Origin of the sequence: Pseudoalteromonas sp. SR43-5 (genome assembly GCF_014163835.1) — a bacterium.
Lineage (GTDB): Bacteria > Pseudomonadota > Gammaproteobacteria > Enterobacterales > Alteromonadaceae > Pseudoalteromonas > Pseudoalteromonas distincta.
Genome location: NZ_JACJEA010000016.1, coordinates 1 through 57,671 on the forward strand (window position 1 = coordinate 1; position 57,671 = coordinate 57,671).

The 57,671-nt window shown below is 38.6% G+C and carries 52 protein-coding genes, 1 tRNA gene and 1 riboswitch (1 of these 54 running past the window's edge); of the genes, 12 read left to right on the forward strand and 41 right to left on the reverse strand.

Annotated elements, in window-relative coordinates; genetic code table 11:
* Nucleotides 1-12: 12 nt before the first annotated feature.
* The 3 genes from H5090_RS10875 to H5090_RS10885 form a co-directional block, all read right to left on the reverse strand.
* The gene (locus tag H5090_RS10875; protein WP_182695706.1) at nucleotides 13-1,839 is read right to left on the reverse strand and encodes a TonB-dependent receptor domain-containing protein; all 1,827 of its coding nucleotides are present in this window, start codon (nucleotides 1,837-1,839) and stop codon (nucleotides 13-15) included.
* Nucleotides 1,840-1,875: 36 nt separating this feature from the next.
* Nucleotides 1,876-2,060, reverse strand: a riboswitch (cobalamin riboswitch).
* 54 nt (nucleotides 2,061-2,114) lie between these two features.
* Nucleotides 2,115-2,909, reverse strand: a complete 795-nt coding sequence (locus H5090_RS10880; RefSeq protein ID WP_182695707.1) for an ABC transporter substrate-binding protein — start codon at nucleotides 2,907-2,909, stop codon at nucleotides 2,115-2,117.
* A gap of 187 nt (nucleotides 2,910-3,096) precedes the next feature.
* A complete protein-coding gene (locus H5090_RS10885; protein WP_002958753.1) occupies nucleotides 3,097-3,579 on the reverse strand; it encodes a YajQ family cyclic di-GMP-binding protein in 483 nt (160 codons plus the stop codon).
* A gap of 152 nt (nucleotides 3,580-3,731) precedes the next feature.
* On the opposite strand from H5090_RS10885, the gene H5090_RS10890 reads away from it, so the two are divergent.
* Nucleotides 3,732-4,085, forward strand: a complete 354-nt coding sequence (locus H5090_RS10890; RefSeq protein ID WP_002958754.1) for a VanZ family protein — start codon at nucleotides 3,732-3,734, stop codon at nucleotides 4,083-4,085.
* Nucleotides 4,078-4,980: a ketopantoate reductase family protein gene (locus H5090_RS10895; RefSeq protein WP_024595948.1), complete on the forward strand. Its 903-nt coding sequence runs from the start codon at nucleotides 4,078-4,080 to the stop codon at nucleotides 4,978-4,980. Before H5090_RS10890 ends, H5090_RS10895 begins: the two co-directional genes overlap by 8 nt.
* 25 nt (nucleotides 4,981-5,005) lie before the next feature.
* On the opposite strand, the gene thiI is transcribed toward H5090_RS10895, so the two are convergent.
* Together thiI and H5090_RS10905 are read right to left on the reverse strand one after the other, a co-directional pair.
* The gene (thiI, locus tag H5090_RS10900; protein ID WP_024595947.1) at nucleotides 5,006-6,463 is read right to left on the reverse strand and encodes a tRNA uracil 4-sulfurtransferase ThiI; all 1,458 of its coding nucleotides are present in this window, start codon (nucleotides 6,461-6,463) and stop codon (nucleotides 5,006-5,008) included.
* A 375-nt stretch (nucleotides 6,464-6,838) separates the two neighbouring features.
* Complete coding sequence (locus H5090_RS10905) at nucleotides 6,839-7,504, reverse strand: TetR/AcrR family transcriptional regulator (protein ID WP_165744837.1); 666 nt, start codon at nucleotides 7,502-7,504, stop codon at nucleotides 6,839-6,841.
* Between the two features lie 198 nt (nucleotides 7,505-7,702).
* Between H5090_RS10905 and coaD the strand changes: the two genes are divergently transcribed.
* On the forward strand, nucleotides 7,703-8,194 hold the full coding sequence (gene coaD, locus H5090_RS10910; protein ID WP_039484868.1) for a pantetheine-phosphate adenylyltransferase: 492 nt from the start codon (nucleotides 7,703-7,705) through the stop codon (nucleotides 8,192-8,194).
* 32 nt (nucleotides 8,195-8,226) lie between these two features.
* Here coaD and H5090_RS10915 read toward each other — a convergent pair whose 3' ends face one another.
* From H5090_RS10915 to argC, 10 genes are all read right to left on the reverse strand, one after another.
* Nucleotides 8,227-8,745, reverse strand: a complete 519-nt coding sequence (locus H5090_RS10915; protein WP_182695708.1) for a hypothetical protein — start codon at nucleotides 8,743-8,745, stop codon at nucleotides 8,227-8,229.
* A 1-nt stretch (nucleotide 8,746) separates the two neighbouring features.
* Nucleotides 8,747-9,274 carry a hypothetical protein gene (locus tag H5090_RS10920; RefSeq protein ID WP_182695709.1) on the reverse strand — a complete coding sequence of 176 codons (528 nt, stop codon included), beginning with the start codon at nucleotides 9,272-9,274 and terminating at the stop codon, nucleotides 8,747-8,749.
* Between the two features lie 503 nt (nucleotides 9,275-9,777).
* A complete protein-coding gene (locus tag H5090_RS10925; RefSeq protein WP_182695710.1) occupies nucleotides 9,778-10,302 on the reverse strand; it encodes a hypothetical protein in 525 nt (174 codons plus the stop codon).
* Nucleotides 10,303-10,307: 5 nt separating this feature from the next.
* Nucleotides 10,308-10,811: a hypothetical protein gene (locus H5090_RS10930; RefSeq protein WP_182695711.1), complete on the reverse strand. Its 504-nt coding sequence runs from the start codon at nucleotides 10,809-10,811 to the stop codon at nucleotides 10,308-10,310.
* A 1,054-nt stretch (nucleotides 10,812-11,865) separates the two neighbouring features.
* Entirely contained in the window at nucleotides 11,866-12,060 is a 195-nt protein-coding gene (locus H5090_RS10935; RefSeq protein ID WP_101164309.1) for a hypothetical protein, read from the reverse strand.
* A 258-nt stretch (nucleotides 12,061-12,318) separates the two neighbouring features.
* A complete protein-coding gene (gene argH / locus H5090_RS10940; protein WP_149602222.1) occupies nucleotides 12,319-14,184 on the reverse strand; it encodes an argininosuccinate lyase in 1,866 nt (621 codons plus the stop codon).
* Nucleotides 14,185-14,235: 51 nt separating this feature from the next.
* Nucleotides 14,236-15,438, reverse strand: a complete 1,203-nt coding sequence (locus H5090_RS10945; protein ID WP_007377844.1) for an argininosuccinate synthase — start codon at nucleotides 15,436-15,438, stop codon at nucleotides 14,236-14,238.
* A complete protein-coding gene (locus H5090_RS10950; protein WP_002958764.1) occupies nucleotides 15,435-16,367 on the reverse strand; it encodes an ornithine carbamoyltransferase in 933 nt (310 codons plus the stop codon). Before H5090_RS10950 ends, H5090_RS10945 begins: the two co-directional genes overlap by 4 nt.
* 7 nt (nucleotides 16,368-16,374) lie before the next feature.
* On the reverse strand, nucleotides 16,375-17,142 hold the full coding sequence (argB, locus tag H5090_RS10955) for an acetylglutamate kinase (RefSeq protein ID WP_002958765.1): 768 nt from the start codon (nucleotides 17,140-17,142) through the stop codon (nucleotides 16,375-16,377).
* The gene (gene argC / locus H5090_RS10960) at nucleotides 17,143-18,153 is read right to left on the reverse strand and encodes an N-acetyl-gamma-glutamyl-phosphate reductase (protein WP_182695712.1); all 1,011 of its coding nucleotides are present in this window, start codon (nucleotides 18,151-18,153) and stop codon (nucleotides 17,143-17,145) included.
* A 224-nt stretch (nucleotides 18,154-18,377) separates the two neighbouring features.
* On the opposite strand from argC, the gene argE reads away from it, so the two are divergent.
* Complete coding sequence (gene argE / locus H5090_RS10965; RefSeq protein WP_149602219.1) at nucleotides 18,378-19,526, forward strand: acetylornithine deacetylase; 1,149 nt, start codon at nucleotides 18,378-18,380, stop codon at nucleotides 19,524-19,526.
* 53 nt (nucleotides 19,527-19,579) lie between these two features.
* Here argE and H5090_RS10970 read toward each other — a convergent pair whose 3' ends face one another.
* The gene (locus H5090_RS10970; RefSeq protein WP_182695713.1) at nucleotides 19,580-20,512 is read right to left on the reverse strand and encodes a hypothetical protein; all 933 of its coding nucleotides are present in this window, start codon (nucleotides 20,510-20,512) and stop codon (nucleotides 19,580-19,582) included.
* 75 nt (nucleotides 20,513-20,587) lie between these two features.
* Complete coding sequence (radA, locus tag H5090_RS10975) at nucleotides 20,588-21,973, reverse strand: DNA repair protein RadA (RefSeq protein WP_002958769.1); 1,386 nt, start codon at nucleotides 21,971-21,973, stop codon at nucleotides 20,588-20,590.
* A 364-nt stretch (nucleotides 21,974-22,337) separates the two neighbouring features.
* Between radA and H5090_RS10980 the strand changes: the two genes are divergently transcribed.
* Nucleotides 22,338-24,815 carry a PilZ domain-containing protein gene (locus H5090_RS10980; RefSeq protein ID WP_024596075.1) on the forward strand — a complete coding sequence of 826 codons (2,478 nt, stop codon included), beginning with the start codon at nucleotides 22,338-22,340 and terminating at the stop codon, nucleotides 24,813-24,815.
* Nucleotides 24,816-24,835: 20 nt separating this feature from the next.
* Here the strand turns inward: H5090_RS10980 and serB are convergent, their stop codons facing one another.
* Nucleotides 24,836-25,864, reverse strand: coding sequence for a phosphoserine phosphatase SerB (serB, locus tag H5090_RS10985; protein WP_182695714.1), 1,029 nt, complete (start codon nucleotides 25,862-25,864; stop codon nucleotides 24,836-24,838).
* Nucleotides 25,865-26,016: 152 nt separating this feature from the next.
* Here serB and H5090_RS10990 point away from each other — a divergent pair, with 152 nt between their 5' ends.
* A complete protein-coding gene (locus H5090_RS10990) occupies nucleotides 26,017-26,637 on the forward strand; it encodes an AhpA/YtjB family protein (RefSeq protein ID WP_002958772.1) in 621 nt (206 codons plus the stop codon).
* On the opposite strand, the gene H5090_RS10995 is transcribed toward H5090_RS10990, so the two are convergent.
* The 5 genes from H5090_RS10995 to H5090_RS11015 form a co-directional block, all read right to left on the reverse strand.
* Nucleotides 26,604-27,371 carry a TatD family hydrolase gene (locus tag H5090_RS10995; protein WP_182695715.1) on the reverse strand — a complete coding sequence of 256 codons (768 nt, stop codon included), beginning with the start codon at nucleotides 27,369-27,371 and terminating at the stop codon, nucleotides 26,604-26,606. The genes H5090_RS10990 and H5090_RS10995 overlap by 34 nt on opposite strands.
* 21 nt (nucleotides 27,372-27,392) lie before the next feature.
* Nucleotides 27,393-28,031 (reverse strand): pyridoxamine 5'-phosphate oxidase, encoded by a 639-nt coding sequence (gene pdxH, locus H5090_RS11000; protein ID WP_002958774.1) that lies wholly within the window; start codon nucleotides 28,029-28,031, stop codon nucleotides 27,393-27,395.
* 469 nt (nucleotides 28,032-28,500) lie between these two features.
* Nucleotides 28,501-30,243, reverse strand: a complete 1,743-nt coding sequence (gene argS, locus H5090_RS11005) for an arginine--tRNA ligase (protein ID WP_182695716.1) — start codon at nucleotides 30,241-30,243, stop codon at nucleotides 28,501-28,503.
* A gap of 60 nt (nucleotides 30,244-30,303) precedes the next feature.
* Entirely contained in the window at nucleotides 30,304-31,893 is a 1,590-nt protein-coding gene (prfC, locus tag H5090_RS11010) for a peptide chain release factor 3 (protein ID WP_002958776.1), read from the reverse strand.
* Nucleotides 31,894-32,185: 292 nt separating this feature from the next.
* Nucleotides 32,186-32,389: a hypothetical protein gene (locus tag H5090_RS11015; protein ID WP_033020690.1), complete on the reverse strand. Its 204-nt coding sequence runs from the start codon at nucleotides 32,387-32,389 to the stop codon at nucleotides 32,186-32,188.
* Between the two features lie 245 nt (nucleotides 32,390-32,634).
* On the opposite strand from H5090_RS11015, the gene H5090_RS11020 reads away from it, so the two are divergent.
* Nucleotides 32,635-35,301 carry an ATP-binding protein gene (locus H5090_RS11020; protein WP_182695718.1) on the forward strand — a complete coding sequence of 889 codons (2,667 nt, stop codon included), beginning with the start codon at nucleotides 32,635-32,637 and terminating at the stop codon, nucleotides 35,299-35,301.
* 73 nt (nucleotides 35,302-35,374) lie between these two features.
* Here the strand turns inward: H5090_RS11020 and rimI are convergent, their stop codons facing one another.
* The 5 genes from rimI to guaB all read right to left on the reverse strand — a co-directional run bounded on the left by rimI (nucleotide 35,375) and on the right by guaB (nucleotide 39,580).
* Nucleotides 35,375-35,842 (reverse strand): ribosomal protein S18-alanine N-acetyltransferase, encoded by a 468-nt coding sequence (gene rimI, locus H5090_RS11025; RefSeq protein ID WP_182694287.1) that lies wholly within the window; start codon nucleotides 35,840-35,842, stop codon nucleotides 35,375-35,377.
* Nucleotides 35,829-36,134, reverse strand: a complete 306-nt coding sequence (locus H5090_RS11030; protein WP_138488634.1) for a hypothetical protein — start codon at nucleotides 36,132-36,134, stop codon at nucleotides 35,829-35,831. Before H5090_RS11030 ends, rimI begins: the two co-directional genes overlap by 14 nt.
* 64 nt (nucleotides 36,135-36,198) lie before the next feature.
* Nucleotides 36,199-36,275 (reverse strand) — tRNA-Trp (locus H5090_RS11035).
* A gap of 155 nt (nucleotides 36,276-36,430) precedes the next feature.
* Complete coding sequence (gene guaA / locus H5090_RS11040; RefSeq protein WP_002958782.1) at nucleotides 36,431-38,008, reverse strand: glutamine-hydrolyzing GMP synthase; 1,578 nt, start codon at nucleotides 38,006-38,008, stop codon at nucleotides 36,431-36,433.
* A 102-nt stretch (nucleotides 38,009-38,110) separates the two neighbouring features.
* Nucleotides 38,111-39,580 carry an IMP dehydrogenase gene (gene guaB, locus H5090_RS11045; protein WP_002958783.1) on the reverse strand — a complete coding sequence of 490 codons (1,470 nt, stop codon included), beginning with the start codon at nucleotides 39,578-39,580 and terminating at the stop codon, nucleotides 38,111-38,113.
* Between the two features lie 135 nt (nucleotides 39,581-39,715).
* On the opposite strand from guaB, the gene xseA reads away from it, so the two are divergent.
* Nucleotides 39,716-41,047, forward strand: coding sequence for an exodeoxyribonuclease VII large subunit (xseA, locus tag H5090_RS11050; protein WP_182695719.1), 1,332 nt, complete (start codon nucleotides 39,716-39,718; stop codon nucleotides 41,045-41,047).
* Here the strand turns inward: xseA and H5090_RS11055 are convergent.
* From H5090_RS11055 to H5090_RS11065, 3 genes are all read right to left on the reverse strand, one after another.
* The gene (locus H5090_RS11055; RefSeq protein WP_182695720.1) at nucleotides 41,044-41,724 is read right to left on the reverse strand and encodes a hypothetical protein; all 681 of its coding nucleotides are present in this window, start codon (nucleotides 41,722-41,724) and stop codon (nucleotides 41,044-41,046) included. The genes xseA and H5090_RS11055 overlap by 4 nt on opposite strands.
* 35 nt (nucleotides 41,725-41,759) lie before the next feature.
* On the reverse strand, nucleotides 41,760-42,578 hold the full coding sequence (cysE, locus tag H5090_RS11060; RefSeq protein ID WP_002958786.1) for a serine O-acetyltransferase: 819 nt from the start codon (nucleotides 42,576-42,578) through the stop codon (nucleotides 41,760-41,762).
* Between the two features lie 197 nt (nucleotides 42,579-42,775).
* Nucleotides 42,776-45,658 (reverse strand): pitrilysin family protein, encoded by a 2,883-nt coding sequence (locus H5090_RS11065; RefSeq protein WP_182695721.1) that lies wholly within the window; start codon nucleotides 45,656-45,658, stop codon nucleotides 42,776-42,778.
* A 250-nt stretch (nucleotides 45,659-45,908) separates the two neighbouring features.
* Between H5090_RS11065 and H5090_RS11070 the strand changes: the two genes are divergently transcribed.
* The gene (locus H5090_RS11070) at nucleotides 45,909-46,865 is read left to right on the forward strand and encodes a methylenetetrahydrofolate reductase (RefSeq protein WP_024597318.1); all 957 of its coding nucleotides are present in this window, start codon (nucleotides 45,909-45,911) and stop codon (nucleotides 46,863-46,865) included.
* 273 nt (nucleotides 46,866-47,138) lie between these two features.
* On the opposite strand, the gene H5090_RS20875 is transcribed toward H5090_RS11070, so the two are convergent.
* The 4 genes from H5090_RS20875 to H5090_RS11085 all read right to left on the reverse strand — a co-directional run bounded on the left by H5090_RS20875 (nucleotide 47,139) and on the right by H5090_RS11085 (nucleotide 50,304).
* Nucleotides 47,139-47,759, reverse strand: coding sequence for a GGDEF domain-containing protein (locus tag H5090_RS20875; protein WP_310736317.1), 621 nt, complete (start codon nucleotides 47,757-47,759; stop codon nucleotides 47,139-47,141).
* 33 nt (nucleotides 47,760-47,792) lie between these two features.
* Nucleotides 47,793-48,119: a hypothetical protein gene (locus H5090_RS20880; protein ID WP_259395090.1), complete on the reverse strand. Its 327-nt coding sequence runs from the start codon at nucleotides 48,117-48,119 to the stop codon at nucleotides 47,793-47,795.
* Nucleotides 48,120-48,178: 59 nt separating this feature from the next.
* On the reverse strand, nucleotides 48,179-49,426 hold the full coding sequence (locus tag H5090_RS11080; RefSeq protein WP_039484965.1) for a DEAD/DEAH box helicase: 1,248 nt from the start codon (nucleotides 49,424-49,426) through the stop codon (nucleotides 48,179-48,181).
* A gap of 176 nt (nucleotides 49,427-49,602) precedes the next feature.
* The gene (locus tag H5090_RS11085; RefSeq protein WP_182695742.1) at nucleotides 49,603-50,304 is read right to left on the reverse strand and encodes a DUF3581 domain-containing protein; all 702 of its coding nucleotides are present in this window, start codon (nucleotides 50,302-50,304) and stop codon (nucleotides 49,603-49,605) included.
* 201 nt (nucleotides 50,305-50,505) lie between these two features.
* Here H5090_RS11085 and H5090_RS11090 point away from each other — a divergent pair, with 201 nt between their 5' ends.
* Both H5090_RS11090 and H5090_RS11095 read left to right on the forward strand, forming a co-directional pair.
* Entirely contained in the window at nucleotides 50,506-51,285 is a 780-nt protein-coding gene (locus H5090_RS11090; protein ID WP_259395091.1) for a CPBP family intramembrane glutamic endopeptidase, read from the forward strand.
* 104 nt (nucleotides 51,286-51,389) lie between these two features.
* Nucleotides 51,390-51,782, forward strand: coding sequence for a hypothetical protein (locus tag H5090_RS11095; RefSeq protein ID WP_154903480.1), 393 nt, complete (start codon nucleotides 51,390-51,392; stop codon nucleotides 51,780-51,782).
* Between the two features lie 16 nt (nucleotides 51,783-51,798).
* Here H5090_RS11095 and H5090_RS11100 read toward each other — a convergent pair whose 3' ends face one another.
* The 5 genes from H5090_RS11100 to proB all read right to left on the reverse strand — a co-directional run bounded on the left by H5090_RS11100 (nucleotide 51,799) and on the right by proB (nucleotide 56,380).
* Nucleotides 51,799-52,098, reverse strand: coding sequence for a hypothetical protein (locus tag H5090_RS11100; protein WP_002958795.1), 300 nt, complete (start codon nucleotides 52,096-52,098; stop codon nucleotides 51,799-51,801).
* A gap of 162 nt (nucleotides 52,099-52,260) precedes the next feature.
* Nucleotides 52,261-53,745 carry a glutamate--tRNA ligase gene (gene gltX / locus H5090_RS11105; RefSeq protein WP_002961608.1) on the reverse strand — a complete coding sequence of 495 codons (1,485 nt, stop codon included), beginning with the start codon at nucleotides 53,743-53,745 and terminating at the stop codon, nucleotides 52,261-52,263.
* Between the two features lie 39 nt (nucleotides 53,746-53,784).
* Nucleotides 53,785-54,144 carry a glutaredoxin domain-containing protein gene (locus H5090_RS11110; RefSeq protein WP_002961611.1) on the reverse strand — a complete coding sequence of 120 codons (360 nt, stop codon included), beginning with the start codon at nucleotides 54,142-54,144 and terminating at the stop codon, nucleotides 53,785-53,787.
* 56 nt (nucleotides 54,145-54,200) lie between these two features.
* Entirely contained in the window at nucleotides 54,201-55,175 is a 975-nt protein-coding gene (locus tag H5090_RS11115; RefSeq protein WP_182695723.1) for a GGDEF domain-containing protein, read from the reverse strand.
* A 101-nt stretch (nucleotides 55,176-55,276) separates the two neighbouring features.
* Nucleotides 55,277-56,380, reverse strand: coding sequence for a glutamate 5-kinase (gene proB / locus H5090_RS11120; RefSeq protein ID WP_182695724.1), 1,104 nt, complete (start codon nucleotides 56,378-56,380; stop codon nucleotides 55,277-55,279).
* Between the two features lie 119 nt (nucleotides 56,381-56,499).
* On the opposite strand from proB, the gene H5090_RS11125 reads away from it, so the two are divergent.
* Entirely contained in the window at nucleotides 56,500-57,459 is a 960-nt protein-coding gene (locus H5090_RS11125; RefSeq protein WP_024597327.1) for a DMT family transporter, read from the forward strand.
* On the opposite strand, the gene H5090_RS11130 is transcribed toward H5090_RS11125, so the two are convergent.
* Nucleotides 57,354-57,671 carry the 3' portion of a class GN sortase gene (locus H5090_RS11130; RefSeq protein WP_182695725.1) on the reverse strand. 288 nt of this gene lie beyond the right edge of the window, so the window shows 318 of its 606 coding nt (coding positions 289-606); the start codon falls outside the window, past its right edge — the gene reads right to left on this strand; the stop codon is at nucleotides 57,354-57,356. The two genes, H5090_RS11125 and H5090_RS11130, sit on opposite strands and share 106 nt — an antisense overlap.

Consider the following 57,671-nt stretch of genomic DNA (forward strand, 5'->3'; position numbering starts at 1 on the left):
TAATAAATACCGTTAAAACCGGTAGCTTGCGCCTGCAAAAAAGCGACGCTCTGGCGTGTTGTAGTAATACACTTCACCCGTTGTAAAATCAGTGTTTGAATCAACAGCGTTATACTCTTTATCAAATAAGTTTTCTACACGAAGTGAAACTTCAATATGTTCATTTACTTGATAATTACCCGCTAGGTTCCAGAGTGTATAAGAGCCTAAGCGCGTCACAGCACCTTGTCGGTCGCTACGGTATTGCATGTCTAAGCTTGCATCAAAAGCACCAAACTGTTTTGCAAGTTCCCAGTTAAAAGTACGTTTAGCAACATTACGCAACTCTGCGCCCGTTTCTTCGTCTTCAGCGCTTAAGTAAGCAAAGTTAAGGTTGCTATCAAAACCAAAAAACTGCTGAGATAAGCTAAATTCAACCCCTTCGTAACGTGCTTCATCGATATTAGCCAATGCAAAGTTTGCATCGTAATCAATCTTATCTTCTATATCGTTTCTAAATATTGCAATATCAACTTGCGCGATATCAAAATCTACACTCAAACCTAACTCACGGTTTACTGATTTTTCAGGTTGTAAATCAGGGTTACCATAAAGTGGATAATATAAATCGTTAAATGTAGGAGCTTTAAAGCCAGTACTTTGGCTTATACGAAATGTTGCATCTTCAGATAAATGATAACCTGCAGCGGCTGTATACGTTGTTTCGTCGCCAAATTGCTCATCATCATCTTGGCGAACAGTTAAATTAGCCAGTACTTTATCTGCATCATAGTAAGCACCTACAAACACAGCAAGTACATCGCGGCTGTCTTCAACAAATGGTTGCGAACTATGCGACACATCATCGTTGTACCAATTAATACCACCACTAATGTTAAGTTCATTAGATAACAGGTACTGGCCGTTATAATCAATTTGTGTGCGTTTAGTTATAAAGGTACTTGTTGTTGGCCCAACTGAAAAATCGACATATGTATTGTCTGAATCATCTGTTGAAAGCGCTAAATCAATACTATGCGTTTGGTTAGTGTAGTTTTTGCTCCAACCTGCAGAAAGTTGATAGTTTTTAAAGTCATCTCGTTCAATCGTACTATCTGCTGGGCTAAAGCTACTGTCGTAATCTGCATAACCTTCACTGTATTGGCCTAATAACTTAAAGTCGCCGTAATGTGCATCGGTGTAGTTTACTTTAAACCCAAGGTTTTTATTTTCATAGCCATCTTCATCAGGTGCTACGCCTTGCAGTACATCAAAGTTATCTGTTTTTTCAAAGCCTGCGTTAAATGCTGTTGTTATATCATCTGATTTTACAGAGCCTGCAACTTGATAATTTTGATAAGAGTCAGAACCAAATGTAGCGCTTAGGGATAAGTTATCTGACTCACGCGTAATAATATTAATAACACCAGCGAGTGCATCAGAGCCATAAACAGCCGCGCGAGAGCCTTTAATAATTTCTATGCGTTCAATACTATTTAAAGGGACATTATTTAGTGCTTTTTGACCAAGTGTTGCTGAGCCTGTACGTACACCGTCAATTAAAATCAACGTATCGCCAGAGCCTGTACCACGAAGTGACACACCTGTATTTTGACCAAAACCACCGTTTGGATTAACCTGAAAACCCACTCGCGTGCTTAAAAGTGTAGGTAAATCGCGTACGTTACTAGCTTCTATTTCAGCACGTTCAATAACATTTACACTCGCTAAAACGTCGTTAATTGATTGCTCAAACTTATTAGCTGTAACGGTTATTTTTTCAATTGATTGCTCTGCACCAGACACAGAAAATGAAAGCGCAGCAGAAATTGCAACGCCTAGAGTTGTTTTGTTTAACATGAGGTCCCCTACCTTTGCCCACCGCAAAGATTTAAGTAAGTAAGATTGCATCAAGGCCGGTCTCCGGACTCAGTAAGCACATAAAAACATGCAATACTCTACCGTTGCGGGGGCAGTGTTGGGCTTGTAGTCATCATGAAAACGCACCAACTTCCCGATTATCCTGCTAAAAAAATCATTACATGAAGTGGCTAGCAAGCACCTTGAAAATATGCCGTCATTGTGAGCATTTTGTTTACAAATGTCAATGGACGTCTATATAGCTAAAAGCCATTTCAGTTTAGTGCTGTATTATTATAGCTTGAAGGAATACCGTACTTATCAAGTAGCTTCTGAAGTTGCATTTGTGTAGTAGGTAAATTTAATATTTCATCCATTTTGCTACTAGATATTTTATTTGATTGTGAGTTAATCAAAAAATGTGTTTCATACACTGCATCTGGTACGTCACTCTTAAATAGTAAATCCATATTTAAGATATTCTGCTTTTTAAAATACTGATAAGCAATACTGTTTAAAACCCCGACTTCAGCGCGCCTTAATAGCAGCATTTTAACTACATTGAATTCATCGATTGTAAGGCTTACCTGGTGCTCTTCTCTCAAGTATTCGGCATTTGTATTAAATCCTGCAAATTGATACGAGTACCCTAAAACCCCAACTTTGGTTAATTTGTCCAGATTGTCAAAATAAGTTTGTTCTGATGCATTCTCTTTGAGTGTATAAAGCTCGTTTTTGGTGATGGTATAAAATTCAGTTTTTTCAATGTTTTTCTGCGTTGTTTTTGGTAGCCATTGCATTGCCATTAAAAATAAAACGTCGAAGTTATTTTTTTCAACAGACAAAGTAAGCCTTTTTACAGGTAAAGAAATAAGTATAAAGTTAAATTCCTCCTGTGCGTCGTTTAAAATATTAATAAACTCAGGAGCAAAGCCCTGCTTTTTTTGCGCGTTAATAATAATCGGAAAGTAGCCATCTTCGACCAATACATCAATATCAACTGGCTTTGATAAGCTTGGCTTGGTAAATATAAGCAAAACAAATAACAGAAATAATTGATGGGGTCTCATTTTAATACCTTCTAGAGTGAAATTTTTATTATATTCAATTAAATATAATAGCTTAAATATCAAAAGGTGGATTAATACATGCAGAACTACGAGAGGATAAGGTGGGAAAGTTGTAAAAATTAAGTAGCTTTAATCTGTCTGCAAATATAGACAAATTAAAGCATTTTTATTAAAAACAGTTTATAAATTAGTCGCGAAAGTTTTTAAACTGAAAAGGCTGACCTAAATCGGCACTGCGTACTACCTGCATTGCCTCTTGAAGATCGTCACGCTTTTTACCTGTCACACGCACTTCTTCGCCTTGAATAGCGGCTTGTACTTTAACTTTTGAATCTTTAATGGCTTTAACCACTTTTTTGGCCATGTCTTTTTCGATACCTTGCTTTAACCCAACGTTACGAAATACATTTTTTCCTGCACGGCTAATATCTTGAAGTTCTAAACTAGCTACATCCATACCGCGCTTTGAAATTTTTCCCGCTAAAATATCAAACAACTGCATAACTTGAGAGTCAGCTTCTGCTTTAAGCTTAATTGTTTTATCGTTTAGCTCAATAGATGCATCAACGCCTCTAAAATCAAAGCGAGTCTCTAGTTCACGGTTTGCGTTATCAACCGCATTTTTAGCTTCGTTCATTTCTACTTCAGATACAATATCAAATGAAGGCATTAGTATACTCCTAACTATTTAATCTTAATTTTATGTGGCAATTATAACGCTAAAATTATAAATCTTTACATTTTTCTGCATCTTGTTCAGGTGCGATACTAAATTAGTTTGATATACTTGCGCCTCTTTTTTAAGCGATTTTAGGATTTGTCGTGACAAGGCGTGTTTATCAAGCAGTTTTTTTAATCAGCATAGTGGCTTTCACCTTTTTATTTGCTAAAGAAATAAAAGGTGGCGTTGTAAATTTATTCCCTCATGTTGATAAAGTCGCCCATTTTGGGATTTTTTTTATATTAGCCATAATAATGGATAAGGCTTTTAAGCTTCCTTTATATGCTCAAATACTCTTATTAGCAGGCTATGGCGCCTCGATAGAAATAATGCAAGACGCACTTCCTTATAGGCAAGCATCACTTGGTGATTTTTTTGCTGATTTTGCAGGTGCTGCAAGCTACTTTTTACTTAGAGTAATTTTTACACCTCGAAAAAAGAACCCACATGGCTAATATTTTAATCGTTGGCGATGGCGCTATTGGCTTATTGCTGAGCCACTTTTTGAGCGCATCGCATAATGTCAGTGTTTTAACTCGTAAAAACCCAACAAACACCCGCTTTTACAGCAGAGCTAAGGGTGCATCAAAAAAAATTAACGCAAAATTTATTTCATTAAATCAGTTAGATAAAGCAACTGAATTTGATGTAATTTTATTTACCGTTAAAGCTTTTCAAGTGCTTGATGCGTTTTCTCAAATAAAGCCATTTTTACCGACACATTGCTCTGTTGTACTTTCGCATAATGGAATGGGCAACGTTGATGAGATAAATAACCAGCTAAACACCCATCAAGCACTCTACTTTTTAACGACAAGCATAGCGGGCTTTAAATCAAACCAATATATTGTGCAACACACAGGTGAAGGACAAAGCGTTATTGGTGGCTGTAATGAGCTTGCACTTCAAAATAGCGCGCCAATAGCTGATATTTTTAAAGTAATACCCAACCTAAAGTTTACTAATAACATTCAGCAGCTTCGTTTTGAAAAGCTACTCGTCAATATTGCCATTAATCCATTAAGCGCTTTAAGTAATGTAAAAAATGGCGAATTACGTGCACCTAAGTACAATACAATAATTTTTAATGCACTCACTGAAGCATGCAATATTGCAAAGGCTCAAGGGCTTAATATCCCATTAATTAAAGCTCTCAATACCGCTTATAAAATAATGGAGTTAACCGCAAATAATTACTCATCAATGCAGCAAGATATAGCTCACAATAGAGAAACTGAAATATCAGCTATATGTGGCTATATTAGCCAACAAGGTAAACTTTACAGTATTCCAACGCCTTACAACGATGAGTTGTTAGTCAAAATTCAGGCAAAAAAAAGCGTGGTATAAACCACGCTTATATAAGCTTTTAACTTTACGGGCGATAAACTTTTACAGTTTCGAAGCCCTGTTCGTGCAGCATAAGTGCCTGTAGTTGGCTCATTACGCCTCTGTCACAATATAAATAGTAGTCAGTGTCTTTTGGTAAATCACCAAACTTAGTAGCTAAACGGAAGAACGGCAAATGCACCACTTCAACACCATCGATTACAAGCGGTGCAGCTTCTTCTTCTTCTGGTGAGCGAATATCAATTACTACAGAGCCTGCAGGTAAATCAGCAACCGACTCAGCCTCTTTTAGCTCTTGCTTTGCTTCTACGTCAATATCGCGTACATCCATTATGCGCGCGTTATTTACTACGGTATCTAGCACATCAAAATCGAACTTTTCTTCTTCGGCTTCTATTACTTCAATTTTGGCTTTAACTGTCGGTTTTTTAGAAATAACACCACAATATTCAGGCATCGTTTCAGCCATTTCAGCTGTACCAATTTGGCGAGCAAGATTAATAATTTCTTGTTTATCATTTTGAATTAGCGGGCGTAAAATAAGCGTTTCAGTAACGCGGTCAATCACGCTTAAGTTCGCTAATGTTTGACTAGATACTTGGCCAATACTTTCACCAGTGACAAGCGCCTGAATGTTTAACTTTTCAGCCACTACACTTCCTGCTCGCATCATCATACGTTTAAGTACAACACCCATTTGGCTGTTTTCAACGTTTTCTAGAATTTCAGCAACAACAGGTTCAAAATCAACTGTTATAAATTTAACTTTATGTGTTGAGCTGTATTTTTTCCATAAAAAATAGCTCGCTTGCTTAACACCAATCTCGTGCGCTGCGCCACCTAGATTAAAGAATAAAAAGTGCGTACGTGCGCCTTTACGAATCATTTGGTAACTTGCTACGCCAGAGTCAAAACCACCCGACATAAGCGAAAGCACGTCTTCTTGCGTTGGTAGTGGAAAGCCCGCCATACCAAAATGCGTTTGCGAAACAATATAAGCTTTATCGTCTTTTACTTCTAAGCGTATTGTTACTTCTGGACGGCTAAGTTTAACGCTTGCGCCTTCAATATGTTGATTTAGCCCACCACCAACATAACGCTCTAAATCAGTCGAGGTAAAGTCGTGTTGGCCTATACGCTTAGCACGCACACAAAAGGTTTTACCCACAATTGTATGACCCACTAACGCTATTGTTTTTTGATAGATATCATCGAGAGTTTCAAATTGCGTCTCAGTTACTTCAATAAACTGAACGATACCAGGTATGCGTTTAAGGCTGTCGATAAAATCAAGGCGAACTTGTGCATCTTCAAGCTTTGTAACAACTGAAATATTATCCCAGTTATTTCTTACTTGTACTTTTTCGTCAAGACGTCGCAATACAATCTTAATGTTATTTTCTAACACTTTAGTAAAGCGTTTACGGACCGAACGGCTTTTGATGGCTATTTCAGGATGTAGTTTGACGATAAATTTAAGCATAGTTCACTCTTAGACTGCGGGAATTCGCGCTCCCAGGCATTTGGCGCGCGATTATAGCAAAAAATTCAGCGTCTAGGAAACAACCAATAATTATCGACTAAGCAACCGCGAGGGCCTGTTTATCTTTCGAGGTTGAATTTGCAGCAGTGTGTTTGGTATTTTAGCAAGGCAGAGCCTATGTAGCGTGATTATTCCCTATAAATAGGCGATAACGTAGCATAAATGCTAAACATACGCTGCTCGAAGGATTCTGCCTTAGGGCAATTAACTCTTTGTTGCCTATATAGATTTAGTCAGTAAGGTAACGCAGGAGCAGTTACCCTACTGGCTTACAAATCTCGCATCGCGATTTAATCGCTCCTAGATTGAAAAATTTTAATCTTGAAGGGTCACAGCCCCTAAGGCTTGTTGTGCTAACTCGGTGTATTTTTCGCGTAGCAGGTTCATTTTATCGATACTTTTATCGGTACTGTACGCTCTAAATAATGTTAGTACTTTTAAAATACCGTGATATATATCTTGCTCAGCAAGGGTACCGCTTGGCCTACGAGCCTTAATATAAGGCGTCCAAAAGCTAACAGTTAACTTTAGTGTATGGGCTAAATCAATGACATCTTGCTCATCAATAGCAATCATTTCACTATCGCGAAGACCTAGAATAATTTTACGAACTTGCTCTAATAACTCTAACTGAAAATCAATGTAAGCTTGTTTTAGCTCAGTGTCTCTGGCGAGTATATCGCCAAGATTGTCGTAAAAAAAATGGTAACGCCACATCAATTCAAATAACGAATCTAAATAAGCCGTTAAATGATTAAATGCATCATCATCTTTATTAATAGGTTTAAAGTGAGTATTTAAATGATCGCGATACAGCGCAAAAATATGACGGATAATGTCTTCTTTATTTTTAAAATGATAATAAAGATTACCCGGGCTCATCCCTAAGTTTGATGCAATATGATTTGTCGTTATTGCACGCTCACCATTTTCGTTAAACAACAAAATACTGGTGTGTATTATTTTATCCTTGGTATTCATATGCTAATACTCAAATTATCTATAGGCTACATTACACTCAAAAGAGGTAAACAGTATAAACAAATATGAATCATTAAAACACTCAAACCTTGGACTGACCTGTTCAAAGAAAGTAAGTGTTTATATGCTTTATTAGCTAGGCTGCTTTGTGGCATAAACACTGTTAAACTAGCGCTAAAATCATAAATAGTGAACATTATGAAAGTTATTGCAATTTACCCTGGCACCTTTGATCCACTAACCAATGGTCATACAGATCTTATTCAACGTGCAGCTAAAATGTTTGATACCGTATTAGTTGCGGTTGCGAACAACCCAAGTAAGAAACCCTGTTTTAACCTTGAAGAACGTGTTGAACTTGCAAACTCTATTTTAAGTCACTTAGATAATGTTAAGGTCATTGGTTTTTCTGGCTTATTGGCTGACCTTGCGCGCGATCACAATGCTAATGTGCTTATTCGTGGTATTAGGGCTGTATCTGATTTTGACTATGAATTTCAATTAGCTAACATGAACCGCCGCCTGAATCCTGATTTAGAAAGTGTATTTTTAACACCCGCAGAGCGAAATTCATTTATTTCATCAACGCTTGTTAAAGAAGTAGCACGTCACAATGGTGATGTAAGCGAGTTTGTAGACCCTGTAATTGTCAAAGCGCTAAAAACTAAATTGGGCTGTGGTGCCCAATAACACTTCCCGAATTAGCGCATAACTTGTATGCGCTAATTTGGCTTTTGTATAGATGATGATTTTAATTTTTTAATTAACCAAACAAGTTTTAGCAAATCTTTATTGATAATTAGTATTAGCGCCATAGTGATATCAATAATAGGCATAAGTAAACCATACAGCATCCACAGCCACCAAAAGTCCCGATTGCCATAAAGAGTATTATCAATATACATGCTCATAAACAGTGAGGCATTGATACCAAGCCCTACAATAAGATAATAAAATCCGTACGGTATTTTGCGTCCTAAAAAAATACGCCACATAAAAATAACTGCAATTGTTAGTACATCAAATATAAACATCTTTAAATGCGGAGCTGCAGTAGTTATGTCCATAAATAAACTAAGTATGTACGAAGCCATCATAATAAAGCTAAGGTGAACTCGGCTTTTATCTTGCTTATTAATGGCAATTGATAGAGTGAACAAAAAAGAAAAAACAAACAGCCATGTAATAAGTATTCCAAAATATTCATTAACTGAATTTAATTGCCAAAATAGATCCTCCATTCTATTCAACCTTTTGATGAGTGCTTTTTCTACGATTAAGTAAATACCGTTTTAATGCAACCAAACCTAAAAAATCTTTATTAATTAGGAGAACTAAAAGCATCGTTAAATCAAAAATTATTTGCCCTATTGCATATAAGGCCCAAAACCACCAGTAGTCTAAATTTCCTAAAACAATACTGTCGTAGTGCATTCCAAAAAAAACAAATGCGTTAAAGCTAAGTCCGACTAAAAGATAATAAAAGGCTACGGGGAGATTTTTACTAAAGTATATCCGCCATATAATCAGAAAAAATATAGTTACGATATCAAATATAAAAAGGGTCAAATGGGGTGTCTTGCTCAAGGGATCCATAAAAATACTAGAGGTGTAAGATACCATCATAATGAATGCAAGCTGTGTGCAGCTTTTGTCAGACTTGTTAATGCTTGCAGACAAATTATATAAAAAAGCGAGTACAAAAGACCATGTAGTAAAAATGGTTATATAGTCGTATAAACCAGCCAGCTGCCATAAAAAATCAAGCATTGCGTGACCTTTTAAATTTTTCAGTTAAAAATTTAGTAAGCTTAACTAGACCTAAAAAATCTTTGTTAAAGATAAGCGCTAATGGCATTATCAAATCTGTAAAGTACATACCAAATACATAAACGTTCCAAAACCACCAATAATATAGAGTACCTAAAATCTCTATATCGTAATGCATAGCTAAAAATAAAGATGCGTTAATACTCAAACCAAAAACAAGATAATAAAATGCGTTAGGAATTGGGCCACAACTGCAGTACCGAAACGTAAAAATAATAATTAGAGTTACAATATCGAAGTAAAAATAGTTTAAGTGAGACACTATAACCATATCGAACAGTGTACTTAAGGTATACGAAATCATCATAATACCAGAAAGGTACATTGTATTTTTATAGGGACTGTTTATGCTTGCTGACAAATTATAAAGAAATGCAATTACAAAGAACCATGTAATAAATATACCTACATAATCTCTAATCGCTACCAGATCCCACAGTATGTCAGCCATCATGCCCCTTTATGAATTTATTATTTCGCAACCACCCTTTTAGTTTATACAAACCTAAAATATCCTTATTGATGATTAATACCAATGCCATTGTAAAGTCGACAAAATACATTCCAAAAATATAAACTGTCCAAAACCACCAATAGTAAAGAGTACCTGCAATTTCAATATCGTAATGCATACCTAAAAATAAACATGCATTAATAAAAAGCCCTACAATTAAATAGTCAAAAGCAATTGGTACTAATTTTTTATATATAAATCGCCAAAGTATCAGGGCGCTAATAGTAGCAAGATCATAATAGAAGTAATTTAGGTGAGGATTTTCAATCAGTGGATCCATAAAAAGACTAGATATATATGAAACCATCATTATAAATGAAAGATGCGCTCTACTTTTATCATTTTTATTAATACTCGCTGATAGGTTATATAAAAATGCGATTAGGAAGAACCATGTAAATAGTATTGCTACGTTATATCCTAAATCTACCAGACCCCAAAGTATATCAGCCACTACTTCTATTCCTTTTTCATAATACTATTGTGGAACCATATTTTAATTGCAGCTAAAGCTAAAAAATCTTTGTTTATAAAAAATATAGCTACCATTATGAAATCAGCAGCGTTAACCCCTATTACGTAAGCATTCCAAAGCCACCAGTAGCTTGTATTATTTGATATATAGATGTCGTAATGCATGAGAAAATGCAGAGTTGAGTTTATAGCTAAACCAGTAATAATATATAAATAGGTAATACCACCATGCCAGAGCCACCTAAGGAAAATAATAACTAGGAGAGTTAAAGTATCGGAAAACAAAAAATCGAGATAAGTTACCGTATTAAGATTTGTAAATATACTAAATGAATATGAAATACTCATAACTAAAGACAAATAAACTCTTTCTTTATTAGACTTATTAATCGAATGAGCAAGGGAGTATAAAAATGCCATAAGGAATCCCCATTGTACAAATGCACCTATGTACAATGACACTGTTGGACTTACCAAAAGTTCACCCATTATTTTACGACTTTTTCAAGTTTAATTTGAAGGCTTTTAAATGTAGCATCTGTATAATGTTCCTATTGAGTACTAATGAAAGCATCATTAGAGTATCTATAGAGTTAACACCTATCGAATAAAAACTCCAATACCACCAAGGCTCAATATTATACAAGACATATAGATCATAGTGCAGTATTAAGGTAAGTACTGCATTTATCGTTAACGAAATTATTATGAAGTGAAAAGCTGCAGAACGTTGGAGCACTTTGAAGTACTGTAAAGTTAACAAAGCTAAAATTGTAATAAAATCGTAGAGCGCCCAATTTAAATATAAACTTTCTAATAAGTTTATGTAACCACTGGAAATATATGAGCAGAGCATAAGCGCTGATAAATAAACCGAGGATTTATTTTCTTTATTTATACTGGAAGCTAAACAGTATAAGAAAGCCATTAAAAATCCCCATTGAGAGAAAGCTTCTACATAATCCATCAGGGCTTCAGTAACGTACATTTAAGTTAGGTTACTTTATGGGTATCGTTTGACTTGAAGTAGTTGATAGTTTTATTTTTTAATTTATGAAGACCGAGAAAGTCTCTATCAACAATAAGTGCAACAATCATTATTACGTCTATAATATTAACTGAAACTGCGTAAATGTCCCATAATAACCACCGTTCTTTGTTTTGATGTACATATAAATCAAAATACATCAAAAGAAAAAAAGTTAAATTTATCGATAGTCCTACGGTCAAGTATATGAATGAAACGGAGGTTTTTTTCTTACAGGCTAGGCTCACAGAAAGAATTAGAATAGTTAGGACATCATATATTGCCCAATCCAAATATACTGTAGTTTTTATCGACAGCCATGTAAAGAAGTAATCTGATAGTGTATAAGAAACCATCATTACAAACGAACTGAACAATAGGTTTGTATCTCTTTTTACATTTAGGGAGTAAACAAAGACATTGAAAAAAAATGCCATTAAAAACCCCCACATTGTAAATGCAGAAAGGGAAAAAAAGCCAAAAAACTCAGTTAAAAACATTTATAACCTTAATTAATCACTTAGGTTTTATAGGTATCATACCACCACCGCGCTGTAATTCTGCACCAGCTGCAGCAATAGCCTCTTGAGAAAAGCTCACTGTATCAGATTGCAGGGTTTTAGGGCTAGCAGTTTGTTCCATTGCAGGCTTTAATTGTTGTGTTTTGTTGTATGCTTGCATTTGTAATTGGCTATTAGCTGAAACTTGCATGTGATTGATCCTTGTAAAAGTTTTAATTATATTTGGTGCAACTTTTAACCACATTATTATGTAGATAAATGCATTACCTGTTTTAAGCAGTGATAGCTATTTTGCTATCTACCTAATAATTAGCAATCAATGTGCCAACTTTTTTTGACGCATTAAAATTCACTCAAAAATATAATCAAACCAAACAGCTCCGACCAGTTTGCTGCAAATATAAAAAAACGCACAGGGATAACCGTACGTTTTTTGTATCCAGGGAGTTTAAGCTACGTATTTACACGGGATCTCCGCACGTGTACTTAGCTTCAAAATATATTCCATTGCTACTTCGTCACAATTTTCTTTACGAAGGCAAAGTTCACAATCTTTCATTACTTTTTCAGGCAAAGAGTCTTTGCTACAAAAAGTAAAACGTTGTTGTTCAAAGAAATCGGGGACACGGGTCAATACAATAACTCGGTTAAGTGCCAATTTTTTGGCTTTAGCAAGTAGGTGCTCTACAAGCTGTCTACCCTGCCCCGTCACTTTACTTTTTGGGTCTATACCCAATGAGCGTATTTCAGCAAGGCCGGTATCGTAAATGTATAACGATGCACAACCTGACACTTTTCCATTTATTTCAGTAACGGCAAACTCGTTAATGGAGTGCACCATATCGCTTTTTGCACGAGGCAGGTTTTCGCCTACCGTTGCCCAGTGCTGTATAAGTGTGGCAATTGCCTCTACATCATCTAAATTTGCATCACGTACCGTTATTTGCTGTTTTTTTTTGGCTTCTTTAACAGCATTAGTTACTTGCTCAATAGACGTCCCACCAAGCGCTTGACGCGCTTTTATACACGCATCAATTTCAAGTACTGGGTAAACATCGTCTTCAAATACAGTGTTTACTGATTTGTACTGTTCAAGTGATAGCTCCTCAAGCGTTTTACCTTCGCTAATCGCAAGCTGTACAAGTACACCCACAATGTGATGCCCTTCTCTAAATGGCACACCTTTAGCAACTAAGTAATCAGCAAGTTCAGTGGCATTAGCGTGGCCGCCTTTTGCCGCTGCTAACGTTTTATCACCATTTACTTTTACGCCTTTAATACACGCTTGCGCCATATGAATACATGCAAGCCATGTTGGCATAGCGTCAAACAGGCCTTCTTTGTCTTCTTGCATATCTTTATTGTATGCAAGTGGCAACGCTTTTAATGTCATCATCATAGCGCTAAATGCACCAAATACACGTCCGGTTTTACCGCGAATAAGCTCGAGTGCATCAGGATTTTTTTTCTGAGGCATGAGCGATGAGCCTGACGTGACGTTATCAGCAAGCTCTATAAATCCGGCTTCACCCGAATTATAAAAAATCAGATCTTCAGACATACGAGATAAGTGAATCATCGAAATAGACGCACAACTTAAAAGATCTAACACGAAGTCACGATCAGATACGCCATCAAGGCTATTTTTTGTAGCCGCTGTAAAACCTAATCCGTGGGCTAATGCTTGGCGATCAATCGGATAAGCTGTACCTGCTAATGCACCACTGCCTAATGGGCAAAAATTCATGCGCGCTTTAGCATCTTGCAGGCGGCTTTCATCGCGCTCTAGCATTTCTACATACGCCATACACCAGTGGCTAAACAATACTGGTTGTGCGCGCTGTAAATGCGTGTAACCTGGCAATATTGTGCCAAGCTCTCGCTCTGCAAGCGCTACAAATTCGCCTTTTAGCTGTGCAATGGCATCTAGTAAATGATCGGCTGTATCACGGCACCATAGTCTAAAATCGGTGGCAACTTGGTCATTACGGCTTCGGCCTGTATGTAATTTTTTAGCTAAATCACCTACTTTTTCAATTAGAGCAGCTTCAACATGTGAATGAATGTCTTCTGCACCTGAAGTAGCAACTGATTGTGGATCAGCTTTAACTTCTTCAAGTAGCTCATTTAATGCAGCAACTAATTTTGTATGCTCATCACTTGAAAGTACATTTACCTGTTCAAGTGCACCAGCCCATGCCACAGAGCCAATAATATCTTGCTCTGCTAACTGGTAGTCAAAGGGAAGAGAGTCGTTAAATTGCTTAAACGCCTCATCTGGACCCGTAGAAAAACGTCCGCCCCATAATGCCATGAAATCTCTCCAAACCCTGTAATGCCCCTTTTATAAGGGGCTATAAATAATTTACTTTTTAGCCAATGCTGAAATTCTGCTTGAAAGCGAGAATAAACGAATAAAGCCTTCAGCGTGTGACTGGTCATACACATCATCTTCGCCAAATGTAGCAAATGCTTCGCTGTATAAGCTATTTGGTGATTGCTTTTGAACCGCAGTTACTTGACCTTTATATAGCTTAAGTACCACTTCACCTGTTGCCACTTTAGAAAGTGCTTCTGCACCAGCTAAAATAGAATCTTTAAGTGGTGTAAACCAACGTCCGTCGTATACTAAATGTGAAAATTCACCACCTAGTACTTCTTTCCATTTACGGCTTGCTTTATCAAGCACTAGCTCGTCAATGGCTTGAAGCGCAGCCATAATTACTGTGCCACCTGGTGTTTCATAACAACCGCGTGACTTCATACCTACTAAACGGTTTTCTACAATATCAACACGTCCAACGCCATGAGGCGATGCAATATCGTTTAATTTAACTAAACAGTCATATGGTTTAAGTTCTTCGCCATTTACAGCAACCACTTCGCCTTCAACAACTTTTAAAGTTACTAGTTCTGATTTATCTGGTGCTTGCTCTGGAGAGTTAGTCCAAGTCCATACTTGCTCAGTTGGTTGGCACCATGGATCTTCAAGCTCACCACCTTCGTGCGAAATATGCCAAGCGTTAGCATCACGGCTATAAATTTTTGTAGCAGATGCTGAACACGGAATGTCACGCTCTGCTAAGTAATCAAGTAATGATTCACGACTCGATAAGTCCCACTCACGCCATGGCGCAATTACTTTTAAATCTGGAGCAAGGGCTGCAAAACATGATTCAAAACGAACTTGGTCATTACCTTTACCAGTACAACCATGAGAAAGTGCATCAGCACCTACTTTACGTGCAATTTCAACTTGTGCTTTAGCAATAATAGGACGCGCCATAGACGTACCTAGTAAATAAGTACCTTCGTAAATCGAGCCCGTTTTAAGTGTTGGATAAATGTAATCACTTACCATTTCATCTTTTAAATCAACTACGTAACATTCTGAAGCACCTGAAGCGATTGCTTTAGCTTCTACGCCTTCAAGTTCTTCTGCGCCTTGACCTACATCCGCTACAAACGCAACAACTTCACAACCGTAGTTTTCTTTTAACCATGGCACGATAGCCGATGTATCAAGACCACCTGAATAGGCTAAAACGACTTTTTTAATTGAACTCATAGGTGTTCCTTAACAAAATTTGGATTTAGTAATGTAACTAGCAAAGCATTTTGCGCGTGCATGCGATTCTCTGCTTGTTGAATAATTTTCGATGCTGGACCATCCATTACCTCAGAGGTAATTTCAAATTCACGGTGTGCCGGTTGGCAATGTAATACCGTAGTTGCACCGGTTTGATCTAGCAATGCCTGATTTAATTGATAAGGCATATATTTTTCTTTAACTTGCTCAAGCGGTGTTGTATCACCCATTGATACCCATGTATCTGCATATACAACGTTTGCACCAACAGCCGCTTCAACACGGTCACTTACCATCACTGATGCGCCATTCATTGCCGCTATTTGCTCTGCCTTTTTAAGGATTTGCGAATCAGGCGAGCTGCCTTTTGGCGTTACAGCAACAAAATCAGTGCCAAGCGTTGCCGCTAAAAGCATTAATGAATGAGTTACATTGTTGCCCTCACCTAAGTAAGCCACTTTAAGCTCGCTCACATCGCCGTGAACTTCTTGAAGCGTTAAAAAATCAGCAAGCGCTTGGCATGGGTGGTATAAATCACACAAACTATTTACTACCGGTACTGATGCGTATTCACCTAATGTAGTTAATGTGCTGTGCTGATTTACGCGCGCAACAATACCATCGGCCCAAGTAGAAATATTAAGTGCGAAATCTTTAATTGATTCACGTGCACCCATAGCGCCATTTTGCTGATCTAAATAAACTGCATGGCCACCAAGGCGGTTAATACCTATATCAAACGATAAGCGAGTACGTAAACTTTGTTTTTCAAACAATGTTACGATTGATTTTCCCGCTAATACATTGCTGTATTTTTCTGGTTTTGCTTTTATATCTTGCGCTAACTTTAATAAATTAAGTGCGCCTTCTTGGTCTAACTCTAAACCCGTTAAAAAATTCTCAAACATAATAAACCTATGGTGTAATCTTAGTTCCGACATGCTCGCCTTGTAGCAGAGCAGTTAAATTTTCTGGCTTTTGCCAGCTGGAAATATACACACCGCGTCGTAAATGTTGGGCAGCGTGAAGGCTGGTCTTAACTTTGACCTCCATCCCGCCCACAATTACTCCATTTGTAATTAAAGTATCAATGTGTTTTGTGTCAAGTTGATGTAACGGCTGTTTATTTTCATCAAGCACTGCTTCAACATCCGTCATAAAAATAAGCTCGGCATTTAAGTTACTAGCAATAGCCGCTGCTGCTTCATCTGCATTTACATTGTACCAAAGCCCTTGCTCATCAAAGCCTATAGAGCTAACAATGGGTAGGCGACCGATTTTAAGTAAATCATTAACAATAGAATCGTCGTTGCTTTTACATTTACCCACTAAGCAAAGCGCTTTTAGCTTTTGAGTGGCAGTAACACCTGCCTCAAAAAGACTTAAGCCGACAGGCTTGTGCCCAGCACTAATAGCTTGAGTCATTAATTGTTTATTAGCGCAACCTGCAAGCGCACCCACTATATAAGGCATTTGCTCTGCTGGGCTAATACGTAATCCTTGGTGTTTAGCACTGGCAAAACCCGCTTGTTTTAACCATGTATCAACTAAAGCGCCACCGCCATGTACAATGACAAATTCATCATTTGTTTGCTCATTTAATACATCAAACAACGCTTTTGCTGCATTTTCTGTATTAAGTACTGCACCACCTAGCTTAATTACCCACGTTTTTTTACTCATTTAAAACGCTCCTCTTAAACCAGTGGTATGATCTAAATTCATAGAAATATTAATACACTGCAAAGCTTGTCCAGCAGCGCCTTTTAATAAGTTATCAATAGCAGACATCACAATTAACTGCGTTCCTTGTTGCTGCCAGCCAATATCAACAAATGGCTGCTTAGCTACACCTTTAATTGAAGGTACTTTATCGCCTAATAAACGAATTAATGGCTCGCTCGAAAGTACTTGATAAGCCGATGCAACGTTTTCCTTGGTAACGCCTGGCTTAAGCTGTACATAAATAGTTTCTAAAATACCGCGCGGAAAATTACCTAGATGCGGTGTAAACAACACTTTGTGGCCAAGGTGTTGTTCAATTTCAGGGCCGTGGCGATGGTTAAACAAACCATAAGGTGCAAGCGACACTTCACAAAAATGCGTTCCTACACTGGCTTTACGCCCTGCGCCTGTAACGCCCGAAACCGCATTAATAATAATACTTTCGCTGCTCAATAAGCCTGCTTGCTTAAGCGGTTTTAGCGCATTAAGCGCTGCTGTTGGGTAACAGCCTGCAACAGCAATTAGCTTTGCATTAGCGATAGCATCATGGTTCCACTCAGCTAGACCGTAAGCCGCTTCATTTAAAAGCTCTGGATGTTGATGCTCAAAACCATAGTAAGTAACGTAGTCGTCATTGCTTGCTAAACGGTAGCCACCAGATAAATCAAATACCTTTTTACCCATAGCTAAAAATTGCGGCGCTAGATCAACACTTACTTTGTGATCGGTACATAAGCATACGTAATCAGCATCACTTTGAATGTCATCAAAAGCTGATACGCTAAGAGGAAGTAAAGGGCAGTCTAGTAAGCCAAGGTGCTCTGGGTATAAATCACTTAGCAATTTATTTTTATCTAAGCTACCCTCAGATACATAACAGCCTGTTAAAGTTAAGTTTGGATGCTTAGCAACTAAACTTGCTAACTCTGCGCCGCTGTATCCGCTTGCGCCAATAATCACTACATTCATTTGTTACTCGTTATCTTAAAATTAATTACTACTTATCTATAATGTTCGCTTAAACTAGCTTAGACGCTAATTAAGTCTTTTTTATTAATGAATTTTGATTATCGTCGCATTATTTTCATGGCGTTACTTTTAATATATTTATGCTTAAAAAGTGAATTGATATTCATCATAAATACTTTTATATTGTTATGCAATTAAATTGAATAATAATTTTGGATTTTTTTATGCCTTTGCCTTCGTTTATTTCCATGTACCAACAATTGATTGCAGCCCCTTCTATTAGTGCTATTGAAGACAACCTGTGTATGAGCAATAAAAACGTAATTGAACTCCTAGCCAGTTGGTGCGAAACAATCGGTTTTACGTGTGAAATTATAGAATTAGAAGGAGGTAAAGGGCGCTATAATTTATTAGCAAAACGCGGAGAAGGTGATGGCGGATTAATGCTAGCTGGTCATACCGACACAGTGCCTTTTGATGACAGTCGTTGGAATCATAATCCATTTAAACTTACCGAACTCGATAACAAATTGTATGGGCTAGGAAGTATTGATATGAAAGGCTTTTTTGCTTTTGTATTACAAGCGATTAGTGAACTTGATGAAAAGCAGCAAACTCAGCCTATTTTAATCCTTGCCACCGCCGACGAAGAAACAACGATGGCTGGTGCACAACAAATATGTAAGCACCCGAATTTAAAACCTGCGCGTTGTATAATAGGCGAACCTACTGATATGACGCCAGTATTTATGCACAAAGGCCATATGAGTACAGCAATAAGAGTGGTTGGTCGCTCTGGGCATAGCTCCGATCCCGAACGTGGTCTTAACGCCATTGAAGTAATGCATAAAGTGATTACAAAATTGATGATCTTAAAAGAACAATTAAAGCATAAGTATTCAATAAACCACTTCGAAATCCCTTATCCAACATTAAACTTAGGTAATATTCATGGCGGCGATAACGCGAATAGAATTTGTGGTTGCTGTGAAATGCATATAGATATGCGCCCATTACCAGGTTTAAGTGTACAAGAACTACAAGCATTAGTACTCGATGCAACGAAAGAGATAAATCAGCAATACCCAAATGCGGTGAGCGTTATTGATTTACATGAACCAATACCGGCATTTAGTGGGAGCACCGACAGTGCTTTAGTAAAAATGGCTGAAAAAATAGCGGGGCAAAAAGCGGTCGCAGTAAATTACTGCACTGAAGCGCCGTTTATCCAGCAACTCGGTTGTGAAACGATTGTAATGGGCCCAGGCTCAATTAACCAAGCACACCAGCCTGATGAATTTTTAGCGATGGAAAAAATAAAACCATCACAACAAATAATCACTGATCTTATAAAAGCAAATTGCTTTAGCTAATAAGATTACAATAAAGGCGCCAATTGGCGCCTTTATTAATACAGAACTAAGGCCTAATCACCTTTAACTTCTAAGTTAATAAACTTAACTAGCTCTTCAGGTTGCCCTACTAGCATCATAACTTGTTGGTTAATTTCCATCATAGTTTTACCTTCAGGTAGCTTTGCAGACACACTGAATGAATTTAAACCTTTCGCAAAGCTAGTTAAAGCCTCTGCAATATCTTCAGTTACAGGATCTTGTTGTAACTGTTGCTCTAGCGTCATTTCCATTTGCTCAAGCGTCATACCTTGCTTTTCAAGCTCGCTTGAGAGTAAATCTTTTAATTTACCCTGGTTATTTAAGGCAAAGCTAACATTACGCGGCTCTAATTTACTCATTGCTTGCATAACAAGTGTTTGCTGCTGTAATTCTTGCTCATACGTCAGCGGTTGATCACCCGCTTCTTGCTGCGCCTTGCTAATAGCCAATGAAGCATCCATTAACGCTTTTGAATTAGCTAAACCCATATCCATATTAAAACTAACAATGTCTTTTGCATCAAGCTTAACTACTACATCACTATTGCCAGACTCTTCATCGTAATCAAGTGATGAATGTAAGTCGTAACTTGCCGACGCTAACATTTCGTTTGTATCAGCTGGTAATTTTGATACGAAGCTTTTATCAAACTGAAAGCTTTTTACATCAAATGATGTATGTGGTGATATTTTATCCGGCTCGTAGCCAGTTATTTCAATGCTTTGAATATTAGCAACATTGTCACCTTCAGGGCTTATTACTTCCATGTTTGTTATTTCTACACTCTTTGAAATAACACTTGCCGATAAACCAGCGTATTTAAATGTAGCGCCAGTTTGCTCGCTTACTAAAGCAAGTTGCTTATCTACTTCTGCACGCACTTCTTGAGTTGCTACGTAGTTTGCGTAACTAACACCACCCACGCCTGCGGCCACAAGAGCTGCAACTATAACTAATTTTTTCATGTCATTTCCTTATTTAATTCTTTCTATAAAGTGTCTCAACTTAAGAGTAACACTGAAGAACATCACCGATAAGTGTTAATTAATCAAACTAAGTAACTCATGTACGGTTTTTACAGGGGTAATTTTAGCGCCTAGCCCTTCCATCGATTTATGGTAATTGCGAAATGGAATATATATTTCTGTAAAACCATGTTGTGCAGCCTCTTTAACACGCGGTACACCACTGTCTATTGGGCGTACATCGCCGTTTAAGCTAAGTTCTCCCATAATACACGTGGTACGAGGTACAACAAATTCGTTTAAACTGCTAAGTAACGCGGTTACTAATGCTAAATCGATGCAGGTTTCTGTCTCATCAATTCTTAAACCACCCACAATATTAAAAAACGTATCGTGAAATATTTTAGTTTTAGTATGCTTACGTAATATACCGGTCAGCATTTTTATACGATTCATATTTAAACCAACACAAACACGCTGCGGAAATTCAGCTTCTGTTTCGGTAGTTAAACATTGAATCTCAAGCAATAAATTACGATTCCCTTTACGAATACAGGTAATAGTAGAGCCAGGTGAGTCGGTGGTTGAACCCGATAAAAATATTTCACTTGGATTATCAACGCTTAACATTCCACGTTCACACATTTTAAAAATGCCAACAGTATCAATATCACCAAAGCGGTTTTTATTTGCCCTAAGGGTTCGTATTTGCCCATCGTTGGTATCTATGTGTAAAAGCGCATCAACAATATGTACAAGTGTTTGAGGGCCTGCTATTTCGTTATTTTTATTTACGTGAGCAATAATGAACATGGTTACATCATTTTGCTTACAGTACTGAGTTAATGCTTGGGCGGCGCTTTTTACCTGCGAAGGCGAACCTGGGCTACCATTTGCCGTATCGGTTACAACAGCTTGAATAGAGTCAATAACAGCAAACTTAATTTTATTTTTCTCGAGCTCTTCGATGATGGTTTCAACGCTCGTTTCTGAAAGTAAATAAAGCTCGTCCGGGTTATAGTTTAACTTTAAACGATTTACCCTGTTTTTAAACTGCGATAAAGATTCTTCTGCCGTACAGTAAAGTGACGGCATCCGCTGTGACATTCTCGCCACTAAGTCAGATAGCAAAGTTGTCTTACCCGCCCCCGGATCGCCCGAAATTATATTAACAGAGCCAGTAGTCACCCCGCCGCTTAGTACGCGATCAAGCTCGCCGATTTCAGTTAGCTGCTTTTCAGCCTCTGATGTAGCAATATCATTGATTTTTTTAGAGCCACCACCAACACCACCAGCATAACCACCAACGTTTGCTCGTATTGATGCTTTTTTACTGTGCCCTGCTGAAGGCTTAAATTCCGCTAATGTGTTCCACGCACCGCAGCGACATTGACCCTGCCAACGTTGATAGTTCATGCCACATTCGGTACAAACAAATTCTACTTTTGCCGCTTTAGCCATTGATAACTTTACCTACTATTCTTTAATTAAAAAAAATTCTTACTATTAAGCGCTTATTTTGCCATTTCAGGCATTTACTTAGCAACAAACTCTTGCCTGCTTAAAAATCTAGCGTCACAATCAATAAATACACATGGTGTTTCTTTTTAGCTATAATTTAGGGCATACTTTTTGCTTTGTAATAGTTTAAAGTAACTTGCCAATAAAATGGCAAATAACACATACATAACAAGAGCTAAACAGTAGTAACTCAAATAATTGTACCTATATTAATAACATAGCGCGATTTAACGTTTATTGAACTTCTAATAAATGGACTTAACAGTATACCTACTTTTTCAATTAGACGGTGATGGTTTTATAAATGGCTGATGACATAATGCTCAAACACGAAGACCTCGTGAATGAGTTAAAAACATATTTAGGCAACGCTAAATTTGATCTGATTTTCAAATCAAAAACCGCAGGGTTAACTAAACCTGAGCAATTTTTAATGAAAATGGAAATGTCGCGTTTATCTCAGCCAGTGGCACGTTTTGTTGATCTTCGTGGATTAGTGACAGGCCAAGTAAAACCATATGAGCATAACGGCAAGCAACACTTTATGGATGACACAGCCATTGAAGTGTTTGAAAAAGCGCTTAAACAACATGGTGAATACACCTTAGCTGTTTACGAAGCCGTAATGAATACAGAAAATAACCACCGCGTATTACAAAAACAAGCAGCCGAAAAATCAGAGTTACAAGAGTTAGAAAATAACTTAAACACTGAAGTAATTAAGTTTGCCTCTTACGAGAGCCGCCGTGAAGAACGGATGAATTACTCAATAAAAGTAACGATTGATTACAAAGATAAAAAGAACATTGCTGCTAGCACCTCAGATATATCTTTAAGCGGTTGTAAAGTTAAGCTTGCAACGCGCTACTCTATAAAAAAAGGCGAACTCATCGCAATGCGCTTAGTAGGCCTTGAGCAAGACTTTGAACTTGGCCTAAAAAACGGTATTCAATACGAAGTTGTTGCAGTAGAAAATATCTCTCGTGAATTTAATCACATCCGCTTAAAGCGCACTTATATAGAAAACAACGATGCCTTTAATGACTTTTTAGAAAGTTTTATTCATGGTAATAAGCGTCGTTATAAAGTAAATCTAGATAATACGCTCGATGCTGTAGTATCAAAGGGGTATGAGCAGTACTACATTCCTCGCGTAACGTCTTTATATGTGTTTTTAAGTAAAAAAGATGAGCAATATTACCCAAGCCTTAGCCTTACCACTGAAAATAATATTTTTATTCAGCGCTACTTTACCGATGAAAGAAAAATACCGTGTTTGTACAATATACTTAATCATCAGCGTATTACACAATTACTAACTCAAATTACCGCAGTAAAAGAAGATTACCTCTATACATTTACACATATATCATCAGGTAAAATTTATTACTACTCAGCGACGCGTACAGAGTTAAATAACAACCCTAAATTACGTGATCTATTTTTAGGTTTTGGTAGCCAAAAAGAGAGCTGGCAGTGCTTTAAAATACAAGTAATGCCAAGTCATCCAGATGATTCTTTTATACCGCTTTCACTACCTAATAGTGCCGGTGAAAATATAGAAAAATTAAATAAGCCGCCTTCACCTCGTGTAAAAGGCCTTATAAAAGATGTTAAGTATATTGTTGTACTTACAAATATTGGCAATAAAGCTGAACAAGCAAATTATAAACAACTTACTTTTGATAAAGCATTAGTAAATCAGCTCAAGCACTTTGGCCACGCAAAACACAAAACACCACCCTACTTAGATATTGTGCCACTTGAATACGTAAATTTACGCTCGCATAAGCGCTACCTTTATAAAACACCAGTTAGTGTCACTATTAATGATGAGGTATTTAACGGCTATACACGTGACTTTTCGGTAATGGGTTTGCAGTTAGAGTGCGAACAACCTGCCACATTTAAAAAAGGCGATATAGTACTTTTAGCATTCCCTGAACTTCAAAAAATAACTAAAAAGCATAAGCTTAGTGAACTAAAGTACGAAGTAATGGCCATCAGTAAGTCATTTACTACTATTAACCTAAAAGCAAATCGTATTGCTGATTTACCCCATGCTGGCGTGACCTTTTTCACTCAGCTAATAGAAGGTAATAAAGACAAACTTAAAGTATCTGAAGAAGCACCTAAAGTAGAAGGCTTATCTACCGCACTTAGAAATATGGTTACAAAAAGCGTTTGCCAATTTCCGCTATATTTACACAAAGAAGCTGCACACTTTAAAACCGGCGCAATTGGATATGGGTTATACGCCAGCCCTATGCACGTGATTTTGCAAAACTTTGGTTTATTAAGTAACAAAACTGACTTTTCGAGCATTCTGACCGAAGAGCAAATTATTAATGTAATAACACCAAATATTAAAGATCGCAGCCGCCAAGATGCACCGCTTGCTTTTACACTTGCTATTAACTTCGATCCTCGAAAAGGCAGTATTGAAGAGGCTATTGTTAGCCAATGCGCTTTAGGTGAAGACTACTCAAGCTTTTATAAACAAATTAGTAAAGGTATTACATCGCAACTTATATTCGTAATGCGTTTGTATATATCGCGCACAGGTCGCCCCGATACTGATTATCTTTCTAATGAGCTAAAATACGTAAGTCAGTACGCAATGCACAAAGCTAAAGATTTAGAAGAAGCCTTATGGGCCGTAGCTGGTGTAGGTGATGTAGTAGATATAACTGAAGAAGCGCTAAGCCATTTAGAACTAAAAAAAGAGCAAGTAGCACAAATGAGCCGCCGTAAGCTAATTTGGTTAAACCGCTTACGTTAAGCGGTTTAACTTAATTTATTTTAAAGTGTTGGTTGTTTTTCTAACGGAATAGCCAACATATACAACAATTGCAATAATGACCCATCACAAATAGCCGCCTGTGCTTGCTCAACCACTTTAGGCTTACCATGGACGGCCACACCTAGGCCAGCTTTTGCCATCATGACTAGATCATTTGCGCCATCTCCAATAGCTACAGTTTGTGCTTTTTTAAGCCCTAGCTTTTGCTGAAGCACCTCTAAAACGACCGCTTTTTGCTGTGCATCGACAATCGTACCCAGTACTTTACCTGTTAGCTTGTCGTCTTTAAATTCGAGCTCATTAGCGTGCACTTCATCTAAATTAATCAGCTCTTGTACACGCTCTGCAAAAGGCACAAAACCACCTGAGGCAATCGCCAAATACCACTTATGTTGCTTTAAAATTTGGCACAGTATTTTAATACCAGGCATCAATGGTAATGTACTTTTCAGCTCTTCAATTAAGCTTTTTTCAATACCTTCAAGCTTAGCTACACGCTGATGTAAACTCTCACTAAAATCAAGTTTACCCGCCATTGCAAGTGCAGTTACAGAGGCAACTTCATCGTATACGTTCGCAAGGCGTGCTATTTCGTCTATGCACTCAATAGTTATTGCAGTTGAGTCCATATCCATAACCAATAAACCTGGCTCATATAAATTAGGCGGCGTATCAACTTGCACTAATTGACAATCAAGCGTGTTTGAAAATTCTTGTAGTACTAACGGGTTTATAGTTTTATCTGCATTTTGCGCGTAAAAACACAGTGCTGGTGCAAGCCCTAAATCAGGTTGGTATTGGCATATAGCGGTGACTTTTTGGTTATGTGTCGCTAAAAAGTCAACAATACTGGCAATGTGTTTTTCTTCAAAATCACCTGCAAATGCGATGCTAAATAACCCTAATGCTTTGTTTGGAATATAATCGAGAGGTGTAGATACACCACCACTATAGCTAAACCATTTATTTAGAGTTAAGTGTTGTAATGGTTGCTCAGCAGCTTGCTGTGCCATGTTGATTTGCGACATGGGATCTCCGTGTTTATTTTTATTTTCCTGATAGTTGGCATCTCAAAACTGCTATTCTCAACACTAAATTCGCCATCAGGTGGGGTTTAAGGTTATAGTTAGTGTAGTTGTAACATCAAATCAAAATGCTGTCAGTAGCATAAACGGTGACTATGAAAAATAACCATATTAAAAACCCTATAAGCGCATCCCAAAGAAAGCGACTCGTTCGCTTAATTCTTGCGGCTGGCTGTTTTGTATTACTAAGCTGGGTGGGTGTTAATAGTAGTTTTCAGAGCCACCAGTTACTTTACGATAGCGCCGACAGCACCGCCAAAAGCCTCACTCAGTTTATGGCTTTAAATGTTAAAACACCTTTAATCGAAAAAAATAAACCCCAGCTCAATGCAATTTGTAACGATATAAGTAAAGATGAGTTCGTGCTTTCGGCCACTATTTACGATCAACAGGGTATTTTATTAGCCAGTAGCGACAATTGGCAGTCGCATCATGTTTATGGTCAACTTTCTGATTCTACCCCCGGAATAAGTAAGTTAAAAACACCTTTTATGGAACCTGTTATAAGCGATGATGACCGCCCTATAGGTTTTGTATCTATTACTTATTTAACTCGCGCTGCAATATCCGACAGCCATAATCATTTTCATGACTTAGGCAGGCAGGTTTTACTAATGCTAGTGATTGCTTGTATTTTTACGTGGCAGTTAGGCCGTGGATTAAAGCGCTGGCAGGTAAATCGTTATATGCAAAAAACATCTGAACAAGAATCATAAAGTTGCTTTGCAAGCGTCTCTTTTTCGCTGTGTGGCTTTAAATCACATAGTGCGTCAAACACATCAGGTAGATGCAATGGCGTGTTAACCTTCCCTTGGTAGCCACTTAAAGGCATTGAAGGTGAATCTGTTTCAAGCACTAAGTGCTCGGGCTCAATAGCGGCAATAACAGCACGGGTTTTAACTGCACGTTGATAGGTAATAACACCGCCTACGCCAAGCTTAAAGCCCTGTTTGATATAATACTTCGCTTGTTGGATTGAACCTGAAAATGCATGAATCACTCCCCCATTTTTTGGCTTACAACGTTTAAACGCTTGCGCAATTAAATCATGGCTTTGCCTATGATGTACAATGAGCGGTAAGCTTAGCTCATTAGAAAGCCCTATTTGCTGTTCAAATAAATAAGTTTGTTTAGAGAGGTTTTCAATGCTTCTATCAAGCCCACACTCACCAATGGCCACTAACTGATGCTTATTTGTAGTTGCAAACTCGAATAATGCTTCTATGTGCGATTCTTCATGCTGTTTTAAAAAATAAGGGTGCAGCCCTGCCGCTATTTTTATACTTGGATAGGTTGCTTTGAGCTCTATAAGAGTATGCGATTGAGCAAGCGTAATACCCGGTACAACAAACTGATTAACTCCCTTTGCGACGCACTCGCCTATGAGCGACTCACGACTTGAATCAAACTCACTAAAATCGAGGTGGCAATGAGAGTCAATAAATTGCACGGTTACTTACTCATCTATTTATTAAGGGTTTAAGCGTGTAATTTGCCAGCTGTTATCTGCTTGGCGCTGATACATAAAACGATCATGTAAACGATGCGCCCCACCTTGCCAAAACTCAATTTTAGTGGGCACTACACAATAACCGCCCCAAAAATCAGGTAATGGAATTTCACCTTTAGCAAACTTATTTTTCATATTAGCAAAGGTTTCCATTAGTACTTTACGTGATGACACCGGACGGCTTTGCGCTGATGCCCACGCTGCTAATTGGCTTTCTTTAGGACGTGATAAAAAGTACTTTGCCACAGCAGAAGTTGGTAATGGTTTAGCCTCGCCATAAACAATAACTTGGCGTTCCATGTGATGCCACGGAAAGTGAAGCGATATTTTGTTATTACCTTTAAGCTCCTGCGCTTTACGCGAACCTGTATTGGTAAAAAATACAAAGCCGTTATCATCCAGATGCTTTAAAAGCACTATACGCTGTGAAGGCTGACCGGTTTCATCAACAGTTGCTACAACCATCGCTGTTGGATCGGGTAATTGGCTTGCTACAGCATGCTCAAGCCATGTTTCAAACTGCTTGAATGGGTCATCTTGCAAGTTATCTTCGCTTAACGCGTCTTGCAGGTATTCACGGCGGATATCTTCGAGTTTCATAACAAATCCTTTAAATAAAGACTTAGAAAAGAGCTTAGAGTAGCGAGCTTAAAACAATAGATATTGAGTAATAAAAAATATTAAGATTCAGGTATATGCGATAGCAATAACACCGAGTCTCGGGTGTATTCCATAGCAGTAAACATAGAGTCTCAGGTGTATCGTTGGGTTTCGTTTCACTCAACCCAACCTACAACGCAAACTACACAACTCAGATATCTGCAAGTGTAGAAGTGCTGACAATACGGAGTGCTTTTTTATGCCAAGGAGCATACATTTAATATGTGACTTAGGCTAAAAAAGAACGACAACGCAGTCAAAGTGAACTACACGCGGCAGACGGTTCACCTAAGTAGTTTAGCCTAAGACAAGGCGTCCAACCCGACTTATTCCTATGAGCATACGGTTTGTATGTGATTAGGGTAAGCCGGGGTGGATAATGCAGTATTAGGTTAAAATACGACGGTGATTACATTTGCTCCATAACTTCAATACCAAGTAAGTCTAATCCCGTTTCTAATGTTCTTGAAACCAAATTACACAACACTAAACGGCTATCGCGCACGCTTGGCTCTACGCCTTCTTTAAGTACTGGGCAGGCTTCGTAAAATGTCATGTATAAGCTTGCAAGCTCGTATAAGTAACCACATAGTACGTGCGGTGTTGCTTCGCTGATCATTAAATCAAGTACTTCTTCGAGCTGTAGTAGCTTAAGTGCAAGTGCTTTTTCTTGAGGCTCAACAATTGCAACGTCTGAATTTAATGTAGCAGCATCAACGCCTGATTTGCGGAAAATACTGCGTACGCGTGTATAAGCATATTGTAAGTAAGGAGCGGTTGCGCCTTCAAAACTTAGCATGCTGTCCCAGTTAAAAATGTAATCACTGGTACGGTGCTTAGAAAGGTCGGCATATTTAACTGCGCCAATACCTACTTTACGGGCAATTTCGCTGCGATCGCTATCACTTAAATCAGACTCACGTTCAGCTAATTTTGCTGCTGCGCGGTTAATTGACTCTTCTAATAAATCAGCAAGTTTTACTGTGCCGCCAGTACGTGTTTTAAATGGTTTATTATCGGCGCCCATCATGGTGCCGAACGGGCAAAACTCGTAGCTTGTTTCGTCTCTTAATAAACCAGCTTTACGCGCTGTTAGCTCTACTTGGTTAAAGTGTAGATTTTGACGTGCATCTACAAAAATTAAGATGCGATCAGCACCTAATTTATTTGAACGGTAGTCACATGCCGCTAAGTCTGTTGTTGCATATAAAAAACCACCGCCAGATTTTTGTACGATAAAGGCTGATGGCTCGCCATCTTTATTAGCTAGCTCATCTAAAAACACCACTTGCGCGCCTTGCGACTCTACGGCAATGTTTTTATCTTTAAGTAGGCTAATAATATCGTTAAGCTCTGCATTGTATGCGCTTTCAGCCATAATATCGGCTTGGGTAAGCGTTACATTTAAACGCTTGTATACTTCTTCAGAGTGTTTAACTGAGGTGGCTATAAATAGTTTCCAAAGTTTTTCACAATGCGCATCGCCGCCTTGTAATTTAACAACGTAGTCACGTGCTTTATCTGCAAAGCCTTCTTCGTCGTCAAAGCGTTTTTTAGCATCGCGGTAAAAAGTTTCTAAATCAGCAAGCGCAACAGTATCTAAGTCAACGCCTTGACTAATTTGATCTTCTAAATGCGCGATTAACATACCAAATTGCGTGCCCCAATCACCCATATGATTTTGACGCACAACCGTATCGCCTCTAAATTCAAGCGCACGTACAATTGAGTCACCAATAATAGTTGAACGTAAATGACCTACGTGCATTTCTTTAGCTAGGTTTGGTGATGAATAATCAACAACTACTTTTTGTGGCTTAGCGTGCTCGTTTACAGCTAGTTTTGCATCATTGTTAGCCGCTTTCACGCTTTGCGCTAAAAACTCAGGCTTTAAATGAATATTAATAAAACCTGGACCCGCAATTTCAGTCTTTTGTGCAATATCGCTTACATCAAGGTTATCAATAATTTTTTGTGCAAGCTCACGCGGTTTGCTTTTCATTTTTTTAGCTGCGCCCATGGCTGCATTAATTTGGTAATCACCAAATTGTGGACGCGTGCTTTGCGTTACTGCCGGGTTTGTATCTTCAGGTAAGCCTGCACCGACCATAGCTGCAATGGCTTTTTCAATTAAAATAGTACGAATATTCATATTTTTTTACCTTTATAAACCCGCCAAAGCAGGTTTTCTTTTAATTCTTGTAAATGAGCTCTAGTTTTCGCGTGTATGGCTAAACGTTACTTCTGGGTAACGCTCGACCGATAAGTTAAGGTTTACACGGCTCGGCGCAATGTAAGTTAAGTTATCACCGCCATCGAGTGCTAAATTGCTTTCGCATTTACGTTTAAATTCTTCAAACTTTTTAACGTCATCACTGCTTACCCAGCGTGCCGTATTCACGTTTACGCCTTCATAAATAGCATCAACGTTATATTCTGCTTTTAAACGTGCTACAACCACATCAAACTGAAGTACGCCTACAGCGCCTACTATTAAGTCGTTATTAATAAGTGGTCTAAATACCTGTACAGCCCCTTCTTCAGAAAGCTGTACTAAACCTTTTAGCAATTGCTTTTGCTTAAGCGGATCGCGAAGGCGAATACGACGAAATAGTTCAGGGGCGAAGTTAGGAATACCACTAAATTTAAGTTTTTCGCCTTGCGTGAACGTATCACCAATTTGAATTGTACCGTGGTTATGCAAGCCAATAATGTCGCCAGCGAAAGCATCTGCGGCACGTTCACGATCGCCCGCCATAAAGGTTACCGCATCAGAAATGCTCACTTGCTTGCCAATTCGCACGTGATTCATTTTCATGCCTTGGCTGTACTTACCCGATACAATACGCATAAATGCAATACGGTCACGGTGTTTAGGGTCCATGTTGGCCTGAATTTTAAATACAAACCCGGTAAAGTTTTCTTCAGTTGCAACAATTAGTCTGTCTTCGGTTTCACGTGGTAATGGCGTTGGCGCCCACTTAGTTAAACCATCTAACACGTGATCAACACCAAAGTTACCAAGTGCGGTACCGTAATAAACTGGCGAAAGCTCACCGGCTAAAAACAGATCTAAATCAAATTCGTTTGATGCACCAATAACAAGCTCAAGCTCATCGCGTAACTGCGCAGCTAAGTCTTCACCAATGGCTATATCTAACTCTGGATTATCAAGGCCTTTAATTGTGCGAACATCTTGAATTTTATGACCTTGGCCCGTTTTATATAAAACAGCTTCATCATTATGAATGTGATAAACACCTTTGAATTCTTTACCACAACCAATTGGCCAAGTAATGGGTGCACAGGCAATATTTAGCTCTGTTTCAACTTCGTCCAGCACTTCCATTGGGTCGCGAATATCACGGTCACATTTGTTCATAAACGTAACAATAGGTGTGGTACGCAGGCGTGTAACTTCCATTAGCTTACGGGTACGGTCTTCTACACCTTTAGCCGCATCAATAACCATTAAGCACGAATCTACTGCTGTTAATGTACGGTACGTATCTTCAGAGAAATCTTCGTGTCCTGGCGTATCAAGTAAATTAACAAGTGCGTCGTTATATGGAAATTGCATTACAGACGTAGTAACTGATATACCACGCTCTTTTTCCATTTCCATCCAGTCAGATTTAGCATGCTGGTTAGAGCCGCGACCTTTTACAGTACCAGCTCTTTGAATAGCTTGTCCGAATAACAATACTTTTTCGGTAATCGTTGTTTTACCAGCATCCGGGTGAGAGATGATAGCAAAGGTCCTTCGCTTGCTGATTTCATTGATAATAGTCTGGTCTGCCATTGATAAATTCTTTTAGTTTATATGCGGGGTTGAATGCATTTTAATAAGCGTCTGCGAGTAAACCCGTTATGTTGATCGTAATTAACTACTATTCTCGCTGATTTTCACGTTGCAAACAGCTGATAATAAAGCGTCAATAGTTGATTTTTTAATAATGGCAATTGTAACAGGAGTCGGTATAAAAGTGTGCTATCTACTTAAAAATATCTTAGCTTTAAAATAAATGTGTACAGCAAGCGATATTTAAACGACCTACAATTTGCTCGTAGATCGTTTAAATAAAAATGAGTAGTTACTTAACAACATCAATAGTAGGTACAACCGACATTCCAACACGTAGTTGACTAAGTAAAGGCTGCTTAGCATCTAAACTAATCTTTACCGGTAGGCGCTGCGCTATTTTAGTAAAGTTGCCTGTCGCATTATGCGCACCAATAGTGGAGTAACTTACACCACTTGCTGGACTTAGACTGTCAACGTGTCCTTTTAATGTCACGCTTGGCAATGCATCAACTTTAATTAGTAACTTTAAAAGATGTAAAACTATGTAAGTTTTTTAAACAGCGAATTAATATTATATCCATGTAACTTGTTAAATTTAAATAACTTAAACATAAAAAAAAGAGCTAAAGATCATGCAACTAATGATTGTAATTTAGCCACCAAGACCGCTATAAGCTTGTGTAATCAGGTCGTAACGCATATTATTGGCAGATTGCATGGAGGATAAGTCGTTTGGTCATGAAAACCAGTAAGTTAAGTATAAGATTATTATGGTATATAACACCTCTTGTTATTCTGCCACTGCTATTTTTAGGTGGCTTTACGCTCACCAATGTCACTAATTCAACACAAAAACAAGCTGATTTAATAATGAGCCGTTTTGTTGAGCAACAACAGCAAAAAATATTCAACTATATCGACTCTTTTCACTCTACTGCAAAACTACTCTCAAATTCGCCAGTACTTAGTGACTTTTTAGCAAACGATATTAGCGCCAACGGTAATTACACCCGAAAACTTGGCGCGCTTATGGATGTATTTGCCAGTTACAGCGAAGCTTATCCAGATATAATTAGCATTAATTTAGTTTCAGCAAGTGGGAAAAGTGATGCCTACTACTCTAATAACCTAACAACAGCGCCTAAAAGCTATCCATTTTTTAATCGAGTATTGCAAAGTAATTTAAGTACACAGCAATTTATGATTCAAAAGGACGATGGCACCACGAGCTTATATTTCATTCAACGAATTGACAGCGTTGATTACTACTTGAAACGTCCACAGCAGCTTGGTTTTATTGTAATACATATAGAGCCTTCAATACTCAACTCCAGTATTTTAGAAGCGCCATATAACAACACACTTAATTTAATGTTGACCAAAGACGGGAAAATTTTATTTAGCTCCGACTACAACATGCGCGGCCAATACATAAGCGAATATGAACTTAACCAAGTACATGATCTTGCCGATATAGGCATGCTTTCTACCATTGAACTCTCAAGCATAGATAAAATAGAGCGAATGATTTTTGCCGTACAAATGCCCGGTGGATATTATTACGTTTCAACCATTCCCAAAGGTGTGCTTTATCAATCTGGTAAAGCCATAAGCCTAATAACAGGCTTAATTGTTATTATTTCGATAATCACCCTGCCAATATTAATTTTTATAGTGGTACGTAATTTACTACTTAATCCAATTGAATTACTAGGTGCTGCAAGCCACCGTGTTGGTGATGGCGATTTGTCGGTGCACTTACCAGCTCATACAAATGACGAAGTGGGTGTTTTGTTTAACGACTTTAACCACATGGTTAATCAAATTAGACACTACCAGCAGCAGCTTGAAGAATATAAACACCACCTTGAAGATAAAGTAGAAAGTCGTACTAAAGCACTTGAAGCCATGAACAGCCAACTAGAGCTTGCAATTGGCCAAGCCGAGCAAGCTAATCAGCTTAAAAGTCGTTTTTTAGCTAATATGAGTCACGAAATACGAACGCCACTTACGGCTATTATGGGCTTTACAGAGCAATTACTCCACAACGACAAAGTAGCCAACGACAAACAACATCTAAGCACTATTTTACGTAATTCAAAACACTTACTAGAGTTAATAAATAACATACTCGACTTATCTAAAATTGAAGCTGAAAAGCTAGCTGTCGATTTGTCTGCGTTAAACGTAGTACAGCTTGTGCATGACATTGAATCAATTATTCAACCACTGGCACAAGAAAAACAATTAACCCTTAATATTGATTACCAACTGCCGCTACCTCGCACCATTTATAGTGATGTGACCCGCTTAAAACAAATACTTATAAATATTGCAAATAACGCTGTTAAATTTACCGAAAATGGCAGTGTGTCTATTTGCGTGCATTATTTACAAGCAAGTCAAAAGCTAGAATTTGTAATTAAAGATACCGGCATTGGGATGTCTGAGCATCAAATAGAGCGTGTGTTTAAACCGTTTGAGCAAGCCGATGCCACAACCACACGTCGTTTTGGTGGTACAGGCCTTGGGTTGTGTATTTCTAAAAATTTAGCACTGTTACTTGGTGGCGATGTAACGCTTGAAAGTGAAGTTGGCGTTGGTAGCCGCTTTACAATTAGGGTGTCGTGTCAGTTATCTGATGATCAACCAATGCTTGAGTTTTTAACGCAAGAAAGCCAGTTAATACCAGAGAAAGACCCTCTCTTATCGTTTGCGACCAATAACTTTGAGGCTAATATTTTAGTCGCTGAGGATAACCCTGATAACCAACTATTAATTAAATTATTACTGCAAACTTGGGGCCTTGAACCCGATATTGCTAGTAATGGCGCAAAAGCTGTAGAAATGGCACTCGTTAATGACTATCAGCTTATTATAATGGATATGCAAATGCCTGTAATGGGCGGATTAGAAGCGACTAAAATGCTTCGTCATGCAGCATACGATGGCCCCATTATTGCCCTTACTGCTAATGTAATGAACCACGATATAGGCACTTACCTAGAAGCTGGCTGCAACAAAGCACTCGCTAAACCCATTGATAAAGATGCTCTGGAAAATGTACTCGTAAGCTACCTACATCTTGAAAAGGATAATCAAAATAAGTGGGACAGCTTATTAAAAAGCGAAAAGTTTCAGCAAATTACTGATAACTATTTAGCCAACTTACCTACTTATTTAGAAGAAGTTAAAACTCTGCAACATTGTAATGACTGGGAAGCATTAAGAAGTATAGCGCACAGTATTAAAGGTAGTTCTGGATGCTTTAATTTTGATGAGATTTACCACAGCGCTGCGGCACTTGAAGAAAATTTAAAAAGTAACAATAAAGTGCCAAGAGACGAGCTAGTAAATAAATTAATAGCAGCCATTGAGCAAGCAATTAGTGGCAAAGTAACCTAAAAGAAAACTTACAAAATAGTACAAGTTCGGTGCGTTAGTGCTCTATGCTTAAAACGCTAACCACCGACTTTAATTATGAAAAGTTTAAACCTAATGCCATGCCCATTAAAATAGCGTCTTCAAAGCCATTTTTGGCCGGATTATCACTTGGATAGTAGTTTTTACGCACTGACATCTCTGTAAAGCCAGCGTTCTCGTATAGCGCAATAGCCCGCGTATTAGATTCGCGTACTTCTAAAAAGAGGTTTTCAGCATTTTGCTGTTCACCATATTCAATAAACTGGGCTAACAACTGCCTTGCAATACCCTTACCCTGGTGGCTTGGTGTTACACAAATATCCATAAGCGTAAAATCAGGCCCTGCTTTTTCACCAATATAAAAACCAATCATGCTCACCTCATCAAATGCGGCAACATTAAAATAGCGCCCGCCTATACATGAACTCATTGTATTTAAAGTCCACGGATGGCTATGACATGCTGTTTCGATGGTCATTAATTGAGGTATTGCAGTTTCATCTACTGATTTAAAGTTTATCAAGGTGTTCACTCATTAAAGCCCATAAAGCACGCTTCTCAGAGGCGTTGAGCTGTGGGGTTGGCAATGTAAGCTGATTGTCGTTTAATTGCATCTCACTACCCTGTACAACGCTATTTATAATAATAGCCCCTGCACTGAGCTTAATGTCTGCAAATAGTTGCTCATTTATCGTTAAAGAACTAGCTGTCGTGCTTTGCGATAAAGTATCTGCTTGGTCATTTGCTTGAGAACAATAATGCTGATTGAGTTCAAGATTTTCTATATCAAAAATAGCTGCGTAACGTGGATGCATAACAACTCAGTAGATTAGACATTTGAACAATATAAGAAGTAATAAAAACGATGTAAAGAAGAAATGGCAGGGGCGGAGAGATTCGAACTCCCAACCATCGGTTTTGGAGACCGCTGTTCTACCAATTGGAACTACGCCCCTGCAATGACGACGAATTATAGAGAAGTTTCGCCAAAGGTAAAGAGAAAAATCACTCTTTTAGTTCAACTGCTTTTTAAATAAACAAAACGGCGAATTAGCATGCTAATTCGCCGTTTTTTAATCACTTAAAATTAGTTAATTAAAACTAAAATTAATTATTCCCATTCGATAGTTGCAGGTGGTTTACCTGAAATATCGTAAACAACACGAGAAATACCATCAATTTCGTTAATGATACGGTTTGAAACCACACCTAAAAACTCATATGGTAAATGTGACCAGCGTGCTGTCATAAAGTCGATTGTTTCTACACAACGAAGTGATACAACCCAATCGTACTTACGTGCATCGCCCATAACCCCTACCGATTTAACTGGTAAGAATACAGTAAACGCTTGGCTTACTTTATGGTAAAGCTCAGCTTTGTGTAGCTCTTCGATGAAAATCGCATCTGCGCGGCGTAGTAAATCACAGTACTCTTTTTTGATTTCGCCAAGTACACGTACACCTAAGCCTGGTCCAGGGAAAGGATGACGGTAAAGCATGTCGTACGGTAAACCAAGTTCTAGACCAATTTTACGCACTTCATCTTTGAATAATTCACGCAATGGCTCAACAAGGCCCATTTTCATGTCATCTGGTAATCCGCCCACATTGTGGTGAGATTTAATAACATGCGCTTTACCTGTGGCAGATGCCGCAGATTCAATGACGTCAGGATAAATTGTACCTTGTGCTAACCATTTCGCATTTTTAAGCTTTTTGGCTTGCTCATCAAATACATTAATAAACGTGTGACCAATGGCTTTACGTTTATCTTCTGGGTCTGATTTACCAGCTAAATCATTTAAAAACTGCTCTTCAGCTTCAACTTTAACAATGTTTAAGCCAAATTTATTACCAAACATGTCCATAACTTGCTGACCTTCGTTTAAACGAAGTAAACCATTATCAACAAATACACATGTTAGCTTTGCGCCAATTGCACGGTGAATAAGCATAGCCACAACTGATGAATCAACACCACCAGATAGACCTAAAATAACTTCGTCATCACCTACAGTTTCTTTAATACGCTCAATAGCATCATCAATGATTTTTGCAGGAGTCCATAATTTTTCACAGCCACAAATATCAATAGCGAAACGCTCAAGCAAACGTAACCCTTGATGAGTATGCGTTACTTCTGGGTGAAATTGTACGCCGTAAAAACGCTTTTCTTCGTTAGACATTGCAGCATGTGGACAAGTAGATGTTTTAGCTGTTGTTGTAAAATCAGCTGGAATGTCCATTACTTTATCGCCATGACTCATCCATACGTCAAGTATGCCGTTGCCGCCATCAGTAATATGGTCTTCAATTGCATCAAATAATGCACAGCTGCCTACTTTTTCAACTTGTGCGTAGCCAAACTCTTTTTTATCAGAGCTGTGTACACTTCCACCAAGTTGAGCTGCCATTGTTTGCATACCGTAGCAAATACCTAGCACAGGCACGCCTGCATTAAATACATACTCAGGAGCGCGCGGGCTGTTTTCAAGTGTTGTTGATTCTGGACCACCAGAAAGAATAATACCTTGTGGGTTGAACTCGCGGATTTGCTCTTCAGTCACATCCCATGCCCAAAGTTCACAGTAAACACCAATTTCACGCACACGACGGGCGATTAATTGAGTGTATTGTGAACCAAAGTCTAAAATGAGAATTCGTGAATCGTGAATATCTTTGCTCATGGAGTATCTCGTAAAGTCTGATGCTAAATGCCGTTTGTTAATGTAAACGACTAAAAAGAGGGCTTGCAAAGCAAGCCCAGTATATTAAATTAATTACGCTGCTTAACCTAAGCGGTAATTTGGTGCTTCTTTAGTGATTTGCACATCATGAACATGCGACTCACCCATACCTGCTGAAGTAACACGTACAAATTGTGGTTTTGTATTTAGCTCTTCAATTGTTGCACAACCCGTTAAGCCCATAGCACTACGTAAGCCACCTACTTGCTGATGAATAATCGTTGCAATAGGACCTTTGTAAGCTACGCGACCTTCAATACCTTCAGGTACTAACTTGTCTGCTTCGTTTGATTTTTGGAAGTAACGATCTGATGAACCTTCTTTTTGATCCATCGCGCCCAATGAGCCCATACCACGGTAAGATTTGTAATAACGGCCTTGGTACAATTCAACTTCACCTGGTGCTTCTTCTGTACCAGCAAGAAGAGAACCCACCATTACACACGATGCACCAGCAACAAGTGCTTTAACAATATCACCAGAAAAACGAATGCCACCATCAGCAATAACAGGAATGTCGCGACCTTTTAAGCCTTCAACAGCATCTGAAATAGCGGTAATTTGTGGAACGCCACAACCGGTAACAATACGTGTAGTACAGATAGAACCAGGGCCGATACCTACTTTAACTGCATCCGCTCCGGCATCAGCTAGTGCAATCGCACCTTCAGCCGTTGCAATGTTACCTGCAATAATTTGTAAGTCTGGGTACTCTTTGCGAGTTTTAGTAACACGGTCAATAACGCCTTGAGAGTGACCATGCGATGTATCGATAAGTAAAACATCAATACCCGCTTCTACTAATGCAGCAATACGCTCATCAGTACCTGCGCCAACACTTACAGCAGCACCTACACGTAAACGACCTTGGTCATCTTTACATGCGTCAGGTTTGTCTTGGGCTTTTTGGTAATCTTTTACTGTGATCATGCCTTTGAGTTTAAATTCATCATCAACAACAAGGATTTTTTCAATGCGGTGTTCGTGCATTAAGCCTAAAATTTCTTCGCGTGCTGCGCCCTCTTTAACGGTAACAAGCTTTTCTTTTTTAGTCATAACGGTAGAAACAGGCTGTTCAAGCTTAGTTTCAAAACGCATATCACGACTGGTAACAATGCCTACAAGCACATTGTTGCTGTCGGTAACCGGAAAGCCTGAAAAACCTTTTTCGTGCGAAAGCTCAATTGCATCTGCAATTGTTAAATCGGCAGTAACCGTTACAGGGTATGAAACAATACCTGCTTCGTAGGTTTTAACTTTACGTACGTTTTTCGCTTGTTCTTCAATAGTCATGTTTTTATGAATAAAACCAAGACCACCTTCTTGCGCAAGGGCAATAGCTAAACGAGCTTCTGTAACAGTATCCATAGATGCTGAAATAAGCGGCAAGTTAAGTTTGATACCACGCGTTAAGCGAGTTGAAATATTTGCCGTGTGTGGCAAAACAGTAGAATGACCAGGTACTAAAAGTACGTCATCAAAGGTAAGAGCTTCTTTAGCGATTCTAAGCATTTTGGCAACTTCTCACATGTGGATCTAAGATAAGGAATTGCGGCCAAATTTTAACAGCGTTGTTGGCATGAGTAAATAATATTTCGCAAATATTTATGATAAAGTAGTGCAATAAATAGTTTTAGGTTGTTTTTTATGTTTTCGAAGCCTTCGCAGGCGGTTTACACCGTTTCACGCCTTAATAGAGAAATTCGCACAATTCTTGAGCAAGGTTTTGCATCTTTAGTGCTCACGGGCGAAATTTCTAACTTTATTACCCCTGCATCTGGACACTGGTACTTTTCGTTAAAAGACGATAAAGCACAAATAAAAGCCGCTATGTGGCGTGGGAATAATCGCAATCAAAGCTATCGCCCTGCAAATGGCGCGCAAGTTACAGTAAAAGCGCGTGTATCACTTTATGAACCTCGCGGTGACTACCAGCTTATTGTTGAGCATATGGAACCGGCCGGCGAAGGTCAGCTAAAACAAGAATTCGATGCGCTTAAAATGCGTTTGGCCGCCGAAGGATTATTTAGCTCTGCGTATAAAAAACCACTTCCGCAAAACATTAATCGTATTGGTGTTATTACCTCAGCAACCGGCGCTGCTATAAAAGATATTTTAACGGTACTTAAACGCCGTGCGCCGCAGTTAGAAGTAATCATTTACCCTGCTATGGTACAAGGCAAAGAAGCACACCTACATTTAATTAATCAAATTGAATTAGCTAATGCTCGTGATGAAGTAGACGTACTTATTTTAGGACGAGGCGGCGGATCACTTGAAGATTTATGGTGCTTTAATCACGAACAGCTCGCACGGGCTATTTTTGAAAGTGAATTACCTATAGTAAGTGCAGTAGGCCATGAAATAGATACAACCATTAGCGATTACGTTGCTGATGTTCGTGCAGCAACTCCATCAGCCGCAGCTGAGCTTGTAAGCCCAAATACGCAAGAGTTACACAACAAAGTAACGCAATTGGTTAATCGTTTATCTAACGCGTTTAAGCACGACATTGCCGATAAACGCGCTCTAGCAACGCAGTTACAACACCGCCTTAATTTGTGTCATCCGCGTAGTCAGCTTAGTCAAAAATCACAACGTTTGGATGAGCTAAGCATTGCGCTGCAACAAGCTATGCGTAATCGTTTATATCAGCAAGAACGCACACTCAATAACTTAACGCCGCGTTTGATGCGCCAATCACCTGATAAAAAACTCGCTTCAGCAAGCCATCAACTCTCGCAATTACAAGCTAGGCTAAACCAAGCTATACAGCATCAGTTACAACAAGCGAATAATAGCTTAGCACTGCAAGCAAGCAGGTTAGACTCGGTAAGTCCGCTTAATGTTTTAGCGCGCGGTTATAGCATCACTAAAACACAGCAAGGAAAAGTAGTTAAATCTGTGGGGCAAATTAAAACAGGCGATGTTTTAGTTACAGAGTTAGTCGATGGCTCTATAGAATCACAAATTATTTAAAGCTCTGTACTTAGCAACATTTTAAGTTCGCTATCGCTCGATGTGGAGGTAGTGCTTTTAAATTGTTGCCAAAACTCTTGTTCCATCAACTTATCGTTTAGCTCTCGCCATTGAGCATTACCAAATGTGTCGTTATCAATGGGGGCGGCAAGTTCAAATTCACATACTGTTTTTTTACATTTTGCACTAACAACGTCAGGAATAATTGATAAATCAGCTGTTAATAAAAAATCTTGTAATGCCATTTCAGTACGATAAGCCCATTCTTCGTCGCGCGTTTGATTTTCAAATTTATCACGTAAAATCTGCTCAAAATCTGAAGGGCCCCTCATTTTCTTTAAAACACTTTTGAGCGCCGCTTTCTGTTCGGCGAGTTGCTGCTTAAGCTGAGTTACTTGCTCTTCTAAAGGTAGTTCATCAAGCATTTGGGTTTCTGAATTGGTTGTAGGCGTGTCTTCAGCGGGCTCTATACTAGCGACTTGCTCAGGTACTGCAGAGTCTGCATTACTCAATACCTCATTACTTTGTTGTTCAGTATGAAGCTTTTTCTGTTTTTCATAACTTGGCTGCGACTTAACAGATTCCGGATAACTTGAAGCTGCATTAAAGTAGCTCCAAGTTAAACCTACACCCGCAATAAACCCAATCCCTAGAGCCAATAAACTATTCTTGTTCATGTTAATTCCTTTTAAGTTTTATTATTTTTAGTTACTTATAACATTGCACTCGTGTGCGATTCGTTTTCAGGCTCAGGATTTGCTAAAAAGTTTTGGTTCATACTTTGCGCCGGACACTCACAATCCGGTCGACCAATAATTTTAGCGGGTACGCCAACAGCGGTTGTGTGTGGTGGAACATTGCTAAGTACAACTGAGCCCGCACCAATTCGTGCGCCCTCACCTACTTCAATATTACCCAGTACTTTAGCACCCGCGCCAATTAATACGCCTGCTCTAATTTTAGGATGACGATCGCCCTGCTCATTGCCTGTACCGCCAAGCGTTACAGATTGCAAAATTGATACGTTATCTTCAATTACCGCTGTTTCACCAATAACAATACCGGTTGCGTGGTCAAACATAATGCCTTTACCCACTTTACATGCTGGGTGAATATCGACCCCAAACACTTCAGAATTACGGCTTTGAATAAAGCGCGCTAGCTCTTTGCGATTTTGTTGCCACAAACAATTAGCCAAACGGTGCGCCTGAATAGCATGAAAACCTTTTAGATTTAATATAACCGTAAGATAGGTTTCTGATGCCGGATCGCGGTCTTTTACAGCTTTAATATCCTCAGCAACAAAAGATAGCATACGGTCACATTTTACAAATGCTTGGTCAAACAGCTCTCGGATAGTGAATGCAGATACCACCGCATCAGCCAACTTATTAGCAACAATAAAGCTCAATGCCGAACCTAAACAATCATGATTTAAAACACATGAATAAACATGACTTGCTAATAATGGTTCACGTTTTACTACATCGTTAGCTTCGTCGCGAAGCTGTTGCCAAATTGCATGACGCATAATACTGCACTGCCTTAAGTTGATATAAAATAGCCTTTTCCCAAGTCTAACGGATTTAACCACTAAGGTGTTAATCCCTTAGTTATTTGTTCTAGTTATTAGGTATAACTGTTTATTAAGTTTCATTATTAAATAATAAAAATGCCTCGATGCTTATAGCACCGAGGCATTATTTTAACGCTTAAAAAACACTTAAATTATTGAAATACTTTATCGACTTTCATCACTTCAATATTTTTTGCAGGAATTGCTAATTTATAATCAGCAATCACTTTATCTTCAGCCACTAATTCAGCAGGTTTATTAGTGTTATAAATCATTGGTGATGTTTGCTGCGATGCTAAACGTTTTTGCATATCAGCGCCGTCACCAGTAATAAATACATAGTGAACATTGTCTGTTTGTAAGTTTTCTTTAATAACGCGATTAACATCAGCAAGCGTTAGCGTTTTAAGTTTATTAGTTACGTAACTTACAAAGTTATCAGTGTTGTAAAATTCGCTATCAAGCGCGTAACCTAATTGGCGATTTTGACTTGCAACCATTTGCGGCACAAAGTTAATTAAAAAGTTACGCGTAGCTTCAAAATCACCTTCGCTCATACCATTTTTAATTAGCTTATCTAGCTCAAACAAGGCGGTACGTGTTGCAAAGTGCGCATCGTTATTAGAGCGAAGTGGGCGTAACCACACTTGAAATATTTGCTCTGAGCGCCCTAGGTTTGCATCTGGCTTGGTTTGAAACATACCACGTGGAAAGTATTCAATGTATGCGTAATCGCCATAGTTCATGCCGCGAGTTTCACGAATGCGCTCATATAAAAAGCTGTTAGAACTACGGTGCTCACCAAAGTACGAACGCACAAGCCAAAGGGCTGTCCAGTCTTCGCTACTTCTTATTGTATCAATAGGAAAACCAAACGATACAGCAGTCGATTGTGCCGATTTTTCTACAATAGTTGCATGATGACCTTTAAGCACTGGCGCATCAGGAATACTTAAACGGCTTTGCTCACCTTTTGGTAGCGTTGCAAAATCGCTCATCATTTTAGCTTTAAGGTTTGCAGGCAAAGCCCCAATTAAGCCAACCGTGAGTTTAGATTGCGTAAGCTCGCTGTTATAAAACGCTTTAACATCATCTAGCGTCAACGCTTCTAAATCCGAAATATCACCGTAGTTGTAACTTTCGTAAGGGTGATTGTTGTAAAGTGCACTGTATAGCACTTCTTTGCCTAGCTCTTCATCGTTAGATGCTTTTAAGCCTGATTTAATACCATCGATCATTTCTTTTTTAAGGCGTTTAAAGTCATCGTCTCTAAAGCCTGGGTTTAATAATTGATCGCTCACAAGTGAATACCACTGCGCTGCATTGTCTTTATGAATACGCCCTTGAAACGACAGCATTTCTTTATCTATTTGATAACCAAAGCTACCTGCAAGCGGATAAAGTGCTTTTTGAATATCTTTATAGCTTGTCGCCTCTGAGCCACCTTGTGCAAGCATAGCCGCAGTGAGCGCTGCAACACCTTTTTTGCCTTGAGGGTCGGCAGCCGCGCCGGTATTGAATAAAAAGTTAACATCGATTAATGGCGAGCTATTGGTTTTATCAAGTACTTTAAATACAGGTGCCGCAGGTGCTTGTTCAAGCTTTGCAGTAAGCGCATTTAAATTAACTTCTTGCTCAAAACCTGGGGCTTTATCAAGTGCCGACATTGTTAATGTGGTACGTGCCTTATCAGTAAAGTATTTATTAGCAACGGCTTTAATATCTGCGCTGGTGATGTTATCTGCCGATAGATACAGCTGGTTTATAACCTCAGGATCGCGCTCAAAATGCATGTAGCTGGCAAGGGTTGATGCAATCGCTTGCGACGAATCTAAGCCATTAATAAAGCTGTATTTAAGATTCGATTTTAAATCACTGAGCTTTTGCTCATCAACAAGCTCAGTGCGTGCTTTTGCATAAGTTCGATTAATGGCATCGCGCGCAGTGGCTAAATCGTCTGCGTTTTCTACTTTAACAAATACGTGTAATAAACCCGGATCTTTAGTCTCTGGGTTATAGGTAAACATTTGGCTGGCAATTTGTTTGTCGACCACTAGCTCTTGATATAAATCTGAATTACTAGAAAAATAAAGCTGTGAGATTAAATCAAGCGCCGCTCTGTCTTTTTTAGCAGGCTCCCACGCAGCGCCTTTGTACGATACGAGTAACCAATGCCCTGGTAGCGCTTCATCTTGCTGGTGTAAATATTTTGGTGCTTGTTGAACAGGTTCTGCTTTAATGTCAGCAACATAGTTACCCTTTTTCCAGCTGCCCCAATGCTTTTTAACCATTGCCATTGTTGCTTGTGGGTCTACATCGCCCACGATGACAAGTGACACATACTCAGGCTTATAAAACTTAGCAAAAAATTCTTTACCATAGGCCATTTGATCAGGCATGGCTTCTATGTCTTTAAAAAAGCCCATAGTGGTGTGTTTATACGTGTGCTTATCAAACGCTTCTTCGCGTACAGCGCTTAATAATTTACGAATTGGGCTCGCGTTGTTTTTTAAGTACTCACCTTTTACCGTTTGTGCTTCTGTTCTAAATTGCTCTTCGGTGTAGGTTAAGTTTTGAAAAATATCAGCTTCAAGCTCAAGTACTTTATCAAGATGCTGTTTTGAAAAGTTTAAATGGTAGTTTGTAAAATCGTTTGTTGTATAAGCGCGGTTATCAACACCTGAATTTTTTAATATGTCTGAGTACACATCTTCAGGGTATTTTTTTGAGCCTTTAAACATCATGTGTTCAAAAAAGTGAGCAAAGCCTGTTTTGCCCTCTTCAACTTCGTTACGCGATCCAACCGATACCGGAATTTGCAGCGACACTACATCAGGGTAATCGGTTTTAACAACCATGACACGTAAGCCGTTTTCTAGCTCTTCAATTAAGTAATCTTGTGAAAAAACACGGTCATCAGCTTTATTTACTTGTTCTTGTTGTGCTGTTGTCTGCGTGCTTTGGTTTTGTTGCATGGCGCAACCTGTTAACGCCAGCGATACCGCTAAGCTGGTTGCTAATAATTTAAATTTCATTGTTGTCCCTTTTTAAATTGAGCAAATTTGTTGTCAGATTTAACTCTTTAATTATGCCCCAAAGCCAATAAATATAAGAGCCCCAAGGGAATTTATTGTGTAAACAACTGTGTCAATTATAAATTATGGGAACAAGCACTATGAATAAACATCATGTTAATTGAAAAACTTTCATTAAATAAATCTATCTAGACGTCTAAATGGCTGCTATATTAAATCCATCAAAACAAACTTAGCTGGAATGAGGATTATGGCTTTATCACTAAAAGAGAAGATAGTGGACACCAATCAAGGTGTTTATCTTATTGGTACTACCCCGCCTAAAATTGGCACCGATAAAGCGCAATTAAAAACCATTGCAGAAAAGCTATTAGGTCGCTTACACGAAATTGAATACGACGGCGTGATAATTTACGACATTCAAGACGAAAGCAGCCGAACTAATCAAGACCGTCCATTTGCGTTTAAACAAACCGTTGATCCGCGTGAATACAGCCATTTACTTCGTAATTTATCTGCACAAGATGTAATTACTTATAAAAGTGTGGCGCAGCGTGGCGTAGGCGAATTTAAAGATTGGCTAAGTGAAACTAAAAACGACTACGATTTACAAAATGTTGTTTTAGTAGGTAGCCCATCATCGATAGGCGATATAAAGCTAAGCCTGCCAGATGCTTATAAAGCATTGGCTGAGCAATCAGATGATTTCTTTTTAGGTGGCGTTACGATTGCTGAACGCCATTCAAGTAAACGAAATGAGCACGAACGATTAATAGAAAAAACAGCACAAGGTTGTCAGTTTTTTATATCGCAAGCTGTTTACGATGCACAAGCGACTATAGAGCTAATTACTAGCTACGCACGTACATGTAAAGCGCAGGGTATTACACCACAACGTATTATATTAACGTTTACCCCGTGCGGCGGCGAAAAAACCTTAGAATTTATGCAATGGTTGGGTATCTCAGTGCCAGAGGCAACAAAATGGCGCATGCTTGATGCAGACAATACATTAAGCGAATCGGTCCGTATTTGCCGCGAAAACCTCGACTTAATACTTAAAAGCTGTGCGCATTTAGATGTACCGCTGGGCTTAAATATTGAAAGCTTAACAAACCGTAAAGAAGAAATTGATGCATCAATTAACTTATACCGTTTATTAAAAGCTATTATGGAATTAAACCTTGCTGAAAAGCTAATAGCTTAAAGGCTAGGTAAGAGCTAATTAACACCCTTCTTGGCAAGCCTCATGGCTTGCTTTTTTATGTCCGTACTTTGAAAAATAAATTAAGAAGTACAAGTAAAAATTTGCAGCTTAAGCTATTCATTGAAGCTATTTTTGGTTATTACTCTCAAGCCTTTTTAAGGCAAACCCCATAGAGGAGCACATAACACCAAAAATAAAACCTATCGCAGAAAAAACTAGCCAAGTTTTTGTGGCATGAGTCATGAGTCATGAGTCATGACGAACTTACTTTTATTATTGTGCTTTTTTAGCGAGTCTATACGCTTGTTTATTTTTATACATTGCGTGGTCTGCATCATTTAATAGCGCTTCAAATGGCTGCTTTTGTTTATTAGTAAAACTATAACCAATGCTGAGCGATAAATCGCAAACACCTTCTTTTAGTAAAGCATTTGTATACTCAGTCGAAATTTTATCCATAATGTAGTTAATTTTGCTTTTATCACTTAATTGCATTACTGCAACAAACTCATCACCACCTAAACGCCCTACTATGTCGGCATCCCTTAAATGGTTTTTTAGCGTATCTGCCAATATAATTAAGGCTTTGTCACCCACTTCATGTCCAAAGGTGTCGTTTAATTTTTTAAAGTCGTTTATATCTATAAACAAGCAACATACGTCGAAGCCCAAACGCAGTGCTAAATTAAGCTTTTGCTGAGCTAGTAAGTTAAGTGCTCGGCGATTATAAATATCTGTTAATGAGTCTAACATGGCTATTTCGCGCATTTGCTCATAGCTATACACAAGCGCTAGGTCGTCTTCAATTAAATCGCGTAGTTGCTCTATGAGCTCAAAGTATTCATCGGTATAGCTAGTTATTTTAGTGTCTTTTAAGCATAGCGTGCCAAACACTTCGCCTTCAGGCCAATGAATAGGTAAGCCTAACTAGGATTCAACACCGTCCTCAACTACTTCTGGGAGGGTGTTCCATGCATCGTTATTGCTTGCATCATTAACATATAAAATATTATTAGTTTCAGCGACGTGCCGACAAAAAAGAGGAGTTTGAGGGGGAAGTATCGGGTTGGTTTCAAAGCTTGAGCCACCTTCGTTATTTCTAATAACAACGCGATAGCCTTTGCTTGTTGCCTGAACTATATAACCAGACGGGGCTGAAAAAAGCCCCGTGATAAGGTCCATTGTTTTTTGCCATTTATGCAAAGATATTTGGCCATCAACACCAGAGAATGCCCATTTATCAGTTTCAAACATTAACTTTACCTCGGCTATTTAATAGCTCCAGTATAGGCAAAAAAGTAAACTAAAAGCTATTATTTACGACGTCTACTTGGCTCTCTTTTACCTGTAATGCGTTTTTTATCGCGATCTTTTCGAGATTTATTCGTATTTTTACGATTATCTTTGGGCTTTTTATTTAAGTCAGGCTCGTAACCTTCTAACCACTGCGGCGTTAAACGCGTATCGAGTAATACTTCAATTTCTTCTAGCAGCCATTGCTCATCAAGACTTACCAATGACATAGCAAGCCCTTGTTCACCAGCGCGGCCTGTACGGCCAATACGGTGCACATAATCCTCGGCAATGTACGGCAGTTCAAAATTAATTACGTATCTAAGTGTAGAAATATCTAAACCACGCGCAGCGACATCGGTTGCAACAAGTACGCGTGTAATACCCTCTTTAAAGTTTTGCAATGCACGGTCACGTGCGCCTTGCGATTTATCGCCATGGATTGATTCGGTTTTTAACCCATCTTTACACATTTCTTTAGCAAGCTGATCGGCCATTTGTTTTGTGCGCGTAAAAATAAGCACTTGGCGCCAGTTTTTCATGCCAATCATGTGCGATACAAGTTCGCGCTTACGGTCTTCATCTACAGCGTAAATAACTTGCTCTACTTCAACCGCAGCTGAGTTACGTTTATCAACTTCAATTAGCTCAGGGTTTTTAAGTAGTTTTTTACTGAGTTCAAACACGCTGTCATCAAACGTAGCTGAAAATAGTAAAGTTTGGCGATCGCCCGGGATATGTCGCAATATACGTCTAATTTCATCAATAAAGCCCATATCAAGCATGCGGTCGGCTTCGTCAAACACTAAAGAGTCTACGCTTGAAAGTACCACACTGCCTTTAACTATATGATCAAGTAAACGCCCTGGTGTTGCCACTATAACTTGTGCTGTTTTAAGTGCTTTTATTTGAGGGCCAATACTTGCACCACCATAGGCTAAGGCACCATTGATATTAGTGCCTTGTGCGTACTTTTCAAAGCTGGCAAATACTTGCTGAGCAAGCTCTCGTGTTGGCGTTAAAATTACAACGCGGGCAAGGCCTTGCTCATCTTTTTTAGGGGTATTTAAAAGCTTATGTAATAGAGGTAAAACAAAGGCGGCGGTTTTACCCGTACCTGTTTGCGCGCTGCCCATTACATCACTTCCGGCTAAAATAGGCGGAATAGTTTTAATCTGAATTGCGGTTGGTTGAGTGTAATTATTTTGCTCAATCGCTGTTAATAATAACGGGTCGAGATTAAGTGATGAGAACGTAGTGGCAGACATAGGCTTAGCTTTAAAATAACAAAGAGCACTATTGTACGCATATTACTGTACTGCGTAAATTAACCAGTCCAGAAAAGTATTTAATCGTGATTGCTCTCTTTCGCTTTAGCGCTAAAATAATAAAAAAGGCGCTAAATAACCGTTGTATTTAGCGCCTTTTATAATTTGCTGTAGCTTTAAGCTGGCTTTAGTGTCGCTTTACGTTCGTTGTAAAACGCTATTAAATCGTCAACTGTTGCTTGGCAGTATTCGCGAATACCCGAAACCACCATGTGCTTTTCACCACTACCCACTTTAACGCCGTTTTCTAACAGGTTAAAACGTAGTGTAATTTTTCCGCGCTTACCAGTGTACTCAAAGCTTGGCTCTGCAAATTCAAGTACTGGCGCTATTATATCAAGGTTATCAAGATTAATAAGCATTGATTCGTAAATTACCATCGGACGAGCAGGGTTTATCATTACCTCTTGCTTGCCCATTAATGGGATAATTACATGCGGAAAGGTAGTACCAGAAAACTCAACATAATTTTTTATTAGACTATTAGTTAGTGCTGGGCACTGGCTGGTTTTACCGCTGCGCTTTACCTTTAAAATTACTTTTTCGCCATTGGTAACATCAAACTCTTCTGCTCCCTCAGGGAAATGTAGTTTGGTGTTTTCATCAACCATACCGGCAAAAGTAAATTCCATTTGTTCACTAATACCGTAGCGGTCTAGTACCAATGAAAAAAGTAAGTCTCCTGGCGCGCAAAACTTTTTGGCATCTTTGTCATGAAGTGGATTGTAATCATCAGCAACGCATTTAGCGAAGCGACAACCCTGCTCACGAGAGATAGAAACATAATCAGCATGCTGCTGAAAAAAAGGACTTAACATAGTTTGTTCACTGCTTAAACTGCTCATAACCTATCTATATTACCAGAAAAAAAATATTGAGAGGTCGAATCTGTTAGATTAATGGCTAAATAAAACAGAGTAATAAAAACAATGACCTTTTATTTATTAGCACTATCAATTATATGTGTTTTTCCGTACTGCAAAATATCAATAATGCGGCAACCCCTTTGGCACTACTTAATGGCTTTAAGTGTTCTAAGTGGGTATTCTCAAGGTTATATAAATTTGTATGCTCTGCTCAGCACTGGGCTTTACGTTGTTTTATACTACTGTGTGCTAAATGCAAAGCGGGCAATAATACGCGCTATTTTAGGTACTGTTTTTATAATTTCCTCACTGGCATTAGCACTTCATTGGGTGCCTGGTTTTAATAACCTCCCTATTGTTATAGATGAGCGTATTACAAGCGATGCGATTGCTTTTACCCTTTATGCTAATTTTGATAAAGCTATGGTTGGGTTATTCCTTTGTGCTTACTTTTATTCGAATAAAAAAACTTTAAAAGCAGACTCTAATAAAGCAGGCCCATTAAACGTTAAACAACCTATTTTTATAATTATTGCTACTGTTTTAGCTTCGCTCACTGCGGCTTTAACACTTGGACTTGTAAGCTTTAACCCAAAAGTGCCCAACTTTTGGTTAGCCTTTATTGCTATTAATCTTTTATTTACCTGTGTAGCTGAGGAAGCTTTATTTCGAGGTTTATTACAAACCAAACTTAGCCAAATAATCACATCTCCTCGCCTAGCCCTACTTGCCCCAATAATGACAGCTGCAGTGTTTGCTTTGGCGCATTTTGCTGGAGGATTTAACTATGTATTGGTTTCATTTATTGCAGGCTTAGGATATAGCTATATTTTTTATAAAACGCAGCGCTTAGAGTGGGCTATTATATGTCATTGGTTAGTTAATGTTTGCCACTTCTTTTTGTTTACTTACCCTATGCTCAATAAAATCTAAATACATTTACAAAAGCTAACAATTTACTTAGTAGTAAACATTGCCAGTATTTGATTTTGTTAGTAATTTATTACTTTAAATAATAAATTAAAGGACTAATAAATATGCTACGTTTTATAGCGGCAATAACAGTGCTGGCCACAATAACCGGTTGTTCAGGAATGACCTATCATACAGACATAGACAACGGTGTTTTATCTCAAGAAATTGGCACCTACGTTAATAAAAGAGATTTACAGCAGTTTTATAGCGACCAAGAAGCACACGAAAGTGGCGCTACCCTCCTAGGCCGAATAGAAGGTGAAAGCTGTGATGGCGACGGTATGGGTAACAATAATGTAAGCTATAACCGCTCTAAATCAAACGCAATTGATTTACTTAAAGCTGATGCTATGCGCAGAGGCGGAAATGCTTTTACTATTAATTCCTGTAGTGAAACCTCTGTATCGTATTGCGACCTATCTGTTTTATGCACCGGACAGGCCTACGACTATTAATAAGTAAAAGTGCAAATTATATATTAAGCGCAAAGCTCAGTAGCACACGCTTTCCAGACTCGATTTTAGATACGCTGTGTTCGTACTTATCGGGTCTGAACAAATACACGCGATTAAATAAATTTATAATGCATTTAGAGCATTTAAATACCCCACCCGCTTTAGGTTTCTCTAATACAAAATTAAGCTTGTAATAGCGCCCTTGCTGCACAGGGTCAATATGGTTCATTACGCTATGATTGGTTGGGTAAGTAACAAGGTTTATCGAAAATGTGTTACTGCTAAAAATGGCTTTGTTTTTTACAGGTGCAATCATACTGCCTCCTATGAGTTTATATGCCGCATTGTAGCATTTAGTAAATTATGAATGCTTAGGCTAAACAATATCAAAATACGATGTCATATAGCTAAACAGCCTGAAACAAAAAAAGCCGAACTTATTTTACTAAGCTCGGCTTTTATAAGTGCATTTTAGTAATTATGCACTTGGGTATTCGCGGTACGCACGCTCTATATTTTTAGCCTGCTTTTTAGAAATACCTAAATGAGCAAGCGCTACACGTAAACGAGCACGTGATAAGTCAGAGCCTAATATTTCCATTGCATCAAGCACCGACGTACTTGATGTTTTGCCTGTAATTGCGACAAAAATTGGCTCTAAAAAGTCTTTGATTTTAAGCTCGTGGAATGTAGCCACTTCTTTTGCAATTGCAAAAATAGCGGGCTTATCAAAGCTACGCAATCCTTCTAGCTGCCATACAAAAAATTGTAGTGCTTGGCGTATTACGTTTTCGTCTGCTTTACCAGCTGTTAATAGCGCAGGATCGTAAGTTGGAATACCACCTACAAAATGTCCAGCAAGCTCAACCATATCCGAAAGGGTATTAATACGCGTTTTAGCCTCAGGTAATACTTTAGCTAACATCTCACCGTTAAACTTCCAATCAACAAAGCGCTGAATTAACTGCTCGTCGGTTAGGTTTTCGCGGATCCACATGCCGTTTAACCAGCTTAATTTATCCACGTCGAATACTGGGCCACCAAGCGATACGCGCTTCATGTCAAAGTTTTCAATCATTTCATTAAGTGTGAACTTTTCACGCTCATCTGGCATTGACCAACCCATACGACCTAAGTAGTTAAGCACGGCTTCTGGTAGGTAACCCATTTCTTTATAGTAGTTAATAGACGTTGGATTTTTACGCTTAGACAGCTTTGATTTATCTGGGTTACGTAGTAATGGTAAATGACCAAGTACCGGCGCTTCCCAACCAAAATCTTCATAAAGTTTTAATAACTTAGGTGCTGAGTTAATCCACTCTTCGCCACGGAAAATATGACTAATTTGCATATGGTGGTCATCAACTACGTTCGCTAAAAAGTACGTTGGGAAACCATCCGCTTTTAAAAGCACTTGCATGTCTACGTTTTCCCACGGGATCTCAATTTCATCTCGTAGGTAGTCGTTAAACTTAAATGTGCCTTCGCTTGGGATTTTCATACGTATAACGTAAGGTTTGCCTGCCGCTAAGTTTGCTTTAATTTCTTCATCTGTATGGTTTAAACCACGACCGTCGTATTTAGGGCGCAAGCCTTCTGCCATTTGCTCTTCACGCATTTGATCAAGCTCTTCGCTTGTTGCAAAGCAGTAAAACGCTTTCCCATCGTCAACTAACTGATGCGCGTATTTTTTATATAAATCGCTACGCTCAGATTGACGGTAAGGACCAAATTCGCCACCCACATCAGGACCATGATCCCACTCAAGCCCTAACCAGCGTAAGCTATCCATAATCGCAAGTTCAGACTCTGGCGTGCTACGTACTTGGTCTGTATCTTCTATACGAAGTACAAATTCACCGCCTTGTTGTTTAGCAAAACAGTAGTTAAATAAGGCGATATAAGCGGTGCCAAGATGCGGGTCACCAGTTGGCGACGGGGCAACACGGGTGCGAATTGTCATGGTAAATTCTCTTTAAATAAGTGAGATAATAAAAGTGGTTTATGCAGCTACTTTGTTTAAGTAAGCAATAATATCGTTTGATTCATACAGCCATTGTACTTGGCCATTTTTCTCTATACGCAGGCAAGGCACTTTAACTTTGCCGCCTTGCTCAAGAAGCTCTTGACGATATTGCTCATTATTTTTTGCATCACGCGTTTCTATGTTTAAGCCTTCGCGCTTAATAGCGCGGCGTACTTTTACACAAAACGGGCATGCTTTAAATTGGTACAGTTTAAATTGTGAGGTTTGCTGATCAAGCTGTGCTTGCTCGTCGCTTGCACGCTTTTTACTGCGAGGAGTAAATACAAAATTAAAGAATAAGATTATACAACCTAAAAACCAACGAACTAATTTCATGTTCTGTGCTCTGCTTACAACAATTTAAGGAGCCAGATTTTAGCACAAATTTACAATCAAAAAAGCTCAATACTATTATCTATCTTTGGTTCGTTATTAACTTCTAATTCACTGTAGGAGGTAACTCTATTACGGCCAGTATTTTTAGAGTAGTAAAGCGCTAAATCAGCCTGATTTACAATACTCGATACAGTATCAATACTCACTAACTCTAAAAAACCAATGCTAATGGTTAATTGGCCAATTTGTGGAAAAGGGTATTGGGCAACATTAAGGCGTAACCGGTTAAGTGCAACATGTGCATCAGTCTCTGTTTTTGCTTGAAATAACATTGCAAATTCTTCACCACCATACCTAAATACATAGTCTTCAATTCTAAAATTATTTTTTAGTAGCCGTGCAACAAGTAAAATAACCTCATCGCCAATTACATGCCCGTAGTTATCATTAATATTTTTAAAGTTGTCGATATCAGCAATAGCTAAATACCAACGTCGCTTTTTATTGTTATCATTTCTTGGTAACAAAAAACCGTTACCCGATACAATCTCAATTACTTTTTTATCAAATGTTTGCCTATTTAAAAGCTCTGTAAGTGGATCTAACCGCGACTTATATAATAGCCCAAGCTGATTAGCATAAATATTTAAAATATGTACAGCTAACATAGTTATTCGTTCTGGTAATTCTTGCTCGGTTTCTATTAATAAAGTGCCGACTACTTTTCCAAAATGATAAATAGGCACGTAACTTGATGTGCTACTAAAGGCATAGCTCACCCTAATTTTATTTTGAGTGACCTTTTGTAATAACAATGATGCTTCATCTGGGCTTAATTGCTCTAAATTACTGTTTGAATTAATAAGAGTAGGGGGTATGGGGGCTGAAAAATTTTTATTGACGTAAATGGCAAAATTATCAACTTCGAGCAAGTCGCTAATTATTTGTATTAATGCGCTATCTAAATCACTTTCTTCCTCTTGCTGGGTAAGCTTAATAATCCATTCGTGCCCACACTTATTTGCCTTCATTACACTGCCTAAACTAATTAAACTTTTATTAGTCTAGACAATACTCATGAATTTACTAAGTTATGAGGTAATACTTATTAACTAATCCTTTAGAATAGGTATTAAAGTAATACTAAGTCGTCGCGATGCAATACTTCTGCACCACTATCGTATTCAAGTAACTCACCTATTTGATTTGAGTGTGCGCCTTTGATTTTATTTACCTCGGTACTGCTAAAACGCGTTAAGCCACGTGCAATTACTTGATTTTTAGTATCTATTAAATCAATTAAATCGCCTCTTTCAAAACGTCCAAATGCATTAGTAACGCCTTTAGCAAGTAAGCTTGCACCTTTATTTTGCAGCGCTGTAATAGCACCTGCATCTATAACAATTTGGCCGGTACTTTTAGGCCCAGCTAGTAGCCATTTTTTACGGCCATCTTTTGGGGCGGTGAGTTTTAAAAAGCGTGTACCAGGTAACTCGTCACTCATACATTTTAAAATAACGTTTTTACCAGCGCCTTTAGCAATAATGACTTCAACGCCTGCACGCCTTGCGATGTCGGCTGCTTGTAATTTGGTTGCCATGCCGCCAGTACCTAAGTTTGTACCACTGCCACCAGCAAGTTGGCGCAGCTCATCGTTTATATGTGTTACTTCGCCAATGAGGGTGGCATCGGCATTTGTGCGAGGATCGCTGGTAAATAACCCTTCTTGATCGGTAAGTAGCAATAATTTATTAGCATTAGCCAAAATAGCAACAAGTGCCGATAAATTATCGTTGTCGCCTACTTTTATTTCACTGGTAGCGACTGCGTCATTTTCGTTAATGATGGGTACAACGTCGTAATTTAATAACGCATTGAGTGTATCGCGGGCATTAAGGTAGCGCTCTCTGTCGTCTACATCAGCGCGAGTAAGCAGCATTTGCCCTACATTTACCCCATATAAAGCAAACAAGCTCTGCCAAATATGAATAAGTTGACCTTGTCCAATTGCAGCAAGCATTTGTTTATCAATTAAGCTTCTGCCACAGGGTTTTAATAGTTGTTCGCGCCCAGCAGCAACCGCGCCGCTCGATACTAAAATAACCTGATGCCCCTGCTTTTTAAGCTCGCAGCATTGGCGTACTAATTCAACCATATGTGCTTTGTCTAGCTTATCGGTGCCGCCAGTTAGTACGCTTGTACCAAGCTTTACAACTATTACCTGTTCCCTTTGCATGTGCTTTTTACTATTGATTAATTAAAGATGAATTAATTTATACCAGCTCGGTATTTTTGAACAAGTTAAAAATTTTCATGCTAGGATCTGATTTTATTAAATTAAGTAAATTACTCTCTATGCCTGCCAGTTTATGTTTAATTATTGCCACCTTTTTATGGGGCAGCTCTTTTATTGCGCTCAAATACGCCATTGCTATTTACGACCCTGCATTGGTGATATTTTTACGCATGCTCACCACGTTAGTTTTGTCGCTTTGTTTATGGCGCTACGTTATTCGGTTTGAGTACTTAAAAGGTGACTGGAAGTATTTAGTGGGTATGTCGCTTGCTGAGCCTTGCTTATACTTTTTATTTGAAGGCCATGCAATGGAATACACATCAGCCTCGCAGGCCGGTGTCATTGTCTCTTGCTTGCCTATTATTATTGCGTTGCTTGCCTTTGTATTACTTAAAGAGCATATAAGCAAAGCCATTGTTGTCGGTTTTACGCTGTGTATAGGCGGCAGTATTTTACTTACGCTTCTTTCACCAAGTACCGACCAAGCACCTAATCCGTTACTAGGTAACTTTTTAGAGCTTATGGCTATGGTGTGCGCTGCATTTTATACCGTAAGTATTAAACATTTAGCTAATCGCTACTCGCCCCTGACTTTAATTGCGTTGCAAGGTATTAGCGGCAGCTTGTTTTTTGCGCCGTTTTTATTTTTTATCGACCTACCAAGCGAAAATCAACACGACTTAACTGCGCTCATGAGCATTTTGTATTTAGGCTCGTGTGTAACCCTTGGCGGCTATGGCATGTACAACTATGCAATTAGCAAGGTATCGGTATTAACCGCTGCTGCGTACTCTAATTTAATTCCTATTTTTACACTTATTTTGTCAGCTATTATTTTGGGCGAAGTGCTCAACGTTTGGCAATGGCTGAGCATATTTGTGGTATTTATTGGCGTAATGGTAAGCCAGCGCCATCAAGAACTCGTGGTTGATATACCGCTTAGTGAATCAGGCGAAGACATTTGCGCAGATACAAGCAATCTTAAATCAGTACCCGAGGCAAGCGAATCAAAAGGGTAACAGGTAAGCAAATACAGCCCAGGTGTTTGTAAAAATGAGTTTTGGGATTGATGAATAACCTCAATCCCCGTTATCTTATAATTTTGAATCACCCCACTTTGCAGCTGCAAAGTAAACGCCTCTCCCACTTTGGCGTTTTGTAAAAATGCAAAGTGGGTGTCGTTATGCCCAGCTATTAGCGCGCCTTTTTCGTTTCCAAATTCTTTTCCGCC

Coding starts and splice junctions, on each gene's coding strand:
- coaD (WP_039484868.1), top strand. CDS start 7,703: ATGAAAGTTATTGCAATTTACCCTGGCACCTTTGATCCACTAACCAAT.
- H5090_RS10990 (WP_002958772.1), top strand. CDS start 26,017: ATGAAAAATAACCATATTAAAAACCCTATAAGCGCATCCCAAAGAAAG.
- H5090_RS11020 (WP_182695718.1), top strand. CDS start 32,635: ATGAAAACCAGTAAGTTAAGTATAAGATTATTATGGTATATAACACCT.
- argE (WP_149602219.1), top strand. CDS start 18,378: ATGCCTTTGCCTTCGTTTATTTCCATGTACCAACAATTGATTGCAGCC.
- serB (WP_182695714.1), bottom strand. CDS start 25,864: ATGTCGCAAATCAACATGGCACAGCAAGCTGCTGAGCAACCATTACAA.
- prfC (WP_002958776.1), bottom strand. CDS start 31,893: ATGGCAGACCAGACTATTATCAATGAAATCAGCAAGCGAAGGACCTTT.
- H5090_RS10895 (WP_024595948.1), top strand. CDS start 4,078: ATGGCTAATATTTTAATCGTTGGCGATGGCGCTATTGGCTTATTGCTG.
- H5090_RS10945 (WP_007377844.1), bottom strand. CDS start 15,438: ATGAGTTCAATTAAAAAAGTCGTTTTAGCCTATTCAGGTGGTCTTGAT.
- H5090_RS10880 (WP_182695707.1), bottom strand. CDS start 2,909: ATGAGACCCCATCAATTATTTCTGTTATTTGTTTTGCTTATATTTACC.
- H5090_RS10950 (WP_002958764.1), bottom strand. CDS start 16,367: ATGTTTGAGAATTTTTTAACGGGTTTAGAGTTAGACCAAGAAGGCGCA.
- H5090_RS10920 (WP_182695709.1), bottom strand. CDS start 9,274: ATGCTTGATTTTTTATGGCAGCTGGCTGGTTTATACGACTATATAACC.
- H5090_RS11070 (WP_024597318.1), top strand. CDS start 45,909: ATGGCTTTATCACTAAAAGAGAAGATAGTGGACACCAATCAAGGTGTT.
- guaA (WP_002958782.1), bottom strand. CDS start 38,008: ATGAGCAAAGATATTCACGATTCACGAATTCTCATTTTAGACTTTGGT.
- H5090_RS10875 (WP_182695706.1), bottom strand. CDS start 1,839: ATGTTAAACAAAACAACTCTAGGCGTTGCAATTTCTGCTGCGCTTTCA.
- H5090_RS11055 (WP_182695720.1), bottom strand. CDS start 41,724: ATGAACAAGAATAGTTTATTGGCTCTAGGGATTGGGTTTATTGCGGGT.
- argS (WP_182695716.1), bottom strand. CDS start 30,243: ATGAATATTCGTACTATTTTAATTGAAAAAGCCATTGCAGCTATGGTC.
- pdxH (WP_002958774.1), bottom strand. CDS start 28,031: ATGAAACTCGAAGATATCCGCCGTGAATACCTGCAAGACGCGTTAAGC.
- H5090_RS11100 (WP_002958795.1), bottom strand. CDS start 52,098: ATGATTGCACCTGTAAAAAACAAAGCCATTTTTAGCAGTAACACATTT.
- argC (WP_182695712.1), bottom strand. CDS start 18,153: ATGAATGTAGTGATTATTGGCGCAAGCGGATACAGCGGCGCAGAGTTA.
- H5090_RS11115 (WP_182695723.1), bottom strand. CDS start 55,175: ATGAAGGCAAATAAGTGTGGGCACGAATGGATTATTAAGCTTACCCAG.
- argB (WP_002958765.1), bottom strand. CDS start 17,142: ATGAGTAAAAAAACGTGGGTAATTAAGCTAGGTGGTGCAGTACTTAAT.
- H5090_RS10905 (WP_165744837.1), bottom strand. CDS start 7,504: ATGAATACCAAGGATAAAATAATACACACCAGTATTTTGTTGTTTAAC.
- thiI (WP_024595947.1), bottom strand. CDS start 6,463: ATGCTTAAATTTATCGTCAAACTACATCCTGAAATAGCCATCAAAAGC.
- H5090_RS11090 (WP_259395091.1), top strand. CDS start 50,506: ATGGCTTTAAGTGTTCTAAGTGGGTATTCTCAAGGTTATATAAATTTG.
- H5090_RS11110 (WP_002961611.1), bottom strand. CDS start 54,144: ATGAAATTAGTTCGTTGGTTTTTAGGTTGTATAATCTTATTCTTTAAT.
- guaB (WP_002958783.1), bottom strand. CDS start 39,580: ATGCTTAGAATCGCTAAAGAAGCTCTTACCTTTGATGACGTACTTTTA.
- H5090_RS11065 (WP_182695721.1), bottom strand. CDS start 45,658: ATGAAATTTAAATTATTAGCAACCAGCTTAGCGGTATCGCTGGCGTTA.
- H5090_RS10885 (WP_002958753.1), bottom strand. CDS start 3,579: ATGCCTTCATTTGATATTGTATCTGAAGTAGAAATGAACGAAGCTAAA.
- H5090_RS11095 (WP_154903480.1), top strand. CDS start 51,390: ATGCTACGTTTTATAGCGGCAATAACAGTGCTGGCCACAATAACCGGT.
- cysE (WP_002958786.1), bottom strand. CDS start 42,578: ATGCGTCATGCAATTTGGCAACAGCTTCGCGACGAAGCTAACGATGTA.
- H5090_RS20880 (WP_259395090.1), bottom strand. CDS start 48,119: ATGTTTGAAACTGATAAATGGGCATTCTCTGGTGTTGATGGCCAAATA.
- H5090_RS11125 (WP_024597327.1), top strand. CDS start 56,500: ATGCCTGCCAGTTTATGTTTAATTATTGCCACCTTTTTATGGGGCAGC.
- H5090_RS10970 (WP_182695713.1), bottom strand. CDS start 20,512: ATGAAAAAATTAGTTATAGTTGCAGCTCTTGTGGCCGCAGGCGTGGGT.
- xseA (WP_182695719.1), top strand. CDS start 39,716: ATGTTTTCGAAGCCTTCGCAGGCGGTTTACACCGTTTCACGCCTTAAT.
- gltX (WP_002961608.1), bottom strand. CDS start 53,745: ATGACAATTCGCACCCGTGTTGCCCCGTCGCCAACTGGTGACCCGCAT.
- proB (WP_182695724.1), bottom strand. CDS start 56,380: ATGCAAAGGGAACAGGTAATAGTTGTAAAGCTTGGTACAAGCGTACTA.
- H5090_RS10930 (WP_182695711.1), bottom strand. CDS start 10,811: ATGGGTGAACTTTTGGTAAGTCCAACAGTGTCATTGTACATAGGTGCA.
- H5090_RS11085 (WP_182695742.1), bottom strand. CDS start 50,304: ATGTTAAGTCCTTTTTTTCAGCAGCATGCTGATTATGTTTCTATCTCT.
- H5090_RS10935 (WP_101164309.1), bottom strand. CDS start 12,060: ATGCAAGTTTCAGCTAATAGCCAATTACAAATGCAAGCATACAACAAA.
- H5090_RS10915 (WP_182695708.1), bottom strand. CDS start 8,745: ATGGAGGATCTATTTTGGCAATTAAATTCAGTTAATGAATATTTTGGA.
- argH (WP_149602222.1), bottom strand. CDS start 14,184: ATGGCATTATGGGGCGGACGTTTTTCTACGGGTCCAGATGAGGCGTTT.
- H5090_RS10980 (WP_024596075.1), top strand. CDS start 22,338: ATGGCTGATGACATAATGCTCAAACACGAAGACCTCGTGAATGAGTTA.
- H5090_RS11030 (WP_138488634.1), bottom strand. CDS start 36,134: ATGCATCCACGTTACGCAGCTATTTTTGATATAGAAAATCTTGAACTC.
- radA (WP_002958769.1), bottom strand. CDS start 21,973: ATGGCTAAAGCGGCAAAAGTAGAATTTGTTTGTACCGAATGTGGCATG.
- H5090_RS11080 (WP_039484965.1), bottom strand. CDS start 49,426: ATGTCTGCCACTACGTTCTCATCACTTAATCTCGACCCGTTATTATTA.